Raw genomic sequence first — 47,895 nt, 5'->3', positions numbered from 1 at the left:
AGCCATGACCCGCTGTTGCTGTTGCTGTTGCCGTTGCTGTTGCTGTTGATCTCGAAGCAGTCGCGGCCGCAGGCCGCGCGGAACCCTCACAGATGCCGCAGTTCCTGCTTCAGCGTCGCCACGCAGCGGCGGCTCACTTCCAGCGGCTGCTTGCCATGCCGCAGCATCGCCTGCACCTGGCCGCCCGTGCCACGACGCAGCTCCACCAGTTCGTGGCGTGCCACCAGGCAATTGCGATGGATGCGGATGAAGCGACTGGCGAACTCTTCTTCCAGCGACTTCAGCGACTCCTCGATCAGGTCTTCGCCGCGTGCGTGGTGCACCACCACGTACTTCTCTTCGGCCTGCAGGTAGTGGATGTCGTCCAGCGGAATCAGGCGCAGGCTGCCGCGCAGGCGCGCGCACAGCATGCTGCGGGCCTGCTGCCCGCGGTGGTCCTGCGGCTGGCCGTCGCGGCCGGCCAGGAACGTGCGTGCGCGTGCGATCGCTGCAGCCAGGCGCTCGGCACGCACCGGCTTCATCAGGTAATCGATCGCTGCCGCTTCGAAGGCCGACAGTGCATGCGCGTCGTAGGCAGTGCAGAACACCACCGCCGGGCGTGGCTCGAAGCTGGCAAGGTGGCGGGCCGCTTCCAGGCCATCCAGCCCGGGCATGGCGATATCCAGCAGGACCAGGTCCGGCTGCAGCTCCGCGCACGCGTGCAGGGCCTGCTCGCCGTTGCCGGCCTCGGCCACCACATCCACGCCGTCCTGCGCGGCCAACAGGCTGCGCAGGCGCTCGCGCGCCAGCGGTTCGTCATCGGCGATGACTACCCTCACGATCGCTCCCTCACTGGATCGGCACTGTCACCTGGCAGGCATAGTAGCCCTCGCTCCAGCCAGCCGTCATCCGCGCGGCGCTGCCGAAGCGCCAGGCCAGCCGATGGCCGATGCTGTGCTGGGCATGGCCGGCACCGCGCGCCAGGGCCAGCCCGGGGGCCTGCGGATCGGGCGCCGGATTACGCACGCGGATCTGCAGCTCATTGCCCTCGCGCGCCAGCTGCAGCTCGATGGTGCCACCCTCGGGCAGCCGCGAGATGCCATGCAGCACGGCGTTCTCCACCAGCGGCTGCAGTACCAGGCGAGGCAGGGGAAGATCCCAGGGCAGTGGCTCGTCGCGCTGCCAGCGCACCTGCAGGCGCTCACCCAGTCGAAGTGATTCGATCGACAGATAGCGCTCGGCCAGCTCGCATTCGTCACGCAGGGTGGAATCGCCCTCGCCCGCCCCCAGCGCGGCACGGAACAGATCGGACAGGTCCAGCACCGCCCGCTCGGCCACCACCGGGTCGCGATGCAGCAGGCTGGCGATCAGGTTCATGCTGTTGAACAGGAAATGCGGGCGGATCCGCGCCTGCAGCGCGTCGGCCTGTGCGCGTGCGTTGGCCTGCACCTGCGCGGCCCAGCGATCACTCACATAGAAGTAGCGCAGTGCCAACGCCGTGATCAGCGCCGTCGTCGCGGCGCTGCCCAGCGTGAAGCGCCAGAAGCTGATGCCGCGGGCGAAGTTGTCGCCAAGCACCGCGTACAGGGCATGCACGATGCCCGCGCAGACCACCGCGATCAGCGTCGCCAGTGCGATGGCCGAGACTGCCCCCAGGACCTGGGGCAACCGCGACAACGCGTTCCGCAGCAGGCACAGGCTGGCCGTCACGGCCAGCGCCAGCCACAGCGCGAAACCACTGGCCGACAGCAGTTCGCCCACGGTCCAGTGGCGGCTGCCATCCGGGGCCAGGGCCAGCACCACCACCACCAGTTCGGCCAGGCCGAGCATCGCCGCCAGCCGCGGCAGGCGGCACAGTTCCGGCATCCAGGGCGGGGCGCTGGCCGGTGACATGGCTCAGGCGGCGCCCAGGCGTTCCTGCAACCAGTCACCCAGCGCCTGGATCTCTTCGGCGCAGACCTGGTGGGCCATCGGGTAGCTGTGCCATTCCACCTCCAGGCCCATCGCCTGCAGGGCCTGCGCGCTGTGTACGGCCACCGCCTGCGGAATCACCGGGTCGCTGCTGCCATGGGCCATGAACACCGGCACCTGCACCGCTCCGTCAACGCGCTTGGCGCTCTCGGCTTCCGGCAGGTAGGTGGACAGTGCGATCAGGCCAGCCAGTGGCGCGGTGCGCGACAGCGCGGCGGTCAGGATGATCGCGCCCCCCTGCGAGAAGCCGGCCAGGAAGATCTTCTCCGGTGCGATGCCGCGCTCGATCTCGCGCGCGATCAGCGCATCCAGCTGCACCACCGATTCCTGCACGCCAGCCATGTCGGCGCGCGAACGGAAGTCCATGCCGACGATGTCGTACCAGCCACGCATTGGTACGCCGTTGTTGATCGTGATCGGCCGCACCGGCGCATGCGGGAACACGAAGCGCAGCGCCGGCCAATGCGGGCGCACCAGCTCCGGCACGATCGGCGCGAAGTCATGGCCGTCGGCGCCGAGGCCGTGCAGCCAGATCACCGACCACTGCGGCGAGACGCCGGTTTCCTGTTCCACCGTTTGCAGCATGATGCGGCTCCTTCAAGTTCGAGCCGCATTATGCCGCTGCCGCGGGACGATCAGTACAGCGGCGGTTGTTCGGCGGCTTCCCGTCGCAGCTGCGCGGCGCGTACCAGCACCGGCGGCGGGATGTTCTCCTCAGGAATATCGAGCAGGCCGAGGCGATGCAGGAAGGCACCCGGGCCGCGCGAAGACGTCAGCGCCACCACCGGTACCGCCAGCACCATGCCGATCACCACCGGTGCCATCCACGCGGCCAGCGAGGGCGATACCGCCCAGGCCAGCAAGCCCATGAAGGCACCGAACACGCCCAGGCCGCCGTAGCCGCGGATCAGCGCCAACCACGAGATGCCGCCATCGTCCCGCTGCTGTGCGTCCCAGCCGGAATCGCGGCCGGACAGCACTTCGGCCACGCCGCGCGACTGCACGTACATCACCACCGGTGCCATCAGTGCCGCCAATACGGTTTCCACCAGCATCGAGACGAACGCGCGCAGCGCGCCGCCACACCCGCGGCGGTCGACCGGGTCCAGCAGCATCGCCAGGTAACCCAGCACCTTGGGCAGCAGCAGCACCGCCATGGTCGCCGCGAACAGGCGCACCACCTGTTCCTCGTCCTGGGCCCGCCAGTACACGCTCGGCGACAGGTGCAGCAGGGCGTTGAAATCGATGCCTTCCTGGAACAGCGGGATGGCGATGCCGATCAGCATCAGCATCGCCCACATCGGCGCGGTGAAGTAATGACCGATGCCGATCAGCATGTGCATGCGGCTGATCCAGTGCAGGCCGCGGCTGCCGACCACCTTGCCGTGCTGCAGGTTGCCCTGGCACCAGCGGCGGTCGCGCACCAGCAGGTCGGTCAGCGTCGGCGGACCTTCTTCATAGCTGCCCCCCAGGTACGGCACCATGTGCGCGGCCCAGCCGCCCCGACGCATCAGCGCCGCTTCGACGAAGTCATGGCTGAGGACGTGGCCACCGAACGGCTTGCGCCCCGGCAGCGCCGGCAGCCCGGCCTGATCGGCAAAGGCGCGGGTGCGGATGATGGCGTTGTGGCCCCAGTAATTGCTCTCGGCACCGTGCCACCAGGCCACACCGCGGGCGATCACCGGACCGTACACGCGGCCGCCGAACTGCTGCATGCGCGCGAACAGGGTGCGCCCACCGATCACCGACGGCAGGGTCTGGATCAGGCCGACATCGGCGTTGTGTTCCATGCCCGCGACCAGGCGCACGATGCTGTCGCCGGTCATCAGGCTGTCGGCGTCGAGGATCAGCATCTGCGGGTAGGCGCCGCCGAAGCGACGGACCCAGTCGGCGATGTTGCCGGCCTTGCGCCCGCTGTTGTCGCCACGGCGGCGGTAGAACAGCCGCGCCTGGCCATCGGGCACGCGCTCGCGCAGTTCGGCGAACACCTGCTCCTCGGCCCGTGCGATGTCTTCGCGGCGGGTATCACTGAGCACAAAGAAGTCGAACCGGTCGAGCTGGCCGGTGGCGGCCACCGACTCGTAGATCGCCTGCAGGCCGGCCAGCAGCCGGCGCGGGTCTTCGTTGTAGGTCGGCATCAGCAGCGCGGTGCGGCTGTGCACCGCCGGCAGCGGCTTGTCCGGGTCGATGCCGAGGCGGTAACCCCGGTCGAACACGGCAGTCAGGAAGCCGGCCACTGCACTGGCGAAAGACAGCGCGATCCAGGCGAACAGGCCGACAAACAGGACCAGCAGGCAGGCTTCGAGCACGCTGATGCCATTGGCCGACAGCACCCGCCACATCATCCGGGTGGCGATGGCAGTCATCGCCAGCGTGCCGCCGAAGATGTAGAACCGGCGCAGGCCGATCAGACGCGGCGAGGTGCGGTGGCGGCGAACCTTCAGTTGGCCTTCGCGCAGGGTCTGCTCGGGCATCTGCAATGGCGATTCTGCCGGCAGCAGCGTCCAGCCGGCATCACGCCGGGACGTATCTGCTTCCGCATGGATGGTCTGCACCCCCATTGCCGCCTACTCCGCGCAGTCGGCACGGCCGGCCATCCCGGCCGGGCTGCATGCACCAAGGTTCCCGGCGCGCTTTCCCGGCGCCCGCACTTGTCCTGGCTGCGTCGGCCTCACGCCACGCAGTCGCTGTCTGTCACTACCGGAACCCACACGATCTCCAACGGGGCGGAATCGAAAATGCGGCTCAGTCTAGGGCGCCGGATGTAAGCCGAGTGCGAAGGTCTACGCCGGGATTTATCCCCATTCAGCAAACAGCAGGCGAGTGCCGGGGCGTGGGTACGGATGTCACTTGGTCGTCCCAGGTACTGGATCGTAACAAACGCGAACGGTTATCATTTCATTAACCAGGCAGGTCACCGTCTTCCGCACGGCCGAGACCCACCCAGCTGCGCCGGTTCGAGCCGCGCGCCCAACGACCCATGGAAGGGGGGCCTGCCTGCTTGTCTGCTTGCGCCCGTTGCTTCCATCCGGTCCCCCTCATCCGATGGAAGCCGTCATGTCCCTGCCGTTCCGTACCCGTTCCGCGCGCCTGCCGCGCACCCGCCTGTCCCGCGCTCTGGCCACCGCCTGCCTGCTTGCCCTGCCCGGCCTGGCCGCTGCAGAGGCCAGCGCCGATGCCTCCACCAAGGATCTGGATACCGTGGTGGTCACCGCCTCGGGCAACCAGCAATGGATCAAGGATGCGCCGGCCAGCATCAGCGTGATCAGCCGCGAGGACATCGAGCGCCAGCCGGTGCACGACCTGGCCACCCTGCTCAGCCGCGTGCCGGGCGTGACCGGTGGCCTCAGTGCGGTCGGCGAGCAGTCCAAGATCAAGCTGCGCGGCATGCCGTCCAATTACACGCTGGTGCTGGTGGACGGCAAGCGCATGGGCAGCTCGGCCTCGACCAACTACCGCCCCGACCTCGGCCGCCAGGATCTGAACTGGATCTCGCCCGACCAGATCGAGCGCATCGAAGTGGTGCGCGGACCGATGTCGTCGCTGTACGGCTCCGACGCCATGGGCGGCGTGATCAACATCATCACCCGGCGCATCGGCGATGACTGGAGCGGCAGCGCAACGCACAGCTATACCCGCCCCGGCGATGACAAGCGCGGTGATACCCAGCAGATCGGTGCGACCTTCTCCGGCCCGCTCGGCGAGCGCTTCGGCCTGCGTATCGGTGCCAACAGCATGCGCCGCGACTCGGACCGCTCCAACGGCGGTGTCTACGGCAACGCCTACGCCGGCGAGAAGGACCGCAACGTCGACGCGCTGCTGCAGTGGAAGCTCAGCGATGCGCAGGAACTGTCGCTGGAAGCCGGCCATGGCGTGCAGCAGGCCTTCATCGATGCCTCTCTGGAGAAGCAGGACGAAGGCGCCTGGGGTGCCAGCGAACTCAAGCGCAGTTCGCTGGCGCTCAACCACGACGGCAAGTGGAGCTTCGGCAACTCGAAGATCAGTGCGTACTGGACCGAGTACAAGAACGACATCGGTGCCACAGGCCGCTCCGAAGCCACCGATACGATCATCGAGGGCAGCCTGACCACGCCCTTCACCCTGGGGGTTGAACACCAGTTCGCCGTGGGCGGCCAATGGAAGCGCCAGGAGCTGACCAACACCGACACCATCGGCCGCGCGCCGATCGACTATGCCGGCAATGCCGTCAGCGGCTCCGATCTGGAAGTGGATACCTGGGCCCTGTTCGTCGAAGACGAGCTGAAGCTGCACCGCACCCTGGCGCTGACCCTCGGCGCACGCCTGGATCACCATGAGAAGTTCGGCGGCCACGTCAGCCCGCGCGCCTACCTGGTCTGGCATCCGGCCGAGCAGTGGACGATCCGAGGTGGCGTTTCCAAAGGCTTCCGCGCACCCAGCCTGACCGAGAATTCGGCCACCGCCGCCACCCAGTCCGGCGGTCGTGGCTGCACCTCGCTGATCCCGCTGGGCTATACCCGCGGCGGCTGCTACATGGCCGGCAACCCGGACCTGGATCCGGAAACCAGCACCAACCGCGAGATCGGCATCAGCTTCGACAACGACCTGGTCGATGCGGGCCTGACCTACTTCCATACCGACTTCAGGAACAAGATCGAGTACGCGCCCCTGGGCAAGTTCAACGGCATCTGGTGGACGCGCATGAGCAACGTGCAGCGCGCACGCACCAGCGGCATGGAAGGCAACCTCAATTTCCGCTTCGGCGAGCACTGGCGCTGGCGCACCTCGGCGACCTGGATGAAGGAAGCCAAGAACCTGACCACCGGCCGCAACCTGATCGATACTCCGGAATTCTCTGGCTATTCGTCGCTGGACTGGACGCCCAGTACGGTGTTTTCCAGCAGCCTCTCGGCGCAGTACACCGGCAAGCAGACCGGCACGGCGACGACCTTCCTCAAGGCCTACACGTTGTACGACCTGACTGCGGCCTGGAACGTCAACGAGGTACTGACCCTGCGTGGCGGCGTCAGCAACCTGGCCGACAAGAAGCTGTATGCCGAAGGCTCCACCGACTACTTCGTGGCCGGGCGCAGCTATTTCATGAGCATGACCGCGCGGTTCTGACCGGCGGCGCGCGCCGCGATCGCGCTGGCAGCACGCCAGCGCGATCGGCGGTGTTGCGGATTACTCGCTTTCCAGCGCGGCCGCGGCCGCGTTCTGCGTAGCGGCCGTGCGTGCACGGTCCATCGCTACCGCCAGTTGCTGGCGTGCGAGCAGTTGTTGAGCCTGCACCACTTCAGGTGTCGGCAGGAGCACCGGTCCCGGTGCGTTTTCCGGTGTAGCAGGTGTGGTCATGCAACCTCCATGGACATCCCGCCGCCACCCGGGTTCAGCTGGGGTGGCAGCGGAACTGCGCACCCTATCCTAAAAACAAGGCGGATGGGTGACGGAGCGGCGCCCCGCCACACCACGTGGAACACGGCAGGCGTCACATTTTTGACGCCGGAGCTTGGATCCTGAATAGGACTTGTCCTATCATGAAAACGTTTTCCAACAGGGATGTTTCCCATGAATACCACTGACCTGTCCCAGTTCAGCCCGAAGTGGCAGTTCCGCTTCAACTTCTTCCGCCAGCACGGCGCCCCCAAGAATCCCGGCTTCAAGCAGGCCTGGAAGGCGCTGTCCTTCGGTGACCGCCTGAAGATCAACCTGAACTTCTTTGCGCTGTTCTTCGGCGCCATCTACCTGTTGATCCTGGGCATGTGGCGCAAGGCACTGGTGCTGATCGGCATCAACATCGTGCTGGCCATCGTCTCCATGTTCCTTCCGGACGTCGTGGGGCGGATGCTGTTCATCGCCATGAACCTGCTGGTCGCCTCCAGCACCAACTACAGCTATTACCTGGAGAAGGTGGAAGGACGCGCCAGCTGGAACCCGTTTGAAGGCATGTTCTGAGCCCTCAGAACTGCGCACGGATGCGCGGCAAGGATGCAATCGACGCCCGGCCCCCGCCGGGCGTCTTCGTTTGCGGGATCAGGCCGCGCGGCGAGCCGTGGCCACCGGCTCGGCGTGCAGGCGGAAGCGCGAGACCGCCACCGCCAGCTGCTCGGCCTGTTCTTCCATCGCACGCGCGGCGGCACTGGCTTCCTCCACCAGCGCGGCATTCTGCTGGGTGGTCTCGTCCATCTGCACCACGGTCTGGTTGACCTGCTCGATACCCGCCGACTGCTCGCGGGAGGCCGCCGAGATCTCGGCCATGATCTCGTTCACTCGACCGACCTGGCCGACGATTTCCTGCATGGTGCGGCCCGCGCCGTGCACCAGCTGCGCACCGGCACCGACCTGCGCCACCGAGGCGTCGATCAGTTCCTTGATCTCCTTCGCCGCGCCCGCCGAGCGCTGGGCCAGCGCGCGCACTTCGCTGGCGACCACGGCGAATCCACGGCCCTGTTCGCCGGCACGCGCCGCTTCCACCGCCGCGTTCAACGCCAGGATATTGGTCTGGAACGCGATGCCGTCGATCACCGAAATGATCTCCGCAATGCGCTGCGACGAGGCCTCGATCTGCTCCATGGTCTGCACCACCTGGCTGACCACCTGCCCGCCTTCGCTGGCCACACCCGCTGCGGAGCCGGCCAGGGTGTTGGCCTGCAGCGCGTGATCGGCATTCTGGCGCACCGTGGAGGTCAGCTCCTCCATCGAGGCCGCGGTCTCTTCCAGGTTCGCTGCCTGCTGCTCGGTACGGCGCGACAGGTCACTGTTGCCCGCGGCAATCTCACCCGCCGCCAGGCGGATGCTGGCCGCCGACTGCTGGATCTGGCCGACGATCTGGGTCAGCTGCTGCACGGTGCTGTTGGCATCGTCGCGCATCACCGCGAACACACCGTGGAAGTCGCCCTGCATGCGCGCGCTGAGATCGCCTGCGGCGATCGCGCGCAGCAGCGTCGACAGCTCGGCCAGGTTGTGGTCGCTGACCTGCATCATGGTATTGAGGGTTTCCACCATGCGGCGGAAGTCGTGGTCGAAGCGCAGCGTGTCGCCGCGCACCGCGAAATCGCCGGCGGCGGCGGCGGCGGCCAGCTGCTGGATCTGATCGTTGATCGCCGCCAGGTTGCTCTTGGTGGTGGCCATCGCAGCGGTGAACACCGCCTTCTCGCCCGGCAGCGCTTCCATGTCCACGCTCAGGTCACCCACCGCATAACGCTGCATCACGTCGACCAGGCGCTGGGTGACGGCGTTGCTGGAGGCCACCAGCTGGTTGCTGTCGGCCACCATCCGGCCGTACTCGCCCGGGAACGCCGCGGCGTCCATGCGGTAGCTGATTTCGCCGGCGTCATGGCGACGCGCCATCTCCGCCTGCGCCGCCATCACCGACTGCAGCTGACCCCGCATGCCCTGCATCGCATCCAGCAGGCGGCCCACTTCGTCGTTGCTGCGTGCCGGCAGGGTGCTGTCCAGCTTGCCTGCGGCGACGTCGCCGGCCACGCGCACGGCTTCGGCCAGTGGGCGGATCGCCAACCGGCGCAGCAGCACATAGACACCGGCACTCAGTGTCAGCGCGGCCACCACGCCAACCAGCAGGGTCAACCACAGCAGCTGGCGCGCCTCGGCCACGATCACCGCGTGTGGCATCACCACGCCCAGCGCGAAGCGCTGCGGCGCATCGCCCACGCGCAGCGGCACGTACACGCGCACGTTGCCTGCCGCATCCGGAGTGAAGGCTTCGAACCGGCGGTCGGCGGCGATGTCGGCCAGCATGCTGCGGGTCAATGCGTCGTTGCGCGGCTTGCCGATCTCGGCGGCGTTCGCCGAGGCCAGCACCACGCCGTTCGGCGAGAGCAGTTCGACGCGCCCGGCGCCCATCGGCTTCAGCGTGGCCAGGTGCTTCTGCAGCGCCGCCAGCGAGAAATCGACGGTGAATACACCGAGGAACGTGCCGTTCTCGATGATCGGAGTGCTCAGCGTACTCATCAGCACCTGCTGGCCGGCGATGTCGTAGGCATAAGGTTCACTGACCTTGGGCAGCTTGTCGCGACTGGGCACCACGTACCAGTCGGCCGAGCCGTCAGCGGCTTCGGTGTAGTCAGTCATGGTCGACTGCTGTGGCTTGCCGTCATGCCAGGCCCAGTAGCTCATGTAGCGGCCGCTGGCATCGTGCATCTCGGTATTGGCGAACTCGGCATCCTTGCCGTCGAAGGCGTTGGCTTCCCACATGGTGCTCTTGCCCAGCCATTCGGGATGGCTGCGCAGCTGCTCGCCCAGCACGGCCGCCAGGCTGGCGCGATCAGGCGCGTCACCCCGCGCACGCTGGGCGAGCACGGCCTCGACCATGGCGTCGTTGCTTGCAAAGGCGGTGCCCAGATCGGCCGCGACCTGGCGGGCTTCGGCGGTGGCCTCGCTGGCCATGGTCTGGCGCGAGGCATCGATCAGGCTGGCGCTGGCCTGGCGGTAGATCAGGAACGCGGTCAGGCCGAAGCACAGCAGCGCGATCACAGCGGTGCCCAGCATCAGCTTGTGGGCGATGCTGCCCGGGCGGCGGGCAGCGGCGGAACGGGGAGAAGGCATGGAAGGGTCCGCAAGGCAGTTCAGGACGACCGGCACCGCGAGGGCACCGCGCAGGTGCGCGATCCGTCGCGCAGGCCACCGGCCGCCGGGACCCGCCCGGCGCTGGAAGCGCACCGGGTTAGCGGCCGCCTGCGAACGAGGTTGAGGCGCTCCGCCTGCACATTCCTGAACCTGCTCAGGGTCGGGTCAGGAACCCGCCCCGTTCCGTCCTATTCGGCAACCCGATCCTTGATCCACTGCGCCCGAGGCAGCACCTCGATGCTGCCAGCCGCGTACTGCTGCAGCACGTCGTCCGGGCCGAAGCGCGGCTGCCAGCCCAGTGTGCTACGCATCAGTGCACTGTCGTAGACGCGGTCGATGCTCAACGGCAGTGGCCAGCCACGGCGCTCGAACTCGGCCAGCAGCTGCGGGGCGCGGCGGGCCAGTACCCGGCGGGGCTGGGTCGCCAGTTCCAGGCAATCCTCGCGCAGGAACGGTGTCGGTGCGCAGGCAATATAGCGTGCGAAGGCAGCGCCCACATCGTGCAGCAGCGCGGCATGTGCACTGGCCACGTCGCGCGCGTCGATGCCGCGGTGCAGGCGGAACATCGCCATCCGCTCCGGTGGCTCGGGGAAGCAGCGGGCCATGCGCAGCACGCGCACGCTGAAGCCCGGTGCCACGGCGGCTTCGGCCAACGCCTCTGCCTGCAGCTTGCTGCGATGGTAGATCGTGCGCGGCAACGGCTCGGTATCTTCATCGATCCAGCGGCATCCGCCCGCCACTACCGCATGGCCATACAGCGCCGTGGTGCTGGTCAGCACGAAGCGGCGTGCACCGGCCTCGCGGGCAGCCTGCAACAGGTGTGCGGTCGCCTCCACATTGATCTGCTGGAATACCGCATCCGGCACCAGGCCGACATGGGGTGCGTGCAGGGCGGCGGTATGGATCACCGCATCGACCCCCTGCACCGCCCGCGTCACGGCCTGACGATCGGTGACATCGGCAATGATGCGGGTGGTGGCAAATGGGCTGCGATCCAGCCCCACCACTTCGTGGGCCGCCGCCAGCGCGCCGAAGATCGCACGCCCGATCCGCCCGGAACTGCCGGTCAACAGAATCTTCATTGAGTCCATTCACTCGAAGCGCCCGGGAACTACCGGGATGCTTCGATTCTAGGCACGCTGCATGTCGTCTGCGATAGGGCGCGGTTGCAATTGTGCGTTCATTTTGGCGATGCCGATCGGGCCAGCAGCTGCCGGGCGACGAACAGCGGATCGTCACCGCCTGCCGCATCAGGCGTGACCCCGGTACGTTCCCAGTTGGTTCCGGTACGAAGGTTGATCGGCTGCCGGTCGGGAATGCTGATCTGATAGCCATCCGGCAGCAACACAGGATCATCAAACATATGTGCCGCGCCGCCACTTCGACTCCCAACGACACGTGCCCGCCCCTGCGCCTGCAGCGAGTACGCGACGAATTCGGCGGCCGAGCCGGTGCGGCGGTCGATCAGCACCACCAGCGGCTTCAGGTACAGCCCCAGGCTCGCCGGTGGCAACGGTACCGGACTGCGTTGGCCACGTTGTTGCAGTGACTGCACCTGGGTGATCTCCGCCGCCAGCAGGGTCCGCACCAGCAGGTCCGCACTGCCGTCATCACCACCACCGTTCTGGCGCAGATCGAGCACGAGGCCATCGGTGTCGGCCAGCAGGGTGAAAGCCGCGGCCAGCTTCGGCCGGGCCAGATCGAGCGGATAGAAGGTGCTCAGGCGCAGGTAGCCGATGTTGCCTTCCAGCACCCGCACCTCGCGCACGCCCGCGCCATTGCTGCGTGCATCCGCGCGCCAGGCCATCAGCCAGTCGTCCTGGCCGGCGCTGGCATCCACCCGCTCGACATGGAAGTGGCCATCGAACACGTCCAGATCCTGGTTCAGGCGTGCGCTGAACGCCTTCGGGTCCGCGCAGCTGTCCACATAGCGCTGCTGGCTGGACCAGCCGCGCACCGCCTCGGCAATGCGCACGCCTTCGGCCACGTCCAGGTACTGCGCCTGTATCGCCGTGGCCGCCGCCTGCAGCACCGCGTCCTGGACCGGGCAGGACGCCGCCAGCAGCGCGCCCAGCATCCACGAAACCGCCATGACCGCACCCCATGTTGATGATATGTAAGTGCTTATATATCATCGCCAGCATGGATCTCCAACACGCCACCCTGGGAACGCTGCTGCGGGCCCTGCTCGACCAGCTCGACCCGGCGGTCGAACAGGCCTACCGCGACCTGAAACTGGACTACCGCCCGCGCTACACCCCGGTGCTGCGCACGCTGATGGCGCAAGGCCCCTGCCGCATCAAGGACCTCGCACTGGCCTGCGGGCTCAGCCATTCGGCACTCAGCCAGACGGTTTCAGCAATGGTGCGCGACGGCTGGCTGCACGCTGCGGTCGGTGAAGACAGCCGTGAGCGCATCCTGCAATTGAGCCCGCGCGCACTGCAGGCGCTGCCGGCGCTGCAGGCGCAGTGGCAGGCCACGGCACGCGCGGCGCGCAGCCTCGATGCCGATCTTGGACAACCGTTGGAGCAGGTGCTGCGCGACGCACTGCAGGCGCTTGAGCAGCGGCCGTTCGCACAGCGACTGCACGACGCACGTCAACACTGAGGTCGTTACTGCTCGGCCGCGATCTCGATCTCGCTGAGGAAGGTCCAGCTGCCATTGGCCAACCGCAGCTCCAGCGTGCGGCACTGCGCGGCCAGCGGCGCGGCATTGCCCAGCACGTATTCCTCTTCGGTCGAACCGCTCAGCCCGGCCTGGGTGAATGGTGCCGACAGCACGCCGATGCTGATTGTGGCAGTGCCCGGCTCAGCGCACATCACCTCCACCGACGTCGGCGTGACGATGCCCCACGCCGGGCGGGTCATCGTATGCAGGCCGATCCAGTCCACCCGCCGGCGCTGGCCCAGGTCGATGGTGATGCTGACGTTGCCGTGAACGCCCACCCAGCCGGCATCCATCGGATTGCGCGGATCTCCCACGCGGCGATCGAACAGCTCGTGACCGCTGCTGTCCGGATAGTTCGCATCCGGCGCCACGCTGTAGCTGTAGGTGGTCTGCACCGGATCGACACTGTAGGACGCACCGAGGCCATACAACCCGCGATAGGTGTTCATCAGCCGCGGCGATTCGCCATAGCCCTGGCCGGGACCGACCACCTCGGACATGTGGTACTGGTTGAGCCAGGCAACGCGCTTGCCGGCCGAGCGCGCACTCCACAACTGCTGGTTGATGCGCTGTACCGAGGCCGGGCGATAGGCACCGGACAGCCCGTTGCCGGTGTCCAGGAACAACGGGCTGCCATGGTTGAACAGTTCGATGTCGGCCCACAGGCCGCTGGCACCCAGCGCCGCCGACAGCGCCTCGTAGTACGCCTCGGTGGAATGACCCGGGCGATCCCACTGGAACAATCGAGCATGCGAGGCCGCACCGATACCGTCCTGCCAGATCTGCACGTCCACGCCGGTGGCCGTACGGAACTGTGCAGCAGCCCGGCCCACGCTGGCCGGATCCACGCTGGATGACGCCAGGTAGGGTGCCACCATCACCGGCCGGGAAGGCGTGCTGCTCTTGAGCGCAGCCACGACCGCGCGGTAGAAGGACGCGCGCTCAGCCGGCACCTGGGCCGGCTCGTCGGTGATGTACCAGCCTGCGAACGCCGGATGCGATCCGTACTGCTGGCCCAGCTGGGCCAGCGACTGCGCGGCATCCTGCGCGACTGCCGTTGCGTTGCGGCCCTGCCAGAAGGTGGCGCACTGCCCCGAGCTGTAGGTGGTGCCGACCACGACCTTCATGCCGCGCGCCGCCGCTGCATCGAGCACCGTGCCAAGCTTGCCGGGGAAGCCGGCAATCCATTCGAAATCCTGCTCGCCGCTGGCACAACCCACGCCGGCCCGGGTGGCACGGGTCTGGCCGAGGATGATCGTGTCGTTGCCCAGGTCCTGCAGCTCATCCAGGAACAGCGGCAGCTGCGCGGCCGGCAGTTGTTCATCGCTGGCCGAATAGCCGACGTGGACGAAGCTGCCGGACAACAGGGGGCTGGCTGCATGGACGGAGCCGGCACACGCCAGCAAGGCGATCAATCCAATCCTGTTCATCTTCTACGTCCCTGTCGTGGCCAGGCGAGTGGCGTTGTCACTCATCCTATCAACAGCGGCCAGCACACCACGATCACCTGCAGCGCTGCGCAGGCGCCGACTTCCACTGCTCCCGCAGCAATGCCCATGCAAAGTCGATTCAAGCGGTTGATTCATTCATCTGCGTGATCGAGCCTGCGCGCTCCTTCCCCCTGGAGCACCCCTCATGCGTACACCGCCCGCACCGCTCACCCTGGCGGAACGTGACCGCCGCTGGGCCCTTGCCCGTGACATCATGGCCAGCGAACGGCTGGATGCACTGGTCGTGCATGGCGATCGGGAAGCCGCAGCACCCGCCGGCTTCTCACCCGATTGCTACTTCACCAATGACCGGCCTGGCTCGATCGTGGTGTTCGTGGGTGACGCGGTCCCGCGTGTGTTCACCTTCGCCTCGCTGATGATCGCCGACCACCTGCAGGCCGGCCTGCGAGGCGACCTGCAGTGGATCGCACCCGAGCAGCTGTGGGTGGGCAAATCCGGCCAGGAGGTTGGCCGCTGGCTGCAGCAGTGTGGCCTGCATTCGGCACGTATCGGCGTGCTGGGCCTGGAACCGTACCCGCCGTTCTACTTCGACGGCGCGATGCCCGCACGCACTCTGCAGGGCATGCAGGCCGCCGTGCCCGCCGCGGAATTCGTACCGGTCTACCGCGCCTTCTTCCAGCGCGCCTCGGTGAAGAGCCAAGAGGAACTGGCACTGATCGCGCATGCCGCCTGGATCGGTGAATCGATGAGCGAGGCACTGCGCGCCACGGCCCGCCCGGGCGTTTCCGAAGCCGAGCTGGTGGCCGCGGTGACCGCTACCTGTTTCTCGCTGGGAGGCTATACCGCCGAGGTGCTGCTCGGCTCGGGTCCCGAGTATGTAGGCTGGGGACCGCCCGCCTGGCAGTACCGTGCACAGCCGCCGCGCATCCTGCGCGACGGCGACCTGGTGCTGTCCGAGATCTTCGCGCTGTATGGGCTGATGGAAACCCAGCACCAGGCCGCCGTTGCCATCGGCGAGGTGCACGACGACATCCACCGTGCCGCCGTCGTGGCCCGGGCCAGTTACGAGGCGGGCCTATCCGCACTGCGCGTGGGCAATACCTTCGGCGATGTCGTCGACGCAATGGAGGCGCCCCTGCTCGAGGCAGGCGGCTGGCACGTGCACCCGCTGGTCCACAGCCTCAACCCCTACGGGCCGGTCGGCTTCGGTCGCGCACCGGGCATCGAAGTGCTGCCCGAGGCGGCACGCTATGCACGCATCACACCACTGCCGACGGTCGGGCGCGAGCTGCCCCTGCAGGCCGGCATGTGTTTTGCCTTCGAGCCGAACTGTGCGTTCGGCCGGCACATGGCCAACATCGGCGGGACGGTCATCGTCGGCGAGCATGCGGGTGCGGCGCTCAACGAAAACTCGACCTGGCTGATGCGGGCCGATGCCTGAGTTCACCGCCCACCTGCAGACGCCGGCACGGCGGCGCGCGGCCGAGACGCGCAGCGGACAGACCCGGGCCCGCCTGTTGCAGGCCGGGCTGCAGCTGTTCAGCGCACTCGGCGTGGACGGTGTGCGCACCCGCCAGTTGGTGGACATGGCCGGCTGCAGCCAGTCAGCCATTCCGTATCACTTCGGCGGCAAGCAGGAACTGTATGCCGCCGTACTGGCGCGCTGCGCGCAGGCCATCGTCGAACACCTGCCACTGCCAGCCACGCCACCCACCGGCACGCGCCAGGCGGCGCAGCAGCTGCAGCAGTTGATGCGGGCCTTCGTCCACGCGTTGCTGTCGGCACCGGATGCCGGCACGCGCACGCTGCTGCTGGCACGCGAACAGATCCAGCCGACGGCCGCGTTCGCCAGTGCACACCGTACGTTGTTCGAGCCGTTGCACGCGGCACTGGCCGGCTGTGTTGCGTGCCTGCGCGGCAGCGGGCCATCCGACATCGAAACACTGCTGCGTACTCACGCCCTGCTCGGCCAGGCCATCGTCTTCGCCGTGTCCCATGGAGCGCTGCAGGCACGGTTGAAGCAGGAAGCGCCCACCGCAGACGTGGAGATGATCGCGGCGGTGGTCAGTGGCATGGCGCTGGCCGCAGCGAAGGCGGCGCCCGCCTGAACAGCCACACCATCAACCGTGTGCGCAGGCCGCGTGAAGACGGCCGCGAGGATGGCGACCTGGACTTAGCGCGCGATGGCCAAGGATGGCCACTGTCGTCGACGACGGCGGCACCCACCCAGTAGGAGACGTCACATGGCCGACCAGAACCCCCGCAGCTCCAACCGGGGCTTTGCATCAATGGACCAGGACAAGCAGCGCGCGATCGCTGCCAAGGGCGGGCGTGCCGCACATGCCTCCGGCAACGCGCACGAATTCAGCCCGGCCGAAGCACGTGTCGCAGGCCGCAAGGGCGGTGAAGCGATCAGCCGCAACCGCCAGCACATGGCGGCGATCGGGCGCGAAGGTGGACATGCTCGCCACGCCAATGCGCGCCAGCAGCAACAGCAGCCACAGGAGACCGGACGCACGCCAGAGGGCCCGCAACGCCAGCAGGGCTGAAGGCTGCGCTTCAGGCCGGTGCGCGCTGCCGATACAGACCCAGCGCAGCAAGTAGGGCCAGCGCACCGGCCACAGCCATCGCCCAGCCGAAACCACTGGCCATCGCACTGCGATACCACGCAAGCATCTGCGGCGTGGCGTGCATCGAGCTCGGTTGCAGGATCAGTTCGCGCGCCTGTGCCACCAGCCCCCGCTGCCCGGCCGCCTGCGCGGAAACGGCGAAGTGCTGCACGGCGCGCTGGCCCATCAAGCTGCCCAGCAGCGCGATGCCCAGGCTCATGCCTGCCTGGCGCAATGCGTTCATCGTTGCTGAAGCGATACCCGCGCGCTCGACCGGCGCGCTGGCCATGACCGCCATGCCGGTCGCCGGCACTGCCAGCCCCATGCCAATGCCAAGCAGCACCAGCACAGCGCTGGCAAAAGCACGCGACGTAGCCGGTTCGAACGTGGCCATCGCGCACAGCGCCACCCCGGCCAGGGCGTAGCCCAATACCAGCGCGGTGTGCAGCCCGAGGCGGGCGACCAGACGACCGAACAACAGCGAGACGACACCCATCAACAGGAACTGCGGAGCCAGCTGGGAGCCGGCCTGCGCAGCGCTGTGGCCCTGAGCCTGCTGGAAGAACAGCGACAGGAAGAACAGGCTGGCATAGGCAGTGAAGCCCAGCACGAACGATGCCAGGTTGAACATGCCGAAGCGGCGGTCGGCAAACAGGTCCAGCGGCAGCAATGGGCGTACCACCCGGCGTTCAACGATGCCGAACAGGATCAGTCCGGCGGCTGCGACGCCCAGCGCCAGCAGGGTCACCGGGGACAGCAGGCCATGCTCGCCGATCGCGATCAGGCCATAACTCAGCGCACCCAGCGCGACGATGCTGAGCAGCTGCCCGGCGGGGTCCAGTGCGGCGTGCTGCGGATGCCGCCGCTCGGGAATTCCCCATGCGCCCAGCGCCAGCGCGAGCAGGCCCAACGGCAGGTTGATCAGGAAGATGCTGGGCCATCCGGCGCGCTGCACCAGCACGCCGCCCAGCAGCGGGCCAAGCACCAGGGCCAGCGCACTGAACGCCGACCAGCCGCCGATCGCACGTGCACGCTGGCGCGGGTCGGGAAACGCGTGGCTGAGGATCGGCATTGCGGCGGGAATCAACAATGCGCCCGCGATGCCCTGCACTGCGCGCCCGGCCACCAGGGTTCCAAGATTGCCGGCACAAGCGCACAGCAGGGACCCCAGCGTGAAGGTGGCGACGCTGAGCAGCCACATCCGCCGATGACCGTAACGATCCCCAAGCGGCCCCGCCGACAGCATCAGCGCCGACAACGCGATCGCATAGGCATTGATCACCCACTGCAGCCCGGCCATGTCAGTGTTCAACGCCTGCTGCAGGGTCGGCAGGGCGACGTTGACGATGCTGATGTCCAGCGAGGCGAGGAATGTGCCGAGGTAGGCGGCCAACACCAGGGCCGGACGTTGGAAACGCTGCATGTGTGGATCCCGGGGGAGGACGTGCGCGCATCGTAGCCACTGACTGACCGTCGGTCAATGACTGGCGGTCAGTCAATTCCAAAGGACAGCTAGAATGGCCACCGTCGCACCCGGACCTTACCCACCATGCAGACCCCAGCTGTCGCCAGGCCTCGCACCAAGCCTGCGGAAACCCGCCAGGAAGAACTGATGGATGCCGCGCAGGCACTGTTCCTGTCAAAGGGGGTAGACGCCACTACCATCAGCGACATTGTCGCGGCGGCCGACGTGGCCAAGGGCACCTTCTATACCTACTTCGCCTCGCGCACCGAGATTCTGCAGGCGCTGGCGCAGCGCTACACGCGGCAGTTCATGGAAGCGGTCGACCAGGCCGTGCAGCAGCACCCCGACGGCGATGGCGTAGCACGCCTGCGCGCCTGGATCCGCGCCAACATCGAACTTTACGTGCGCACCCATGCACTGCACGACGTGGTGTACGCCAACCATCATCACCACCAGCGCGGCAACGCCGAACGCAATGCAATCCAGCAGCAGCTGCTGGGCATCCTCGAAGCGGGCAACGCCGCCGGTCTGTGGCAGCTTCCGGCGCCGCAGGTTACCGCCTCGTTGATCTACGCCGGCGTGCACGGCGCTACCGACGACCTGATCGCCACACCGGCACAGGATGCCGATGCGTTCATCGAAGCCGTGCAGGCCAATTGCCTGCGCATGGTCGGCGTGCCACCGGCCGGTGCCAAGCGGCGCTGACGAACCGTCTGTCGCTCAGGTATGGGCGAGGATGTTCAACAACCGCCCGAACGGGTCACGGACGAAGAAGCGACGCACGCCCCAGGGCTCATCGGCCGGGCCATATTCCAGCGGGATGCCGGCCGCGCGCATGCGCTCCAGTACCTGCTGCAGATTGTCCACTTCGATCGACAGATCCGGCACTGCGGTGCCGGAACCCCCTTCACTGGCAAAGCTGACCTGCGCCAGCGCGCTGCCCTCGCCGCCGTGGGTGACGATCCAGCCGTGGTCCATCACCACCGGCATGCCCAGCAGCTCGCCATAGAACGCTGTGGCACGCGCAGGATCAGGCGTGGCGATGTTGGCGACGACACGTTTGACGGCCATGTGCAGCGGCTCCGATGCGATTCCCCATCCTCGCCGCTGCGTGCATGGCCTGCAAGCGGGCTGCGCTGAAACAGAAGAGCCCCGTCGGTGACGGGGCTCGTCATCAGTCCTGCATTGCCACTGCTTACACGGCGCCGCAGCGATCCATGACGCAACGATCGTATTCGTACTGGCATTCCATCGCATCACCGCCACCGGACAAGCAGGCCTGGTAAGCCTTCCAACAGGGAAGATCGCATGGCGGAATCGGCCCGGCCACAGCAACCGAACCGCTGCAGGCCAAGGCGAACACGGCACCCACGATCATTTTCCTGAAAGTACGCATCGACATCACTCCTTGATAGGCCTGGTGACCCCAGGCCGGGCCACGGTAGCGGGGTCTCCGGGAGATGGAGTGAACACGCGCGTCACCGAACATTAACCTGTTCATTAAATTTCCTTCACACCACTGGGGGTGATCGGCGCGCTGCGGGGTTAACGGCCTTGTTGTCCGTCAATCAAGGAAGTTGTCCGATGAATCACCCGCTGCACGGCCGTTCGTCCCGCTCCCGTTCTCTCCTGCACAGCCGCCTCGCGCTGGCTGTGGCCAGTTCCCTGTTGCTGGTGGCTGCCACGCCCGCCATCGCCAGCGAATCACTCGACACCTGGCAGCAGCAGCGCCAGTTGCAGGCGGCCTGGGCGCAACCAGGCGGCGGCGCGTCCGCAGCACCGACGGCCACCACGCCAGCGGCGGCCAACTCGTCCGTTCTCGGCAACCCCGGGGATGCGGCCAGTTGGCGCAGCGAAGAATTCAACGCTGACTGGGGGCTGGGTGCGATGGGGGCCGATTACGCCTATGCACGTGGACTGACCGGCGAGGGCGTACGTCTTGCCCTGTTCGATTCGGGCTCGGCACTGGCCCATCAGGAATTTGCGGGGCGCAATACGTCCAGCATCACCATCGGCGCGGACTGCGCCACGCCAGGCGTGGTGGCCGGTACCGGTGCCTGCGAACAAACCCGTGGCGAGCAGCCAGGCTACAACTACTATGGCCTTGGCCCCGGCGTTCCCGCCGCACTGGCCTCACGCCTGATCGCGGCAGGCCAGCCCTATGGCTTCAGCTACGCCGACCACGGCACCCACGTGCTGGGTACCATCGGTGCCAACCGCGATGGCAAAGGCATGCATGGCGTAGCATTCGGTTCGAACCTGACCGCAGCCCGTGTGTTTGGTGATACCTACTATGAGTGGCGCCTGGATCCGGACAACTTCTATCGTCCGCGCGCGCTATATCGCACCGATCCCGATGACGCCGCTACCTTGGACATGTATGCGCAGATCCAGGCGCAGGGCGTGCGCGCCATCAACCACAGCTGGGGTATCTCTACCCGCAACATGACTGCTGCCGCGCTGGATGCGCAGTATGCAGCGATCGGTGACGGCTACGGCGTGTATGGCAGCATCTACGCCAGCGATGGCGATGCTCCCGGCTCCACCCTCATCCAGGTGTGGTCGGCTGGTAACGGCAGCGGCGCCGTCGCCGGAATCACGGCCGCCATGCCGCGCTGGAAGCCGGAACTGGAACCGTACTGGCTGGCCGTGGCCAACGTCCGCCGGCCCAACGCTGCTGCGGGCGAAACCGACTACGTGATCGATGGCAGTTCCAGCATCTGCGGCGTTGCCGCCAACTGGTGCATCTCGGCACCCGGCACCGACATCCTGAGCACCATCGTGTCCGGTGATATCCAGGGGCGCGTCGAGAACACTTCCGCCTATGTCCGCCTGATCATCGACAGCGAGAACACCCAGTACGTCTATGGCACCAAGACGGGCACGTCGATGGCGGCGCCACACATCACCGGCGCGCTCGGCCTGCTGATGGAGCGCTTCCCCTATCTGGACAACGCCCAGGTCCGCGACGTGCTGCTGACCACCGCGCGCGATCTTGGCGCACCGGGCGTCGACGAGATCTACGGCTGGGGCATGGTCGACCTGCGCAAGGCCATCGAAGGCTACGGCTCGCTGCGCGTGGATACCAACGTGGTGATGAACCAGAAGGCCGGTGGCCTGAAGGTATGGGAAGGCAACGCCTGGGACGACTGGACCAACGACATCGGTGGCCCCGGCAAGCTGACCAAGTCCGGCATCGGCTGGCTGCGCCTGAGCGGTGACAACACTTTCAACGGCGCGGTACTGCAGGACGGTACGCTGGAATTGAATGGCGCCAACACGCTCACGTCTGCGGTCGAGGTCCAGGGTGGCCAGTTCCTGCTCAACGGCAGTCTCGTCTCCACCGCCCTGAACACCACCGGGGGCGTGAGCACGGTCAGCAGCAGCGGCCTGCTGAAGGACAGCAACCTGGCCGTCAACGGTGGCGTGGTGTCCTTCAACGGCACGCAGACCGGCGGCACCACCACGGTCGGTGCCAACGGCCTGCTGAAGGGTGTCGGTACGCTAGGCAGCACCCACGTCGACGGCATCATCGCGCCCGGCAATTCGATCGGCACGCTGACCATCAACGGCAACTACGTGCAGGGTGCAACCGGCGTCTATGCCGCCGAACTTGCTCCGGGCGGGCGCAGTGACCAGTTGCACGTGACCGGCACCGCCACCCTCGGCGGCACCCTGGTCGCACTGCCGGAGCCGGGTACCTACTACCTCGGCGAGCAGTTCAATTTCATCCGCGCCGACGGCGGCGTCAGCGGTCAGTTCGCGAAAACCGACTTCAGCGCGTTCTCGCCGTTCCTGCAGTTCAGCCTGGCTTACGGTGCCAATGGCACCCGCATCGACGTGGCCCGTGGTGCGTCGCTCGCCAGTGCCGCCACCACGCCGAACCAGCGTGCGGCCGCAACGGCGGCCGATGGACTGGCGATCAACCAGGGCCTGCCCAAGCCGCTGACCCAACTGTTCCCGCAACAGGTCGGCGGCGTGCTTGATGGCCTCAGCGGTGAACTGCACGCGGCCACGTCGCTGGCCCTGGTCGAGGGCAGCCGCCATGTGCGCGATGCCGCACTGTCACGCCGTGCCGGTGCAGCCGCACCGGGATCCGATACGGGTGATGCCACCGGTGCCTGGGTGCAGGCCCTGGGCGGCAACAGCAAGTTGGATGGCAACAGCAACACCGCGCGCACTGATGCCAACAGCAATGGCCTGCTGGTCGGCATCGACCGCGAGTTCGGTGGCTGGCAGATCGGCGTGCTGGCCGGTACCGGCCGCACCGACGTGAAGCAGCAGGAGCGTCGTGCCAAGTCGAAGATCGACAACACGCACTTCGGCGCCTACGCCAGCCACACCTGGGGCGGGTTCGGCCTGCGCGGTGGCGTGGCATGGAGCCGCAATGAAGTGAAGAGCACGCGTGATGTTGCCTTCGCAGGCTTCAGCGACAGCCTGAGCGCGCGCTACAACGCACATACACGCCAGGCCTTCATCGAGGCGGGCTACCGTTTCGGCAATGCGGAAGGTGGGCTGGAGCCGTACCTGCAGGTCGCCCGCGTGGAAGTGGACCTGAAGCAGATCAACGAGCGCGGCGGCGCGGCGGCACTGCACGGCAAGGTGGACGACACCGGCACCACCATCGCCACCGCCGGTCTCCGTTTCGACAAGGGTCTGAAGGCATCGTTCCAGCAGGACAGCTGGTTGCACCTGCGTGGCGGTGTCGGCTACCGCCGTGCCTCCGGCGACCGCAGCCAGGTGGCCAACCTCGCCTTCGCCAACAGCGGCACCACGTTCGCGGTCGAGGGTGCTCCGATTGCGGACAACGCCGTCGTGGCCGAGCTGGGCCTGGCGGCGTGGCTGACCCCGCGGCAGCAGCTGGAGCTGGGCTACAGCGGTCAGTTCGGCAGTGAAAGCCGCGACCATGGCGCCACTACACGCTGGTCCGTCCGCTTCTAAACACGTGTTCTCTTGACGGGTTGGGGCGGCCTCGCGGCCGCCCCTTTTTTTGCCCGCCATCCAGCGCTATGTGCGATGCCGCAGCACGGCGGTACCTGCCAGGCTGGCAAGTGGCAGCAGCAACCCATAGGCCACCAGCGGCCACACGGTATCGCCGGGCAGCACCAGGGTAACCAGCGTGCCGATGCCTGCCACGATCAGGCTCTGCACCGCGTAGTACAGAGCCACCGCCGTACCCGACGCATCGGCGAAATCACGCAGCGCGCCGCTTGCGGCCACCGAAACCACCATCACCAGCCCCACCGCGATGCCCCACATGGGCAGCACCACCGCGATGAACGAGGGAGGCCACGCTGCGGCCAACGCTATCAGCAGCACCCCGGCCACCATCACCCACAGGCCGCGCAGGAAGGTACCGCGCACGTTCCAGCGGGCAATGCACACGTGCGCCATCCGCGCCGTGACGATCATCACCAGCGCCACCGTGGCGAAGGCAAGGCTGAACGACAGCGGCGAGTACTGCATGCGCCCGACCAGCAGCCGGGGCGCGACCGAGAAGAACACGAAGAACGTGCCCATGCCCGCGCTGAAGCCCAGCGTGTAGACCCAGAACGCGCCGCTGCCGAGGATGCGTCGTACCGCCGGTCGCGACGCGTCATGGCACCGCGGGCGGGTTTCCTGCCAATGCCGTACCGCGCGCATGCCGGCGATCATGCCCAGTGCGCCGAGCAGAACGAAGATCGCGCGCCAGCCAACCGCGCCTGCCAGCAGTGCGCCGAGGATCGGTCCCAGCGCCGGCACGAAGGCCAGCATCGCGGCGAACAGCCCATACAGCGACGCACCTTCGGGTGTATCGGCATACACGTCACGGACCGTGGCAAAGGTCGCCACCAATGCCGCCGACGCCCCCACCGCCTGTACGGTTCGCCAGGCCAGGAATGCTGCGCCGCTGCTGGACATGGCCAGCGCAAACGATGAAAGCGCGAACAGCAACGCCCCCAGCAACAGGACCGGCCGCCGCCCGATGCGGTCGGACAACGGGCCGAACAGCAACTGGCCCAGGCCGAGCACCAGCAGGTAGATGCTCAACGTCAGCTGCACCAGCGTCGGTGATGTCTGCAGTGCCCGCGGCATCACCGGCACCACAGGAAGATAGATATCCATGGCCAGCGAGGCCAGGAGGTCGAACGGCGCCATCAGCACAATGGCCGATGGCAGCGGGTGGGCCCAACGCGGGGCCTGTCGATTGAACATGGGGAGTCTCCGCCCAGAGTGAATCCGGCGGTGATCCATCCACTTCGCGTGCATCGCAGGGATGAACACCGCAACAACGTCTGCATCGTTGTTGCGGCTCAGCGAACTGTCTGCGGACCGTTCCCGTTGTTCATGATGTCCATCGAATGCGTATGCAGGTGGCGCAAGTGTAGCAATCGTCCACCTGCCGCGCGGCACTCAGGCCAGGGGCAACATGTCGATGCGCCTGCACGGCGTCTCCTTCACCTGCTCGATCAGCCGTCGCACCACAGGCGAGGTCTCCGCCCGCCGGTACTGCACAGCGATGGTCGAGACGATGGTGGGGCCGGCCAGTGGCAGATAGATCATTCCGGGCAGCACCAGCGTGCGTTGCAGTACCGATGGCACGATCGCCACCGAACCAACGCCGACCGACACCTCGGCCAACACCGCCGCCAGATGCCCGGGCTGGGAACGGATACGTGGAATGAACCCGCCGCGGCGCCCGACTTCCATTGCGCCCACCGGCTGCTCCGGCATGACGAAGCTTTCCCGGGCCAATGACGCCGGCTGTACCGGCGCGCGGGCCTGCGCCAGCGGATGGGTTTCCGGCAGGGCCACGCAGAACTGGTCTTCGACCAGGGTGTGTTCGCCGAAACTGTCGGGTACATCCATCGGAGGCCGGCAGAACACCACATCCACCCGGCCTTCCTGCAGCAGCTGCGGGAGCTCGCCCATCGGCCATTCGCTCACCTGCAGGTCCACGCCCGGGTAGCGGCTGCGGAACCGGCTGAGCTGATCCTGCAACGCACCGGCATACAGCGCGGAGCCGACGTAGCCGATCTCGATCTTGCCGATCTCACCCCGCCCGGCGCGCCGGCCCAGGGTTTCGGCCTGTTCGAACCGGCGCAGCACATCGCGGGCTTCCGCCAGGAACACCTCGCCTGCGGAGGTCAGCAGCACTTCGCGCCGGCCGCGGTCGAACAGGCGCGTGCCGAGGCGACGCTCGATGTCCTGGATCTGCACGCTCAGCGTGGGAGTGGCGATCCCAAGCCGCAGGGCGGCACGACCGAAGTGCAGTTCCTCGGCCAGGGTGACGAAGTACTCCAGGTGACGGCGTTCCATGGGCGGCATTTCGTTAGGTTCAAGCTAACGTAACCAGAAAACACCGAGAATGAAACAAACACCGATCGTTGCTGGAATGGCCGTCCTCCCTTCCTGCGAGTGACCGGTGCCGCCCTCCCCTCCCTCTTCGCCTGCACGGCACACGCTGCCTGACGCGATCCTGCTGGTGGCCTCGCTGGGCTGCACGATGACCGTGCTGGAGACCAATGCCGTAGCGGTCGCACTGCCCAGCATCGCGCGCGACCTGCACGCCGGATTCGCCGATATCGAGTGGGTGATCAGTGCCTACATCCTGTCCTTCACCTCACTGCTGCTGCCCGCCGGTGCTGTCGCCGACCGCTACGGCCGCCGCCGGGTGCTGCTGATCGGCATCAGCCTGTTCGCCATCACCTCTCTGCTCTGTGCACTGGCGCCCGGTGCCACCCTGCTCTACCTGGCGCGGGCACTGCAGGGCATCGGTGCTGCTTTCCTGCTGGCGCCCTCGCTGTCGATCATCGGCCACACCTACCACCAGGGGGCCGCCAAAGACACTGCATGGGCGTTCTGGGGCACAGCCATGGGCGTGATGATGGTGCTCTCGCCACTGATCGGCGGCCTGCTGTCCGCGCTCTGGGGCTGGCGCGCGGTGTTCGTCGCGATCCTGCCGTTCCTGGGCCTGCTCGGCTACGGCACGCTGCGCTGGATACCCGAGTCGTCCGACAGCGTGGTCCGCCCGCTCGATCCGCCCGGCATCATCACCTTCAGCGTTGCCATCTTCGGCATCGTGTTCTTCCTGGTGGAAGGACTGGCAAAAGGATGGTCATCGGCGCCGGCGCTGAGCGGGCTCGGCCTGGCCATCATCATGGCCGCCGCCTTCGTCACCGTTGAACGGGCACGGTCACATCCCATGGTCGATCTCGGGCTGCTGGCCAGTCCGCGCTTCGTCGGCGCACTCATTGCCATGGTCGGCTATTCGGTCAGCGCACAGGTGATGGCGTCGATGCTGCCGCAGTACCTGCAGAACGGCATCGGCCTGGGCGTACTGGCTGCGGGTGCCGGCATGCTCCCGTTCGCTGCGGCGATGCTGCTGTTTCCCAGCGTGGGCCGGCGGCTCGGTCGCCATCTGAACAGTCCGGCGATGCTGGCGATCGGGCTGTCGATCACTGCCGCGGGCAATGCCGTGGCCGGACTGGCCGCGTGGCAGCATCTGCCGTGGCTGGCATTCGTCGCAATGGTGGTGATCGGTGCCGGCGGCGGCATCCTCAATGGCGAGACCTCCAAAGCCATCATCGGCGCGGCACCGCGCGAGCGGGCCGGCATGGCCTCCGGCATCAGCGCGACCACGCGCTTTGTCGGCATCCTGCTCGGATTCACCGTGCTGTCCAGTGCCTTGAGCCTGGGCATCCGCAACGCACTGTCGGCTGTGGTTCCCGCGCGCGATGTACTGCCGATGGCCGATGCGATCGCTACCGGCACCTTCGCCGATGCGCGCACCGTGGCCTTCGCACAGGCGATCTACAGCTACGGATTTGCCAGTGCACTGTGGACGTCGGCCATTGCCGCACTGCTGGCCAGCCTTGCGGTGTTGCTGCTGGGCCGCAGCCGGTCTGCGGCGGAAGCACCGTCCCTCCCGCAACACCCGGAATCGCGCGCATGCGACTGAACCTACCCCTGATCCTGTTGCTGTTCGCCATGCTGGCAGCCACCACAGAGGCGGCATCGCCCAATCTCCCCGTCGAGCCGCCACGTGCAGCGCTGCTCAGCCAGATCGACCAGGGCATGGCGAATGCCGTGGCCTGGGAGTACGCGTTCAATGCCATCGCCTCCTGCGATGTCGCACGGATCGACCACACCCTGCGCAACCAGCATCACAGCCACCCCGTGCAGGTACAGCCGCTGCTGGATGCAGGCTACACCGCGACCTATCGCACGGCCGAACCCTATCCGGCCCTGCAGGACCGGCTGGCCACGCTGCGCGATGCGGAAATCGCCTGCATGGCTGTTGCCGATGGCCGCAGCCACGCAAATGTCATCGACCGTGCTTCCGCGCTGCTGGCCTACATCGCCGGGCAACCGCTGTAACCATTGTCTCGATGCTCCATCGCATGCGCACACCCACCATGGCGCCACGCCGCACGCGTGCCCATGACTTCCGCCGCCGCTAACGCCTGACCTGCGCCGCACTGGCCATACTGGCGGGCCTGCTGCTGGCGCGGGCCGCCGACGTCCAGATCGTTCATCATCACTTCTACCGGCACCAGGCCGAAGCACGGATGCTCCGCCACCATCCACTGCGCGCGCATCGCGGCACGCTGTACGACCGCCACGGCATCGTCATTGCCGGATCGGCTCCCGTGGCATCGCTGTGGATCGACCCGCGCGCCTTCTTCGACGCATCAGGTTCAGTCGAGCAGCTGGCCACGGTTCTGGATACTGACGCGATTGCATTGACCAGAGTGCTGGCGCGCAACCGGCAGCGACGCTTCGTCTACCTGCCTGGCTTCCGTCGCGGCGATCCCGCCCGCCTTGAAGCACTGCAGGCCAGGGCGCCGATCGGGGTCCACCTGCAGCAGGAGTTCAAACGCTTCTACCCACAGTCGGAACTGTTCGCGCAGACCGTCGGCATCACTGATATCGAGGGCCATGGCCTTGAAGGCCTTGAGCATCTGTTCGATGCGCGCCTGAGCGGACAGGCCGGCTACCGTGACGTCATCATCGATCGCAAGGGTCGCCCGGTCGAGCTGCGCGACCGCGGCCGTCCGGCGCGTCCCGGCGAGGACATCGTGCTGTCGCTGGACAGCCGCATGCAGCACATCCTCCATGCTGGACTCGGACCGGCAGTACAACGCCACGGCGCGGTTGCCGCCAGCATCGTGGTGCTGGAAGTCGGCACCGGCCAGATCCTGGCGATGGTCAACTGGCCCACCTACAACAGCAATTCGCCCGGCACCGGTGCCGCGGATGCACGCCGCAACCGTGCGGTGACCGATGTGTTCGAGCCCGGCAGCACGGTGAAACCCTTCACCGTCGCCGCCGCGCTCGAGGCCGGCGTGATCACGTCTGCCAGCACGTTCGACACCCACCCCGGCTGGATCCGCAATGGGCGCTTCACCACCCGTGACTATCGGGATCTGGGCGTACTGGATACCACCGGGGTCCTGAAGAAAAGCTCCAACGTGGGCATCTCGTTGATTTCGCACCGCCTGAGCCGGGAACAGCTACACGCCATGTTTGCCGCGCTGGGCGCCGGGCATGTCTCGGGGAGCGGATTTCCCGGCGAGCGCAACGGCGTACTGGCCGCGCCTGCTGCATGGAGTGGCACCGGCAAGCAGACCCTAGCCTATGGATACGGGCTATCGATGACCACGCTGCAGCTGGCCAATGCCTACGCGACGCTGGCCAACCATGGCCTGCGCGTACAACCGACCTTCGAGCATGGCCGCGCAACAGTGGTGAGCCGTGCCATGCCCGCAGACGTGGCCGACCAGGTGCTGGACATGATTGCCACCACCAGCGAGCCGGGTGGCACCGCGACGCGGGCCCGCATCAACGGCTATGCCATCGCCGGAAAAACCGGGACCGCGCGCAAGGCGGCTGCCGGCGGGTATGCGCGCCACTACATGTCCCTGTTTGCCGGGGTCGTACCGGCGCAACATCCACGCTATGCGGTCGCCGTGGTGGTGGACGATCCCGATGCACGCCGCGGAGGCTACGGTGGCGGAGCAGTCGCCGCCCCCATCTTCAGCGAGCTGATGGGGCGGGTGCTGCACCTGCAGGACATCGCGCCCGATGCGCCCCGCTGAGTCCTGCACGCCACGCCGAAGTTGGCCGGGGCAGCCACGCTGCCCCGGCCGTGGCGGCCCCGGGGAGAAGGCCGCCGATGATCGTCAGGCCGCCTTCATGGCGTGCTTGCGCGCACGCATCACGTTGTGGCATTCCTGCACTTCAGGCAGCAGCTGGGTGACTTCCTGGCGCACGGCCGGCGGCAGTTCGTTGTCCTTCAGCACGTCCTTGAACGCGCCAAGCAGCCGGTCTTCGGACTCTTCCAGCTCGGCCACGTAACCATAGTTGGTGTCGCCGAATGCAGCGCGCACCTTGCCGTAGAACTGCTGCATCGACCCGACCATGGTGCCATGCTCGGCGGGCTTGCCGCCGCTGGCGGCGACCGAACTGCTCAACGCGGCGACGATGCGGCCCTTGACGCCGGCAATGCGGGTGAACAGGGCCGACAGTTCGGCATCCTTCACCTTGGTCGCAGCTTCTTCGTAGAACGACTTTCCGTCCCGGGCAATCTCGATCAGGTCGTTGAGGCGATGTTCGATGGTGGACTGGGTGCTCATGGAATCGCTCCTGTGTGCTCGATGGTCTATGGAGAATGACAGCGCGAGTGCGTTGCCTTCGGGACTACTGTGGAGGTTTGAATGTGCCGGCTGGGTGAGTACGAATTGATGCGTGCATCACCACCCTCAACGCGTCCTGACTCCTTCATCCCATCGCATTTCCACGTTCACGGCACCTGAGCAGAACGCCCACGATTCACCAGGGCGCGATGACGATGATCAGCATCACCAGCAGTGCGATGGCAAGCACCAGCAACAGCACATGCCACTGCTTCCACGTGGGTTTTGGTTTACCGGGGGTATTCATCGGATGTCTCCTGGAGTCTGTCATCGGCCCGCAGCCAGACTGAAGCAGAGCACCCCCGGTGCGCGTCGCGGTTTCGTGCATGGCTTGTGCATGAACGCTGTAGCCGGCGCGCGACGATAACGCGTCCATAACGTAATCGAGTTGTAAACGGAATGTTAGGTTCCTTCCGATTCCGCACGGCGGAGTTTCAGATCGGTTTCCACGCAGCTATGCGGAAACCCATTCAACTGGATTTGGAGAGAGCCAAATGCATTACAAGTACACCCTGCTTTCCCTGGCAGTGGGCACGGCCCTGGCCGCCGCCTGGTCACCGGCCGCGCATGCGCAGGACGACGGCGACAAGACGCCGAAGAACCTCGATCGCATCCAGGTTACCGGCTCCGCCATCCGCAGCGTGGATATCGAAACGCAGCAGCCGATCATCGCCATCACCCGCACGATGATCGAGCAGCAGGGCTTCACCACGATCGCCGACCTGCTGCAGAACCTGACGTCTACGGGCGCGCCGGCGATCTCCCGCGCACGCGCATTGTCGTCCGGTGAAAATGTCGGCGGTTACTACGTCGACATCCGTAATCTGGGCGCCACGCGCACGCTGGTGCTGGTCAATGGCAAGCGCCTCGGTGCGACCACCAGCGGCCTGCAGGATCTCAGCCAGATTCCGATGAGCGCGGTGGAACGCATCGATGTCCTGAAGGACGGCGCCTCCTCGCTGTACGGTTCGGATGCGATCGCTGGCGTGGTCAACATCATCACCCGCAAGAACTACGAAGGGCTGGAAGTGTCCATGCAGCACGGGCAGTTCAGCCAGGGCGATGGCAAGGACAGCACGTTCTCGCTGGTGACCGGCGCCCGTGGAGAACGTGGCGGATACACCCTCGCACTGGAATACCAGAAGTCGGATCCGGTATTTGCCCGCGACCGCGAGTTCTCCCGGTACGGCGGCGCCGGCCCCAATTACCCGGGCGCGGACTGGAGCAACATCAGCCAGAACGGTTCGTGGTGCGACCCGGCGCTCTACAAGTGCAACACCGGTGACGCGGTGTTCAAGACGCTCAACCGTGGCGGCGACCCGAAGAATCCGAACGACTACCACCCGATCACGCCGGCCGAGTTCGCCAACGGCAGCGACCAGATGCACCTGCAGACCGGCATCGAGCGTCGCTCGCTGTTCCTCAGCACGGACTACGCGCTGACCGACCAGATCAAGTTCGCCGCCGACATCGGCTACAACGAGCGCACCACCGACCAGCAGATCGCGGGCTACCCGTACCAGTCGACCAAGTTCGGCACGCCCCTGGACGCAAGCAGCGTTTTCAACCCGCTCGACCACAGCATCGCGTTCAATCGCCGCCTGTGGGAAGTGCCGCGCACGACCGAAAGCAAGCTGAAGTCGCTGCGCATTGCACCAAGCCTGTCCGGCTACTTCGAACTGGGCGCCAAGACGTACGACTGGGAAGTCGGTGCGCTGTTCAACCGCAATGAAGTCACAAAAACAGGCCGTGGCGACATGAGCCTGATCGCTTCCCGGCAGGCATTGGGGCCCTCCTACCTCGATGCCAACGGTGTGGCCCGGTGTGGCACGGCGGCATCGCCGGTCACGGGCTGCCTGGCCTGGAATCCTTTGCTGCCATACGGTGTCGCGGGGGCTGGCTCTCTCTCCGATCCCGAACTGCAGCGCTTCTTGTTCCCGACGTTCAACGATACCGGCATCACCAAGACCCGCAGCTATTTCGCCAATATCTCCGGGCCAGTGATCGAACTGCCTGCCGGTGACCTGTCCGTCGCTCTGGGTTACCAATACCGCAAGGAAGAAGGCCGCTTCGTGCCCGACGCCTTTGCCCAGTCGCGCCAGAGCACGGCGCTGGGCGCGTCCACCACCTCGGGTGAGTACAGCCTCAATGAGTTCTTCGCCGAAGTGAACGTGCCGGTGCTGCGTGACCTGCCGTTCGCCAAGGAACTGACCGTGAACCTGGCCACGCGCTATTCCGACTACAGCAATTTCGGCAACACCACCAATTCCAAGGCCAGCTTCGCCTGGCGCCCGATCGAGGAATTGATGATCCGCGGCACTTTCGCCGAAGGCTTCCGCGCCCCGAGCATCTCCGACCTGTATGGTGGAATGGGGACCAGCTTCGAAACCTATGTCGATCCCTGCGGCACCGGCGCCACCAACAGCGTCAACGGCAACGCTGCCTGCAACGCTGCCGGCGTCCCGCTGGGCTACCAGCAGCTGAACCAGAGCCTGAAGCCCTGTGCCAGCTATCCGTGTGCCACGCCCGACGAATTCACCACCGGCTCCAACGCGAAGCTGCGACCGGAGGAGTCCAAGAGCAAGACCGTGGGCGTGGTCTGGAGCCCGCGCTGGGTCGATGGCCTGGACATCAACCTCGACTGGTACAGCTACAAGATCACCAACATGATCATCGAGGACAGCGTCGACCGCATCCTGCGTGACTGCTACGTGCTGGGCAATTCCTCGCGCTGTGGCAGCATCAGGCGCGCTGGCGATGGCCACATCACCAGCATGTTCTACGGCCTGGCCAACCTGGGCTCGATGGAAACCGAAGGCTGGGATCTGGGCATCCACTACCGCCTGCCCGAGTTCTCGTTCGGCCGCTTCACCATCGACCTGCAGAACAGCTATGTCTCCAAGTACGACGAGGAGAACCAGAACTCGGCCGGCGACACCATCATGATGGGCCGGATCGGTCGGCCGGGCATCTTCCGCCTGCGCTCGAACCTGGGTGTGAACTGGCAGCTTGGCAACTTCAGCACGCAGTACACGGTGCGCTACTACTCCGGCATGGCCGAAAGCTGCGTGCCGAACCGTCCGTGCTCGCTGCCCGATCGCTACGCCTACGGAGAACCGGATGCTCTGCGCAAGGTGGGCTCCAATGCCTTCCATGACATCCAGGTCAGCTACAGGCTGCCGTGGGACGGTACCGTGGCGCTGGGTTCGAACAACGTGTTCAACCACCAGGGCCCGATCATGTTCTCCAAGCCGTCCAGCTCCTTCCCCTACTACGGCGGCTTCGATATCGGCCGCACCGTGTACGTGAAGTACTCGCAGCGCTTCTGACGGGCATGTCCGTGCTCGTGGCCGGCGGGAGGGGAGTCCGCCGGCCACGATGCACACCACCTCCACCCAATCTCCATCGTTTTTCGACGGAATCTCCAAGGTTCCCGGCAACACTTGATGTCATGACGGCTAAGGAGCAGGACCGCATGGATCGCCACGCGCCCCGACACTGCACACCCGTCTCCAGGTTCACCACTGAATGTGGCGATGTGGCCGGGTTCCGACCCTCCGGACGTGACGCCGCAAGGGAAGTACGAGATGACGACGGCAGTTCGCACCGGCCTGACCGACCTGGTCGCTGACGCGCAGCGGTACCTGCGCAGGATTCTCCCCGGGCTCGCCTCGGCGGTGCATCCACTTGCTTCATTGCATGCCATTCCCCACGCAACGGCATCGCGCTACCACCTCGCCGGACTGATGCTGTACGGGGAAACCCCCGCCATGCTCGCCGTGGCCCGCGAGCCCGGCGAATCCAGCACCCGTGTGATCCAGGATGTACGCTGCCTGCGCTCTGCTGCGAATGCACTGGTGCTGTACGTCTCGCCCTATCTCACGCCGACCCAGCGTCGCTTCCTGGTCGAGAACCACATCGACTTCGTGGTCCCGCACACCCAGTTGTTCGCGCCCAGCCTGGCCATTGAGTTCCGCGACGACCCTGATCATGAGAAGAAGGCCATCTCGCTGCTGCCTTCGGCGCAGGCCGTGCTGATCCACGTGCTTCTGAGCGGCGAGTCGCGCTGGTGGTCGCCGCGCGAGATCAGTGCTGCCGCCGGCTACACCTCGATGACGGCGTCGCGCCTGTCTGCCGAACTGGTTGGTCGCGGCCTGGTTGAACGCTCCACCGGTGGCCGCGAGCGCTTCCTGAAGCTGGCCGGCAACCGCGACGAGGTCTGGGCCAGGGCGCAGCCGTTCCTGCGTTCCCCCATCCTGAAGGAAGTGGATGTCTGCTGGGGCCCGACCGCCGAGGCGCTCCGCGATGCCGGGCACCCGGCGCCGACGGCGGGCCTCGATGCGCTTGCTGACACGTCACCGCCCGCGATCGGCGGCACCCGCGCGCTGCACATCGATGCGTGGCGGTTGCTGGGTACACTTCCCATGCCCGGCCCGGACTGCGCCCAGAGCGCACGGCTGCAGATCTGGGCCTATCCGCCGGCATTCACCAGCATCGGCGATGTGGTTGACCCGCTTTCGCTGTATCTCAGCCTGCAGGGCAAACGCGGCCATGATGCAGACGCGCTGGAACAGCGGGTGGAACAGGCGCTGAGCGGGGACACATACCCCGCATGACCGAAACCCTATGCGGGCTGCTCGCCCGGCACCGCAGCGGCGCGCCTGGCGCTGTACTCGGCGAACACCACGCCGGACACCGCCAGCAGGCCACCGCCCAGTACCCAGCCACTGAGCGATTCGCCCAGCAGCAGCACGGCCAGCGCGGCGGTCACGATCGGCACCAGGTTGAAGAAGCCAGAGACGCGCGCAGCGCCCAGGCGTGAAAGTCCGGTCATCCAGGTCAGCGGCGCCAGGATCGAGGCACAGACCGCCGCGAAGCCGATACAACCGACGGCGGTCAGATTGCTCACCCCGGTACCAACCAGCAACTGCAGTGGCAGCAGGATCAGCGAGGCCGCCGTGGCCTGCAGGAACAGCGACTCCAGCACCGACAGAGGAATCTTCCAGCGCTGCATCAGCACGTTGTAGGCGGCGAAGGCCAATGCGCCGATCAGCATGATCGCGTCTCCGCGGTTCAGGCCCTGCGCCGCCAACCGTGCCAGGTCGCCCTGAGATACCACCGCCACCACGCCGGCGGTGGAGATCACCGCGCCAAGAATGGAAGCACCACGCACCGGATGGCCCATGAACACGCGTGACAGCGCCAGCGCGATCAACGGAATCAGCGCCTGGATCACCCCCATGTTGGTGGCCGAGGTGAAGTGCGCCGCATAGTAGGCCAGGCACTGGTACATCACCCCACCCAGGCAGCCCAGCACCAGGAAGCGCCCGAGGTTGGCGCGCACGGTCGGCAGATTGCCGCGCAGCCGCGGCAGCGCGAATGGCAGCAGGACCACCGCCGCGACCAGCCAACGGAAGAAGCCGATATCGATGGGACCGACCGAGCCCGAAGCAAGCTTGGTCACGATGGTGTTCGCGCCCCACAGAAGGCAGGCGAGGATCGGGAAGAGATAGTTCACGCGTGCAGGTATACGTGGGGGAATGGCCAGCGTACGCTTGGCGTATATCGAGGACATCCCGAAAATGCGCCACCCCGACCCCGGCTTGCGGCAATCGATGGAGCCGATCCCTACCTTCCGCCAGCTGCCCGGCCCGATCTACTTCCGGCAGGGCGCGATGGAGCCCACGGACTGGGGCACGCACAGCCATCCGTGGGGTCAGTTCAACTTCGTCGCGCAGGGGGTGATGGAGATGAAGATCGACGGCGAGTGGATGGTGTCGCCGCCGCACTACGCGATCTGGATTCCACCAGGAATGGCGCACTATTCACGCAACCGCTCGCAGCTGGCCTACCGCTCGGCCTATCTGTCGGCGGCGCTTTCACGCCGGCTGCCCACGCGTTGCAGTGCGCTGGAAGTCAGCCCGCTGCTGCGCGAACTGCTGCATGAACTGGCACGACAGGGCGTGACCGATCCGCAGACACCGGTCCAGCGGCGCATGGCCGCCGTGGTGATCGACCAGATCGTCAATGCCGCTGTGCTGCCCAGTTTCCTGCCGATCGCCAGCAGCGATGCCTTGAAGCAGGTGATGGCGTACATGGAGAAACACCTGTCGGCGGCCGAATCGGTTGCCGAGATCGCGCGGCGGCACCACATGAGCGTGCGCAAGCTGGAGCGCCTGGCACGCAGCGAACTGGGCATGTCGCTGGGCGACTGGCGTGGGCGGGTGAAGTTCGTGCGCGCCACCGAGGCGCTGTGTACACGCCGGCCGATCAGCCGGATCGCCGAAGAGCTGGGCTATTCCGGCGTCAGCGCCTTCGCCGAGATGTTCAAGCGGCACGCGCAGTGCACGCCGGATCAGTACAGGAAGCTGCATCGGGCGGGGTGAGCGCGGCCTAGAGAGCGACCAGCAGGTCCACAAGCAGCCTCGGCAGGAACAAGGCGGCCAGAACGCTGGCCAACAGGATCAGCAGGACCTTCGCCGTCAAGGGGCGACGGCGCGGATTGCTGAAGTACAGGTGCAGATCGCGCAGTTCGTCTTCCAGCTCCTTCCGCACGCCTGCGCTCTGTGCACCGGGTTCGAGCAGCTGTCGCTCAAGCGCCTTCAGGCGCTTCATCAGTTCACGCGGCGGTGTAGCCCGCAGGATCAGCTGATTGAGCTCCTGGAGCCGGCGCGCCTGCGGCATCAGCGCTGCCACGAGATCATCCGGCGGAAGCCGTGAGACCCGTCGCAGGGCGTCCGCATCCATCTCAGCCTGCAGCACATCGCGTTGCCGCTGCAGTTCGGCCAGGGAGGTGCGGCGCTGCCACATGAGGAGGCACAGGGTTGATGGGTGGCGGGCAGTGTATCGCCCGGCGCCCCGGGAAGGTTGTCGATGTCCCGCCCCGTCGTTCGTCGGAACAGGAAAGGCGGGTCTTTCAGCCTGCAGGAGTGCCCCGATGTGCCCGATCCTCACCGCCTTTGCCACCTCTCCCGACCGTGGCCAGGGCCTGGCCCGTGACATGCGCGTACGCTGGGCGCTGGAGGAACTGGCCGTGCCCTATGAGGTGCAGCTGCTCAGCTTCGCCGAGCTGAAGCAGCCCGTCCACATGGCACGCAACCCCTTCGGGCAGATCCCCACCTGGCAGGACGGCGACCAGGTCCTGTTCGAATCCGGCGCAATCGTCCTGCACCTGGCCGAACAGCATGCCGGCCTGCTCCCCGCTGATCCGGATGCGCGCATGCGCGCGATCATGTGGGTGTTCGCTGCGTTGAATACGGTGGAACCGCCCATCGTCGAGCGCTCGATGGTCTGGGTGCTGGAGCGCGAACAACCCTGGTATGCACAGCGTCTTCCGATGCTTGAAGAGCGCGTGCGTACGCGGCTGTCACAGCTGTCGGCCTGGTTGGGCACGGCGGCGTGGCTGGATGGCGACTTCAGCGTGGGCGACCTGATGATGGTCTCGGTGCTGCTGCGCCTGAAGAGCAGCGGCCTCCTCGACGAGTACCCGCAGGTGGTCGCCTATGTGGGCCGTGCAACGCAACGCCCCGCCTACCAGCGTGCGTTTGCCGCGCAGCTGCAGGTGTTCCGGCAAAGCGCAGACGCGCCATCACCGACGGATGACTGAGGCAGCCGCCTTCGGCACTCGAAGGTCCCCGGCCGCGCGGAAACCGGAAGGCAGCCGTGTCGTGTATACACGGGCTTCACTGCCTGTGGGCTCCGATCGCGTGGGTCGGACACCCTCAAGGACTTCACTGTGAGCACTTCCTCGCACTCGCTTGCTTTCCTGCTTGCGCGCATCCTGTTGATGGCACTGTTCCTGGTCTCCGGCCTGGGCAAGCTCGGCGACCTCAGTGGTACCCAGGACTACATGGAAGCAATGGGAGTGCCCGGCATCCTGCTGTGGCCGACCATCGCCTTCGAGATCGGCAGCGGCCTGTGCATCCTGCTCGGCTTCCAGACCCGGCTGGTATCGATCGTCCTGGTGGGCTTCAGCCTGGTCACCGCCTTCATCTTCCACCACAACTTCGGCGACCAGACCCAGCAGATCATGTTCCTGAAGAATCTGGGCCTGGCCGGTGGGTTCCTGTTGCTGGCCTGCACCGGAGCCGGGCGCTACAGCATCGACGGCCGGGGACGCCGCGCATAGGTACCGGCCAGCAGGCTCGCCACGCTAGCGACGGAGCTCCGCCTCCGGCGCCAGCGTGTGGACCACCTTGCCCTGCGCATCGAGGAACTCGATCGCCCCGTAGCCTTCCGGCGTGACGGTCAGCCGCAGCCGCGGCCGATCCACCTTGTCGTTCAATGCAATGGCCGGCGTTCCATCGGCGCCGACCACCAGGCCGATGCGGGTCGGTGCCTGCACACCAGGAATCAGCGCATTCCCGAGCGTGGGTTCGCGTATCAGCTTCGGTGCCTGGTTGATCGAGAAGCTCACCTGGCCATCGGGAGACACCCGCCATCCGATCGCATCCATCGCCGGATGATCCAGCGCCAGCACCGCCATGCCGCCGTCGACATCAGCGGTGCCGAAACCACCGCGCTCGCTGCCCTTGTCGTCGTACAGCACCATGCCGGCCACGTTGAAGGCGCGTTTGTACTGGATGCCATCGATGATCGGCGCCGGCGTCTTTCCGGACAACGTCATGCGGATCACGCCCTGGTCATCGACGATATCGATGCGACGCGCGGTGATGCGCTCGCTGTCGGGCGTCGCGATCCGCGTCTGCGGAGCCTTGTCCACGATCAGGCGCTGCAGGGTTTCCACCGAAGGCCGCTTGGGCGCTCCGGCATCTTCGGCCGCACGCGCCGGAATGCTGTGGAATGCAATGAGCAGGACCAGCGTGCAGGCAGGGCGCATCATGCGGCCTCCAGAGCGGCGTGCACCGGGCGCCGGCAGGCGGCCTGCACCAGCATCAGCTGTGCCACCAGGATCAGCATCGCGCAGCCGGACAGCAGCCATGGGTCGATGTACCACTGGGCATTGAAGCTGAATTCACCGGCGGAGATACGCTTCCAGCCGTTGAAGTGCTGCATCGCCGCGACCACGAACGCGAAACCACCCATTGCGTTCGAAAGCCACGGCACGACGATGCCACCCGGCCGTGCAAACATCATCAGTAGACCCAGCACGCCGATGACGGTGCGCTGCACGCGGCAGTAAGGGCAGACATAGGCCAGCCCACTCCATTCCACCGACCAGGCCAACAGGCTGATCAGCACCGCTGCCGCCCCCGCGACGTACAGGACCCTCGGCGCCATCGCCGTGCTGCCGTTATGTGCCATTGCGTGCCTCCCTCCAGTGCGGACCCATGTGCAGGGTAGCGTGAAGCGGACACGGGCGCGGCAGGCGTCGCCTTGCGAGCCTCAGTCCTTCTTGAACACGGTGCGCTGGCCGATCGGGCTTCCCTTGCGGGCGGTGGGACGGGCCAGGCCGGGAATCAGGAAATCCGTCACCTTGTGGCCCTTCTGGACCTTGGCGGCCAGCCAGCGCGGCATGCGCCCGCGGCCGGACCAGGTCAGGCGCTTGTATTCCGGGTCGCGGTATTTGGCAGCAACCTTGCCCGCTTTGCGGCGGCTGGATTTCCGCGGCGTTGCGGGTTCTTCGACGGACGCATCGCCAAAGAGTTCTTCGAGCGTATAGCCCGCTTCGGCGGCCGCCGCCTTCAGCATGCGGCGCACCGCACTGGCCGGACGACGGCTGGAAATGAGCTGCCTGCGCTGTTCAGCGGCAACCACCAAGGCACCCAGCTCCCGCAGGCTGAGCGATTCGATATCGATAGTCATGGCGGGAAAGGTCCACTCCGGCAGGGTGATCTGTCAAGAGCAATGAGCGCGCGGGTGGCGAGCCGCCATTATCGTGCCAGGTCCTTCAGCAGCTGATTCATGTGTGTTGACCAGTGCGTTGCAGACGCAACGTCATCGAGCAGTTTGTTGCGCAACTCAATCAGGTGCTTTGGAAGATCCACTATGGGAATCCTGAGATCCTCCTGTAGGAGTTCTTCCGAAAACGCGCCAGCCTGTTCATTCCACAACAGGATGGTCTCGCGCGCCTGCCCGATTTTCTCGTCGTACGTGTGAGATGCCTTCATCCAGATTCGCGGTATCAGCAAACCCTCCGGCCCATGTTCCCGAAAGAACTCTGAAAATGCCTCCATCTCGTCGCGAGCAGCCTTGTTCGCACGCTTGGCTTCATCAATCCAGCTCGCAATATCTTTTTCCAGACACTTTCCAAGTGCGAAACGTGTAGTGGCAGTTGAAATGCCAAGCGCCACCTCCTGAAAGTGCCGGGAACTGACAAGGGACACATTGCATCAACACTGGCGTGGCTCAGCGTTGCCCGCCCCGCCTGATCCGGAAGTGATCGCGATACGCGGACGGCGACATGCCGACAATGCTCTGGAATGCCTTGCGGAATGAAGCCGCGTCGTCATAACCCAGGCGCGAGGCCACCTGTGCGATGGGAAGATCGCCGAGCTGCAGCGCATCCTTGGCCTTGGCCATCCTGGCCTGACGGATGTAGTCGGCGGGATTGCGTTCCGTGGCCCTCTGGAAGCGCCGGATGAATGTTCGTTCGGTCAAATGGGCACGTTGGGCAAGCCCGGCCACGGTGTGGCGCAGCCCAGGTTCTGCAAGGATCAGATGCTGGGTCGCCAGGATGGCGGCATCATCGTGATCGAGCCGGGGCAGGAATCCCTGCAAGGGACGCTGGTCCTGCCGGATGCCGTCACTGAGCATGAAGCGGGCCGTGGCCAGCATGACACTGGGGCCCATGACGCGATCGACGATCAGCAGGCCGAGATCATTCCACGCGAGAATCGCCCCGGAGGTAATGACGTCACCGTCATCGATGACGACATTCTCGGTCGTCACCTGGACATCCGGATACGCGCTGGCGAGCAGCCCTGCAAAGGCCCAGTGGGTGGTAACCCGCCGTCGCGCAAGCAGGCCGGTCTGGGCGAGCACGAACGCCCCTGCGCAGACCGAGCACATGATTGCGCCACCGGCATGGAGTTCCTTGAGCCACTGCGCCTCACGCGGCATCGCCGACATCCGCTCGGGCATCGCGACGCTGGGCGGCGAGATCACGAACGCGGGGGCGTTCACCTCGCCTGGATCGCTGTCCCAGCAACATTCCATTTGCGCCGACACCGGGTCCAGCTGCCAATGCGTTACCCGCAGGGAACACCGCCGGTCATCTTCGTGGGGATACGCCGCCCACTCATTTGCAATCCGGAACAGATCCGTCAGGCCATGGATCGCCGCCATCTGGCAATCCGGATAGATCAGCAGGGCCACTTCGACCCGCTTGTCAGTTTCGATACCCATGAATGTCACCTCCGCCAATTTCAATTGATGCAGCGCTTCCTAGAATGGATTCGGACGGAGTGATGGCCGCCTCAGGATAGAAGGAAATGCCGCCCTGGGGCCACTTCTGCAACACACACTGACAGCGTCCTTCCTCCTGCACCGATGCAAGGTTGCCGGTAGGCAGGACGCCCCCAACCCCAACTGCGAGGAACCCGGAAATGGCTACGGTTACTACGAAAGACGGCGTCGAAATCTTCTACAAGGATTGGGGCCCGCGCGACGCCAAGGTCATTCATTTTCATCATGGCTGGCCCCTCAGCGCCGACGACTGGGACGCGCAGATGCTGTTCTTCGTCAACAAGGGATATCGCGTGGTTGCCCACGACCGCCGCGGGCATGGTCGCTCCAGCCAGGTGTGGGACGGCCACGATATGGATCACTACGCGGACGATGTTGCGGCGGTGGTCGAGCACCTGGGTACCCACGGCGCGATGCACGTGGGCCATTCCACCGGCGGTGGACAGGTGGTCCGCTACATCGCTCGCCACGGCGAGAAGAACGTGTCCAAAGCGGTGCTGATCAGCTCGGTGCCGCCGCTGATGGTCAAGACCGCGGCAAACCCGCAGGGCACGCCCAAGGAGGTCTTCGACGATTTCCAGGCGCAGCTGTCGGCCAACCGCGCGCAGTTCTACCACGACGTGCCCGCAGGTCCCTTCTACGGCTACAACCGGCCCGGCGCGCAGCCTTCAGATGCGGTCATCTGGAACTGGTGGCGGCAGGGCATGCAGGGTTCGGCCAAGGCGCACTACGATGGCATCGTTGCGTTCTCCCAGACCGACTTCACCGAAGACCTGAAGGGCATCTCCATCCCTGTGCTGGTGATCCATGGCGATGACGACCAGGTGGTGCCGTATGCCGACTCGGGTGTCCTTTCCGCGAAGCTGGTAAAGAACGGCACGCTGATCACCTACGAAGGTGCGCCGCACGGCATTCCGACTACGCACGCCGACCGGATCAACGCCGACCTGCTGGCGTTCCTGGAAAGCTGATCGTGAAGGATCCGGGAAGTGCTTCCGGCACTTCCCGGACGGGGATGGCAAGAGCGGCTGCCACACACACACCAGCCCTCCCATCTCTGGAACCAGGTCAGCCCCTACGCAGCTTCAACATAGGGTGCTAATGCAACGGCCAGCACGTCGATCCCCCACATCGACCCGGCGATGTCGTCTGGCCCGCTCTTCTTGAAGCGCGACCAATCCGCCCTCGCCAGTTTCCCCACCAGCAGTTGATCTGCCGGCAGGCGATGCATCGCCCAACAGGGAAACTGCCGCGAAGACACGCGACCTCGCGCCAGCTCAACAATGTCGGTGTGACTCGTCGACTGCATCACACGCTCGTAGACACTCGCAACGCCGTCTTCAGGTCCTTCGAAGTACTGGACGAAGCGATCACCGTCGTGCAGCAGGACACCTGTAACCCCGGCCATCCTGTTGAACCTGGCGGCGTCCGCAGCGAGCGACTCCAAACGCTCCGCGGAAAGATCCGCGGCAACCTGACTTGCGTAGACAACAGCCCGAAGGGGCATGGATTCTGCCTTGAAATATGTGCCGGGTAGGCACCTGCCGGCACTCTAGCACCGGCGCCACGTGCAGGTCGGGACGTGCATTCTTAACTCTTCAGAATTCGATCGAGCGCCCTTCGTGCCATGCGACCGGCAAAGCAGCATGATGGGCGGCCCCAGGAAAGTCAGGGTTCTCGTTCATCTTCATGCGTGACATCGGACAGTTCTACGTAATCAGCGTCGAGGGAGTGACGCGGGCAGACGGCACCCTGCTGCAGGTCACCCGAATCGATTGCTCCTGCATCAAGTGCTCCTGGCAGTTCAGGGCCATTCCCAACCATGGCCTTGTTGATCTCGACGGTGCGGCGGCGCTCAGCTGCCCAACCTGCGGCAATCACCAGTCAGTCAGTCGCGCACGGCTTGAAGAGCTCAATCGACGCAACGACGAATAGCCTGCACTTCAACCATCCATCAACGCGGCACCGACACGACCGATACCTGGTTGGCTCTATCGTTCGTCAACAGGCACCATCCCGGCATTCCCATGAGTCATACCGGCATTTTTCAGATCACCGATCTCACCTACACGGCTGGAGAGGAGGGCGCGCTGGCCCGCGCACTGCAGATCGTCGCCACCTGCATCGCGTGCGGATCCACGAGCATCTGGCGCGAGCATGAGATGGAACACGTCGCCGGTGGAACCGTCCTCTCATGCCGCACCTGTGGTGTCCGCCAGGCCATCAGCAACGCGCGCCTTTCGATCTGCCCATCAGACATCCGCCATCCGCGCCGCTGAAGGGCACCGGGCTCGTACTGCGTAGCGAACCGGCAGAAGCAGACGTTCACTCGGCTTTTACAACGCATCGCCGCTCCAGGCCAGGAAGCCCCCGGGCGCATCCACCTGCATCCAACGGCCGCGCCAGCGCGTATGTGAGATGCCCGCGCCTTGCGGGCATCCCACAGAGGAACGCGCCGTGAAAGCTCTTCAGCGGATAGCCGCCACAGTAAGCTTCGCCGTACTCGTCTCAGCCACTTCAATGAGCTTCGCCGCCAGTACCGTGATGGTCGGCGGAGCGGAGATGTATCCCACCAGGACCATCGTCCAGAACGCCATCAACTCCAAGGACCACACGACCTTGGTCGCTGCGGTCAAGGCGGCGGGCCTGGTCGATACTCTCAATGGAGCCGGCCCCTTCACCGTTTTCGCGCCCACCAATGCAGCTTTCAGCAAGCTGCCCGCAGGTACCGTCGATACGCTGGTGAAGCCTGAAAACAAGGCACAACTGACCAAAATCCTGACCTATCACGTGGTACCGGGCAACTACAGTTCCGCGCAGCTGATGGCCGATGCCAGGAAGCACGGCGGCAAGGCCATGCTGAAGACCGTTGAAGGTGAACCCCTCACCGTCGCTCTGCACGATGGCAAGCTGTGGGTCATCGATACCAAGGGCGGCAAGGCGGGAATCAGCATTGCCGATGTCGGCCAGTCCAATGGCGTGATCCACGTGATCGACACCGTGTTGATGCCGAAGTAGTTGCATGTAGCACGACGTCCACATGCGCGGCAGCCGCATGGCGGCTGCCGCCGTCAGGACAATCGGTGACATGGCCAGGCACCGGCTATGAGTGCCTGCGAACAGGATTGTCGACCGCGATGGTGGGCCCACCAGGATTCGAACCTGGAACCAAGGGATTATGAGTCCCCTGCTCTAACCGTTGAGCTATAGGCCCGGCGCAGCCTCACAGTGTAGTGAGGCCGGCAAAGGGTTTCCACTGCGCGCCACTACTGCCCCAGGCGCTGCATCAACCGATCCAACGGCGCGCGGTCGTGGTACTCACCGCGCAGGCGGCGCTCGCGCTCGCCACACTGTCCGTTGTCAGCCACCACCAGGTCGGCGCCGCGCAGCAGTACACGTGTCGTGCAGTCACCCTGGCGCAGATGCAGCACGTCTTCGTCCTCCTCCGGTGCAGCGCGCCCCAGGAACCGCGGTGCGGCCCCCTCGCCGCCCTCCTGCGTGCTCAGCTCGAATGCGTCCCCCTTGGCTGCGATGTCGATGGCATTTCCGTCACTGCGTTCCCAATGGGCGACCCAGCTGGTCAGGTTGGTCTCGTAGTAGTTGCTCGTTTTCATCACGCGCGACTCCGGCGCCCAGCCCACCACTTCCTTGCTCGGCGGACGTGCTTTCACGCAGTAGTAGCTGTTCCAGCGGTCACCGATCACCAGGCCGGTGCCCGGTTCCATCTCCTCGCCACTGCGGCACCCCTCCCGTTCCTCGTCCAGGCAGCCTTCTGCCTCGCCCAGCAGCAGCACCTGCCCGGCGTCGACCACGCGACCCACGGCATAGTCGAACTGGCTGCTGAAGAAACTCTCGGCATTGCATGCCGGTGGTTGTGGAGTATCCGCCCAGGCAACCAGCGGTGACAGCGAGAGCAGCAGGATCGGCAGTTTCATCGGCATTCCATTGACCAGTACAAAAACAGGACATGCATCCTATCCCGTCGTACGCAACGCGGACGTCCACAGGCAAAAAAACAGACCCCGCTTGCGCGGGGTCTGTCGGGTGCTTCATATGCAGCGGATACCGGTCAATCGATATCCAGGAAGCTGCGCAGCTGCTCCGAGCGGCTCGGGTGACGCAGCTTGCGCAGGGCCTTCGCTTCGATCTGGCGGATGCGCTCGCGGGTCACGTCGAACTGCTTGCCGACCTCTTCCAGCGTGTGGTCGGTGTTCATGTCGATGCCGAAGCGCATGCGCAGCACCTTGGCTTCCCTCGGGGTGAGGCCGGCCAGCACGTCGCGCACGGTTTCAGACAGATTGATGTTGGTGGTGTTCTCGATCGGGGACTCCACGTTGGTGTCCTCGATGAAGTCGCCCAGATGGGAATCCTCGTCGTCGCCGATCGGGGTTTCCATCGAGATCGGCTCCTTGGCGATCTTCATCACCTTGCGGATCTTGTCTTCCGGCATGTCCATTTCCTTGGCCAACTCCTCCGGCGTAGCCTCGCGGCCGTACTGCTGGAGCATCTGGCGGGAAATGCGATTCAACTTGTTGATCGTCTCGATCATGTGCACCGGAATACGGATGGTGCGCGCCTGGTCGGCAATCGAGCGGGTGATCGCCTGGCGGATCCACCAGGTGGCGTAGGTCGAGAACTTGTAACCGCGGCGGTACTCGAACTTGTCCACGGCCTTCATCAGGCCGATGTTGCCTTCCTGGATCAGGTCGAGGAACTGCAGGCCGCGGTTGGTGTACTTCTTGGCGATCGAGATCACCAGGCGCAGGTTGGCCTCGACCATTTCCTTCTTGGCCTTGCGCGCCTTGGCTTCACCGTAGGCCATGGCACGGCTGATTTCCTTCAGCTCTTCCAGGTCCAGCTGGGTCAGCTTCTCGATGTCGATCGTCGCCTGCTGTTCGGCGATGATCTGGTCCTTCACTTCGCGCAGGGCCGACGACCACTTCTGCTTGCGCTTCAGTGCGTCTTCCACCCACTCCAGGTTGGTCTGGTTGCCTTCCCAGGAACGGATGAAGTCCTTGCGCGGCATGCGTGCAGTGACGGTGGCCAGGTTCAGCACGCGGCGCTCATGGGCCTTGATCGACGCCATGGTGTCGCGCAGCTGCTTGGTCAGCACGTCGGTCAGCGGCAGCGGCAGCTTCAGGGTGACGAACACCGCCGACATCTCTTCGCGCAGGCGCGGCAGGTTCTTCTTGTCGCCCTTGGTCGCGGCCTTCTTGAAAGCATTGAAGGCATCGCTCAGCGCCTGCATGCGCGCAGCGACCTCCTCCGGGTCCGGACCGGTCGGTGCGGCTTCTTCGTCGCCACCCTCGACATCATCGTCCTCGTCCTCGTCGCCTTCGGCGTCGGCATCGTCGCTGTCATCAGTGGCAGCTGCGGCCGGCGCCGGGGCTTCGTCCGTCAGGTCGTTGAAGCCGACGATCACTTCGGCCAGGCGCTTCTTGCCTTCCTTGTGGGCTTCGTAGTCGGTCAGCAGCGACTCGACCGAGACCGGGAACTGGCCCAGGGCGGCCTGGACCTGCGAAAGGCCTTCCTCGATGCGCTTGGCGATGGCGATTTCGCCTTCGCGGGTCAGCAGCTCGACGGTGCCCATTTCGCGCATGTACATGCGCACCGGGTCGGTGGTACGGCCACCTTCGGTGTCGAGCGCGCTCAGTGCAGCGGCGGCTTCTTCGGCCGCGGTGTCATCGACTTCGCGGTTACCGGTGTTGCCGTCGTTGAGAAGCAGGGTTTCCACATCCGGCGCAACTTCATGGACATCGATGCCCATGCCGTTGATCATGCCGATGATGTCTTCGATCTGTTCCGGGTCGACCATGTCGTCCGGCAGATGGTCATTGACTTCGGCGTAGGTCAGGTAGCCCTGTTCCAGGCCCTTGCTGATCAGTTGCTTGATTTCGGATTGGGCAGGACGTTCGTTGGCCATGTAGTGCTCGCGCCACCGGCTAGGGAGAAATAGGGAACGTAGCATTATACCAGCCCGGGGCCCGGCCTGCCGGGCGGTGGTCCCGGCGGCCTAGGGCCTGAGAAGGAAGGTCACAGGACCGTCATTGACCAGGCTGACGACCATATGGGCACCAAATCGGCCCGTTTCCACCCCTGGCGCGTGATTTTCACGACAGATCTCGACAAATCGATTGAACCCG

46 protein-coding genes and 1 tRNA gene (1 of these 47 running past the window's edge) are annotated in these 47,895 nt (G+C 65.8%); 20 read left to right on the top strand and 27 right to left on the bottom strand.

The features are described from left to right. Nucleotides 1-86: 86 nt before the first annotated feature. Genes N5D20_RS09585 through mdoH form a run of 4 tightly spaced genes read right to left on the bottom strand, consistent with a single transcriptional unit; the run spans nt 87 to nt 4,511 of the window. The gene (locus N5D20_RS09585) at nt 87-818 is read right to left on the bottom strand and encodes a LytTR family DNA-binding domain-containing protein (protein WP_010481294.1); all 732 of its coding nucleotides are present in this window, start codon (nt 816-818) and stop codon (nt 87-89) included. A 10-nt stretch (nt 819-828) separates the two neighbouring features. Further along, nucleotides 829-1,872 (bottom strand): sensor histidine kinase, encoded by a 1,044-nt coding sequence (locus N5D20_RS09580; protein ID WP_053443558.1) that lies wholly within the window; start codon nt 1,870-1,872, stop codon nt 829-831. Between the two features lie 3 nt (nt 1,873-1,875). Then, nucleotides 1,876-2,535, bottom strand: coding sequence for an alpha/beta hydrolase (locus N5D20_RS09575; RefSeq protein WP_099527326.1), 660 nt, complete (start codon nt 2,533-2,535; stop codon nt 1,876-1,878). Between the two features lie 50 nt (nt 2,536-2,585). After that, nucleotides 2,586-4,511, bottom strand: coding sequence for a glucans biosynthesis glucosyltransferase MdoH (gene mdoH / locus N5D20_RS09570; RefSeq protein ID WP_197578574.1), 1,926 nt, complete (start codon nt 4,509-4,511; stop codon nt 2,586-2,588). Nucleotides 4,512-5,007: 496 nt separating this feature from the next. Between mdoH and N5D20_RS09565 the strand changes: the two genes are divergently transcribed. Beyond that, a complete protein-coding gene (locus N5D20_RS09565) occupies nt 5,008-7,053 on the top strand; it encodes a TonB-dependent receptor (RefSeq protein WP_197578575.1) in 2,046 nt (681 codons plus the stop codon). Between the two features lie 60 nt (nt 7,054-7,113). Here the strand turns inward: N5D20_RS09565 and N5D20_RS09560 are convergent, their stop codons facing one another. Continuing rightward, the gene (locus tag N5D20_RS09560; protein WP_167345305.1) at nt 7,114-7,284 is read right to left on the bottom strand and encodes a hypothetical protein; all 171 of its coding nucleotides are present in this window, start codon (nt 7,282-7,284) and stop codon (nt 7,114-7,116) included. Nucleotides 7,285-7,497: 213 nt separating this feature from the next. On the opposite strand from N5D20_RS09560, the gene N5D20_RS09555 reads away from it, so the two are divergent. Beyond that, nucleotides 7,498-7,884: a DUF2628 domain-containing protein gene (locus N5D20_RS09555; RefSeq protein WP_049436940.1), complete on the top strand. Its 387-nt coding sequence runs from the start codon at nt 7,498-7,500 to the stop codon at nt 7,882-7,884. Between the two features lie 78 nt (nt 7,885-7,962). Here the strand turns inward: N5D20_RS09555 and N5D20_RS09550 are convergent, their stop codons facing one another. The 3 genes from N5D20_RS09550 to N5D20_RS09540 all read right to left on the bottom strand — a co-directional run bounded on the left by N5D20_RS09550 (nt 7,963) and on the right by N5D20_RS09540 (nt 12,607). After that, the gene (locus tag N5D20_RS09550; protein ID WP_197578576.1) at nt 7,963-10,494 is read right to left on the bottom strand and encodes a methyl-accepting chemotaxis protein; all 2,532 of its coding nucleotides are present in this window, start codon (nt 10,492-10,494) and stop codon (nt 7,963-7,965) included. A gap of 209 nt (nt 10,495-10,703) precedes the next feature. Then, nucleotides 10,704-11,597, bottom strand: coding sequence for an NAD(P)-dependent oxidoreductase (locus tag N5D20_RS09545; protein ID WP_197578577.1), 894 nt, complete (start codon nt 11,595-11,597; stop codon nt 10,704-10,706). A 98-nt stretch (nt 11,598-11,695) separates the two neighbouring features. After that, complete coding sequence (locus N5D20_RS09540) at nt 11,696-12,607, bottom strand: S41 family peptidase (RefSeq protein ID WP_197578578.1); 912 nt, start codon at nt 12,605-12,607, stop codon at nt 11,696-11,698. Between the two features lie 50 nt (nt 12,608-12,657). Between N5D20_RS09540 and N5D20_RS09535 the strand changes: the two genes are divergently transcribed. Beyond that, a complete protein-coding gene (locus tag N5D20_RS09535) occupies nt 12,658-13,122 on the top strand; it encodes a MarR family transcriptional regulator (RefSeq protein ID WP_049436936.1) in 465 nt (154 codons plus the stop codon). Between the two features lie 5 nt (nt 13,123-13,127). Here the strand turns inward: N5D20_RS09535 and N5D20_RS09530 are convergent, their stop codons facing one another. Beyond that, nucleotides 13,128-14,612: a DUF4434 domain-containing protein gene (locus N5D20_RS09530; RefSeq protein WP_197578579.1), complete on the bottom strand. Its 1,485-nt coding sequence runs from the start codon at nt 14,610-14,612 to the stop codon at nt 13,128-13,130. Between the two features lie 205 nt (nt 14,613-14,817). Between N5D20_RS09530 and N5D20_RS09525 the strand changes: the two genes are divergently transcribed. From N5D20_RS09525 to N5D20_RS09515, 3 genes are all read left to right on the top strand, one after another. Continuing rightward, nucleotides 14,818-16,074, top strand: coding sequence for a M24 family metallopeptidase (locus N5D20_RS09525; protein WP_197578580.1), 1,257 nt, complete (start codon nt 14,818-14,820; stop codon nt 16,072-16,074). Next, nucleotides 16,067-16,741, top strand: coding sequence for a CerR family C-terminal domain-containing protein (locus N5D20_RS09520; protein WP_197578581.1), 675 nt, complete (start codon nt 16,067-16,069; stop codon nt 16,739-16,741). Before N5D20_RS09525 ends, N5D20_RS09520 begins: the two co-directional genes overlap by 8 nt. A gap of 135 nt (nt 16,742-16,876) precedes the next feature. Further along, entirely contained in the window at nt 16,877-17,182 is a 306-nt protein-coding gene (locus N5D20_RS09515) for a KGG domain-containing protein (RefSeq protein ID WP_197578582.1), read from the top strand. Between the two features lie 10 nt (nt 17,183-17,192). Here the strand turns inward: N5D20_RS09515 and N5D20_RS09510 are convergent, their stop codons facing one another. Next, on the bottom strand, nt 17,193-18,665 hold the full coding sequence (locus N5D20_RS09510) for an MFS transporter (protein WP_197578583.1): 1,473 nt from the start codon (nt 18,663-18,665) through the stop codon (nt 17,193-17,195). Between the two features lie 126 nt (nt 18,666-18,791). Here N5D20_RS09510 and N5D20_RS09505 point away from each other — a divergent pair, with 126 nt between their 5' ends. Continuing rightward, nucleotides 18,792-19,412 (top strand): TetR/AcrR family transcriptional regulator, encoded by a 621-nt coding sequence (locus tag N5D20_RS09505; RefSeq protein ID WP_197578584.1) that lies wholly within the window; start codon nt 18,792-18,794, stop codon nt 19,410-19,412. Nucleotides 19,413-19,427: 15 nt separating this feature from the next. Here N5D20_RS09505 and N5D20_RS09500 read toward each other — a convergent pair whose 3' ends face one another. Then, nucleotides 19,428-19,778 carry a VOC family protein gene (locus tag N5D20_RS09500; protein WP_197578585.1) on the bottom strand — a complete coding sequence of 117 codons (351 nt, stop codon included), beginning with the start codon at nt 19,776-19,778 and terminating at the stop codon, nt 19,428-19,430. A gap of 513 nt (nt 19,779-20,291) precedes the next feature. Here N5D20_RS09500 and N5D20_RS09495 point away from each other — a divergent pair. Next, nucleotides 20,292-23,648 carry an autotransporter domain-containing protein gene (locus tag N5D20_RS09495; protein WP_197578586.1) on the top strand — a complete coding sequence of 1,119 codons (3,357 nt, stop codon included), beginning with the start codon at nt 20,292-20,294 and terminating at the stop codon, nt 23,646-23,648. A gap of 66 nt (nt 23,649-23,714) precedes the next feature. Here the strand turns inward: N5D20_RS09495 and cml are convergent, their stop codons facing one another. Next, the gene (gene cml / locus N5D20_RS09490) at nt 23,715-24,902 is read right to left on the bottom strand and encodes a CmlA/FloR family chloramphenicol efflux MFS transporter (RefSeq protein WP_197578587.1); all 1,188 of its coding nucleotides are present in this window, start codon (nt 24,900-24,902) and stop codon (nt 23,715-23,717) included. A gap of 198 nt (nt 24,903-25,100) precedes the next feature. Then, nucleotides 25,101-26,006 carry a LysR substrate-binding domain-containing protein gene (locus N5D20_RS09485; protein ID WP_049436968.1) on the bottom strand — a complete coding sequence of 302 codons (906 nt, stop codon included), beginning with the start codon at nt 26,004-26,006 and terminating at the stop codon, nt 25,101-25,103. Nucleotides 26,007-26,112: 106 nt separating this feature from the next. Here N5D20_RS09485 and N5D20_RS09480 point away from each other — a divergent pair, with 106 nt between their 5' ends. Next, on the top strand, nt 26,113-27,648 hold the full coding sequence (locus N5D20_RS09480; RefSeq protein WP_279914310.1) for an MFS transporter: 1,536 nt from the start codon (nt 26,113-26,115) through the stop codon (nt 27,646-27,648). Then, complete coding sequence (locus N5D20_RS09475; RefSeq protein WP_049436926.1) at nt 27,639-28,067, top strand: hypothetical protein; 429 nt, start codon at nt 27,639-27,641, stop codon at nt 28,065-28,067. The genes N5D20_RS09480 and N5D20_RS09475 overlap by 10 nt, the downstream gene beginning before the upstream one ends. Here the strand turns inward: N5D20_RS09475 and N5D20_RS09470 are convergent. Continuing rightward, complete coding sequence (locus N5D20_RS09470; RefSeq protein WP_279914309.1) at nt 28,043-28,312, bottom strand: hypothetical protein; 270 nt, start codon at nt 28,310-28,312, stop codon at nt 28,043-28,045. The genes N5D20_RS09475 and N5D20_RS09470 overlap by 25 nt on opposite strands. 27 nt (nt 28,313-28,339) lie before the next feature. Between N5D20_RS09470 and N5D20_RS09465 the strand changes: the two genes are divergently transcribed. Beyond that, entirely contained in the window at nt 28,340-29,788 is a 1,449-nt protein-coding gene (locus N5D20_RS09465) for a penicillin-binding protein 2 (protein WP_279914308.1), read from the top strand. An 84-nt stretch (nt 29,789-29,872) separates the two neighbouring features. Here the strand turns inward: N5D20_RS09465 and N5D20_RS09460 are convergent, their stop codons facing one another. Then, nucleotides 29,873-30,325 carry a PA2169 family four-helix-bundle protein gene (locus tag N5D20_RS09460; protein WP_010481259.1) on the bottom strand — a complete coding sequence of 151 codons (453 nt, stop codon included), beginning with the start codon at nt 30,323-30,325 and terminating at the stop codon, nt 29,873-29,875. Between the two features lie 554 nt (nt 30,326-30,879). On the opposite strand from N5D20_RS09460, the gene N5D20_RS09455 reads away from it, so the two are divergent. Next, nucleotides 30,880-33,714, top strand: a complete 2,835-nt coding sequence (locus tag N5D20_RS09455; protein ID WP_197578588.1) for a TonB-dependent receptor — start codon at nt 30,880-30,882, stop codon at nt 33,712-33,714. Nucleotides 33,715-33,972: 258 nt separating this feature from the next. After that, on the top strand, nt 33,973-35,001 hold the full coding sequence (locus N5D20_RS09450; protein WP_197578589.1) for a hypothetical protein: 1,029 nt from the start codon (nt 33,973-33,975) through the stop codon (nt 34,999-35,001). Between the two features lie 8 nt (nt 35,002-35,009). Here the strand turns inward: N5D20_RS09450 and N5D20_RS09445 are convergent, their stop codons facing one another. Further along, nucleotides 35,010-35,960 carry a DMT family transporter gene (locus N5D20_RS09445; RefSeq protein WP_197578590.1) on the bottom strand — a complete coding sequence of 317 codons (951 nt, stop codon included), beginning with the start codon at nt 35,958-35,960 and terminating at the stop codon, nt 35,010-35,012. 7 nt (nt 35,961-35,967) lie between these two features. Between N5D20_RS09445 and N5D20_RS09440 the strand changes: the two genes are divergently transcribed. Beyond that, on the top strand, nt 35,968-36,771 hold the full coding sequence (locus N5D20_RS09440) for a helix-turn-helix transcriptional regulator (protein ID WP_049436921.1): 804 nt from the start codon (nt 35,968-35,970) through the stop codon (nt 36,769-36,771). A gap of 7 nt (nt 36,772-36,778) precedes the next feature. Here the strand turns inward: N5D20_RS09440 and N5D20_RS09435 are convergent, their stop codons facing one another. Then, the gene (locus tag N5D20_RS09435; protein ID WP_049436920.1) at nt 36,779-37,195 is read right to left on the bottom strand and encodes a hypothetical protein; all 417 of its coding nucleotides are present in this window, start codon (nt 37,193-37,195) and stop codon (nt 36,779-36,781) included. 127 nt (nt 37,196-37,322) lie between these two features. Between N5D20_RS09435 and N5D20_RS09430 the strand changes: the two genes are divergently transcribed. Beyond that, entirely contained in the window at nt 37,323-37,991 is a 669-nt protein-coding gene (locus N5D20_RS09430) for a glutathione S-transferase family protein (RefSeq protein WP_197578591.1), read from the top strand. Nucleotides 37,992-38,120: 129 nt separating this feature from the next. After that, nucleotides 38,121-38,513: a DoxX family protein gene (locus tag N5D20_RS09425; protein ID WP_197578592.1), complete on the top strand. Its 393-nt coding sequence runs from the start codon at nt 38,121-38,123 to the stop codon at nt 38,511-38,513. Nucleotides 38,514-38,537: 24 nt separating this feature from the next. Here N5D20_RS09425 and N5D20_RS09420 read toward each other — a convergent pair whose 3' ends face one another. The 5 genes from N5D20_RS09420 to N5D20_RS09400 form a co-directional block, all read right to left on the bottom strand. Next, complete coding sequence (locus tag N5D20_RS09420) at nt 38,538-39,224, bottom strand: hypothetical protein (RefSeq protein ID WP_197578615.1); 687 nt, start codon at nt 39,222-39,224, stop codon at nt 38,538-38,540. Next, the gene (locus N5D20_RS09415; RefSeq protein ID WP_049436917.1) at nt 39,224-39,649 is read right to left on the bottom strand and encodes a hypothetical protein; all 426 of its coding nucleotides are present in this window, start codon (nt 39,647-39,649) and stop codon (nt 39,224-39,226) included. The genes N5D20_RS09420 and N5D20_RS09415 overlap by 1 nt, the downstream gene beginning before the upstream one ends. 81 nt (nt 39,650-39,730) lie before the next feature. Continuing rightward, complete coding sequence (locus tag N5D20_RS09410) at nt 39,731-40,150, bottom strand: H-NS histone family protein (RefSeq protein ID WP_010481241.1); 420 nt, start codon at nt 40,148-40,150, stop codon at nt 39,731-39,733. Between the two features lie 68 nt (nt 40,151-40,218). Continuing rightward, a complete protein-coding gene (locus tag N5D20_RS09405; protein WP_197578593.1) occupies nt 40,219-40,671 on the bottom strand; it encodes a hypothetical protein in 453 nt (150 codons plus the stop codon). A gap of 22 nt (nt 40,672-40,693) precedes the next feature. After that, nucleotides 40,694-41,692, bottom strand: a complete 999-nt coding sequence (locus N5D20_RS09400; RefSeq protein ID WP_197578594.1) for a helix-turn-helix domain-containing protein — start codon at nt 41,690-41,692, stop codon at nt 40,694-40,696. A gap of 200 nt (nt 41,693-41,892) precedes the next feature. Between N5D20_RS09400 and N5D20_RS09395 the strand changes: the two genes are divergently transcribed. Then, nucleotides 41,893-42,723 carry an alpha/beta hydrolase gene (locus N5D20_RS09395; RefSeq protein WP_049436913.1) on the top strand — a complete coding sequence of 277 codons (831 nt, stop codon included), beginning with the start codon at nt 41,893-41,895 and terminating at the stop codon, nt 42,721-42,723. A 104-nt stretch (nt 42,724-42,827) separates the two neighbouring features. Here N5D20_RS09395 and N5D20_RS09390 read toward each other — a convergent pair whose 3' ends face one another. After that, nucleotides 42,828-43,259 (bottom strand): BLUF domain-containing protein, encoded by a 432-nt coding sequence (locus N5D20_RS09390; RefSeq protein ID WP_049436912.1) that lies wholly within the window; start codon nt 43,257-43,259, stop codon nt 42,828-42,830. A 182-nt stretch (nt 43,260-43,441) separates the two neighbouring features. Between N5D20_RS09390 and N5D20_RS09385 the strand changes: the two genes are divergently transcribed. From N5D20_RS09385 to N5D20_RS09375, 3 genes are all read left to right on the top strand, one after another. Beyond that, nucleotides 43,442-43,687: a hypothetical protein gene (locus tag N5D20_RS09385; RefSeq protein WP_030002866.1), complete on the top strand. Its 246-nt coding sequence runs from the start codon at nt 43,442-43,444 to the stop codon at nt 43,685-43,687. Between the two features lie 92 nt (nt 43,688-43,779). After that, nucleotides 43,780-44,031, top strand: a complete 252-nt coding sequence (locus tag N5D20_RS09380; RefSeq protein ID WP_197578595.1) for a hypothetical protein — start codon at nt 43,780-43,782, stop codon at nt 44,029-44,031. Nucleotides 44,032-44,272: 241 nt separating this feature from the next. Beyond that, nucleotides 44,273-44,770 (top strand): fasciclin domain-containing protein, encoded by a 498-nt coding sequence (locus tag N5D20_RS09375; RefSeq protein ID WP_230080635.1) that lies wholly within the window; start codon nt 44,273-44,275, stop codon nt 44,768-44,770. A 120-nt stretch (nt 44,771-44,890) separates the two neighbouring features. Here the strand turns inward: N5D20_RS09375 and N5D20_RS09370 are convergent. The 4 genes from N5D20_RS09370 to dtd all read right to left on the bottom strand — a co-directional run. After that, nucleotides 44,891-44,966 (bottom strand) — tRNA-Ile (locus tag N5D20_RS09370). A gap of 52 nt (nt 44,967-45,018) precedes the next feature. After that, nucleotides 45,019-45,687 carry a hypothetical protein gene (locus N5D20_RS09365; protein ID WP_197578596.1) on the bottom strand — a complete coding sequence of 223 codons (669 nt, stop codon included), beginning with the start codon at nt 45,685-45,687 and terminating at the stop codon, nt 45,019-45,021. Nucleotides 45,688-45,821: 134 nt separating this feature from the next. Further along, the gene (gene rpoD, locus N5D20_RS09360) at nt 45,822-47,675 is read right to left on the bottom strand and encodes an RNA polymerase sigma factor RpoD (RefSeq protein WP_180836365.1); all 1,854 of its coding nucleotides are present in this window, start codon (nt 47,673-47,675) and stop codon (nt 45,822-45,824) included. A 90-nt stretch (nt 47,676-47,765) separates the two neighbouring features. Then, nucleotides 47,766-47,895, bottom strand: partial view of a D-aminoacyl-tRNA deacylase gene (gene dtd, locus N5D20_RS09355; RefSeq protein ID WP_049401012.1) — the end only. The gene runs 311 nt beyond the window's last position; 130 of the gene's 441 nt are visible here — the last part of the coding sequence; its start codon lies beyond the right edge, outside the window; the stop codon is at nt 47,766-47,768.

The sequence above is a fragment of the Stenotrophomonas sp. GD03877 genome (assembly GCF_029840555.1).
Lineage (GTDB): Bacteria > Pseudomonadota > Gammaproteobacteria > Xanthomonadales > Xanthomonadaceae > Stenotrophomonas > Stenotrophomonas geniculata.
This window is presented reverse-complemented; position numbering and strand designations above follow the sequence as displayed.

Excerpts from the sequence above, each read along its gene's own strand:
- N5D20_RS09580 (WP_053443558.1), bottom strand. The coding sequence starts at position 1,872 with ATGTCACCGGCCAGCGCCCCGCCCTGGATGCCGGAACTGTGCCGCCTG.
- N5D20_RS09575 (WP_099527326.1), bottom strand. The coding sequence starts at position 2,535 with ATGCTGCAAACGGTGGAACAGGAAACCGGCGTCTCGCCGCAGTGGTCG.
- mdoH (WP_197578574.1), bottom strand. The coding sequence starts at position 4,511 with ATGGGGGTGCAGACCATCCATGCGGAAGCAGATACGTCCCGGCGTGAT.
- N5D20_RS09565 (WP_197578575.1), top strand. The coding sequence starts at position 5,008 with ATGTCCCTGCCGTTCCGTACCCGTTCCGCGCGCCTGCCGCGCACCCGC.
- N5D20_RS09560 (WP_167345305.1), bottom strand. The coding sequence starts at position 7,284 with ATGACCACACCTGCTACACCGGAAAACGCACCGGGACCGGTGCTCCTG.
- N5D20_RS09555 (WP_049436940.1), top strand. The coding sequence starts at position 7,498 with ATGAATACCACTGACCTGTCCCAGTTCAGCCCGAAGTGGCAGTTCCGC.
- N5D20_RS09550 (WP_197578576.1), bottom strand. The coding sequence starts at position 10,494 with ATGCCTTCTCCCCGTTCCGCCGCTGCCCGCCGCCCGGGCAGCATCGCC.
- N5D20_RS09545 (WP_197578577.1), bottom strand. The coding sequence starts at position 11,597 with ATGAAGATTCTGTTGACCGGCAGTTCCGGGCGGATCGGGCGTGCGATC.
- N5D20_RS09540 (WP_197578578.1), bottom strand. The coding sequence starts at position 12,607 with ATGGCGGTTTCGTGGATGCTGGGCGCGCTGCTGGCGGCGTCCTGCCCG.
- N5D20_RS09535 (WP_049436936.1), top strand. The coding sequence starts at position 12,658 with ATGGATCTCCAACACGCCACCCTGGGAACGCTGCTGCGGGCCCTGCTC.
- N5D20_RS09530 (WP_197578579.1), bottom strand. The coding sequence starts at position 14,612 with ATGAACAGGATTGGATTGATCGCCTTGCTGGCGTGTGCCGGCTCCGTC.
- N5D20_RS09525 (WP_197578580.1), top strand. The coding sequence starts at position 14,818 with ATGCGTACACCGCCCGCACCGCTCACCCTGGCGGAACGTGACCGCCGC.
- N5D20_RS09520 (WP_197578581.1), top strand. The coding sequence starts at position 16,067 with ATGCCTGAGTTCACCGCCCACCTGCAGACGCCGGCACGGCGGCGCGCG.
- N5D20_RS09515 (WP_197578582.1), top strand. The coding sequence starts at position 16,877 with ATGGCCGACCAGAACCCCCGCAGCTCCAACCGGGGCTTTGCATCAATG.
- N5D20_RS09510 (WP_197578583.1), bottom strand. The coding sequence starts at position 18,665 with ATGCAGCGTTTCCAACGTCCGGCCCTGGTGTTGGCCGCCTACCTCGGC.
- N5D20_RS09505 (WP_197578584.1), top strand. The coding sequence starts at position 18,792 with ATGCAGACCCCAGCTGTCGCCAGGCCTCGCACCAAGCCTGCGGAAACC.
- N5D20_RS09500 (WP_197578585.1), bottom strand. The coding sequence starts at position 19,778 with ATGGCCGTCAAACGTGTCGTCGCCAACATCGCCACGCCTGATCCTGCG.
- N5D20_RS09495 (WP_197578586.1), top strand. The coding sequence starts at position 20,292 with ATGAATCACCCGCTGCACGGCCGTTCGTCCCGCTCCCGTTCTCTCCTG.
- cml (WP_197578587.1), bottom strand. The coding sequence starts at position 24,902 with ATGTTCAATCGACAGGCCCCGCGTTGGGCCCACCCGCTGCCATCGGCC.
- N5D20_RS09485 (WP_049436968.1), bottom strand. The coding sequence starts at position 26,006 with ATGGAACGCCGTCACCTGGAGTACTTCGTCACCCTGGCCGAGGAACTG.
- N5D20_RS09475 (WP_049436926.1), top strand. The coding sequence starts at position 27,639 with ATGCGACTGAACCTACCCCTGATCCTGTTGCTGTTCGCCATGCTGGCA.
- N5D20_RS09460 (WP_010481259.1), bottom strand. The coding sequence starts at position 30,325 with ATGAGCACCCAGTCCACCATCGAACATCGCCTCAACGACCTGATCGAG.
- N5D20_RS09455 (WP_197578588.1), top strand. The coding sequence starts at position 30,880 with ATGCATTACAAGTACACCCTGCTTTCCCTGGCAGTGGGCACGGCCCTG.
- N5D20_RS09450 (WP_197578589.1), top strand. The coding sequence starts at position 33,973 with ATGACGACGGCAGTTCGCACCGGCCTGACCGACCTGGTCGCTGACGCG.
- N5D20_RS09445 (WP_197578590.1), bottom strand. The coding sequence starts at position 35,960 with ATGTCCTCGATATACGCCAAGCGTACGCTGGCCATTCCCCCACGTATA.
- N5D20_RS09440 (WP_049436921.1), top strand. The coding sequence starts at position 35,968 with ATGCGCCACCCCGACCCCGGCTTGCGGCAATCGATGGAGCCGATCCCT.
- N5D20_RS09435 (WP_049436920.1), bottom strand. The coding sequence starts at position 37,195 with ATGTGGCAGCGCCGCACCTCCCTGGCCGAACTGCAGCGGCAACGCGAT.
- N5D20_RS09430 (WP_197578591.1), top strand. The coding sequence starts at position 37,323 with ATGTGCCCGATCCTCACCGCCTTTGCCACCTCTCCCGACCGTGGCCAG.
- N5D20_RS09420 (WP_197578615.1), bottom strand. The coding sequence starts at position 39,224 with ATGCGCCCTGCCTGCACGCTGGTCCTGCTCATTGCATTCCACAGCATT.
- N5D20_RS09415 (WP_049436917.1), bottom strand. The coding sequence starts at position 39,649 with ATGGCACATAACGGCAGCACGGCGATGGCGCCGAGGGTCCTGTACGTC.
- N5D20_RS09410 (WP_010481241.1), bottom strand. The coding sequence starts at position 40,150 with ATGACTATCGATATCGAATCGCTCAGCCTGCGGGAGCTGGGTGCCTTG.
- N5D20_RS09400 (WP_197578594.1), bottom strand. The coding sequence starts at position 41,692 with ATGGGTATCGAAACTGACAAGCGGGTCGAAGTGGCCCTGCTGATCTAT.
- N5D20_RS09395 (WP_049436913.1), top strand. The coding sequence starts at position 41,893 with ATGGCTACGGTTACTACGAAAGACGGCGTCGAAATCTTCTACAAGGAT.
- N5D20_RS09390 (WP_049436912.1), bottom strand. The coding sequence starts at position 43,259 with ATGCCCCTTCGGGCTGTTGTCTACGCAAGTCAGGTTGCCGCGGATCTT.
- N5D20_RS09385 (WP_030002866.1), top strand. The coding sequence starts at position 43,442 with ATGCGTGACATCGGACAGTTCTACGTAATCAGCGTCGAGGGAGTGACG.
- N5D20_RS09380 (WP_197578595.1), top strand. The coding sequence starts at position 43,780 with ATGAGTCATACCGGCATTTTTCAGATCACCGATCTCACCTACACGGCT.
- N5D20_RS09375 (WP_230080635.1), top strand. The coding sequence starts at position 44,273 with ATGAGCTTCGCCGCCAGTACCGTGATGGTCGGCGGAGCGGAGATGTAT.
- N5D20_RS09365 (WP_197578596.1), bottom strand. The coding sequence starts at position 45,687 with ATGAAACTGCCGATCCTGCTGCTCTCGCTGTCACCGCTGGTTGCCTGG.
- rpoD (WP_180836365.1), bottom strand. The coding sequence starts at position 47,675 with ATGGCCAACGAACGTCCTGCCCAATCCGAAATCAAGCAACTGATCAGC.